This is a genomic window from Candidatus Afararchaeum irisae (assembly GCA_034190545.1).
Classification (GTDB): domain Archaea; phylum Halobacteriota; class Halobacteria; order Halobacteriales; family Afararchaeaceae; genus Afararchaeum; species Afararchaeum irisae.
On record JAXIOF010000031.1, the window covers coordinates 1 to 56,470 of the forward strand.

Annotated in this window: 56 protein-coding genes and 2 tRNA genes (1 of these 58 cut by a window edge); 21 read left to right on the forward strand and 37 right to left on the reverse strand. The window is 53.9% G+C overall.

What is annotated here, in order from left to right; all coding sequences use genetic code 11:
• Positions 1 to 296: 296 nt before the first annotated feature.
• Genes SV253_04260 through SV253_04295 form a run of 8 tightly spaced genes read right to left on the reverse strand, consistent with a single transcriptional unit; the run spans position 297 to position 8,596 of the window.
• Positions 297 to 914, reverse strand: coding sequence for a hypothetical protein (locus SV253_04260; protein MDY6775277.1), 618 nt, complete (start codon positions 912 to 914; stop codon positions 297 to 299).
• A 5-nt stretch (positions 915 to 919) separates the two neighbouring features.
• Positions 920 to 1,348 carry an HIT family protein gene (locus SV253_04265; protein MDY6775278.1) on the reverse strand — a complete coding sequence of 143 codons (429 nt, stop codon included), beginning with the start codon at positions 1,346 to 1,348 and terminating at the stop codon, positions 920 to 922.
• A 46-nt stretch (positions 1,349 to 1,394) separates the two neighbouring features.
• Positions 1,395 to 3,224, reverse strand: coding sequence for a glutamine--fructose-6-phosphate transaminase (isomerizing) (gene glmS / locus SV253_04270; GenBank protein MDY6775279.1), 1,830 nt, complete (start codon positions 3,222 to 3,224; stop codon positions 1,395 to 1,397).
• A 1-nt stretch (position 3,225) separates the two neighbouring features.
• Positions 3,226 to 4,386 carry a sugar phosphate nucleotidyltransferase gene (locus SV253_04275; protein MDY6775280.1) on the reverse strand — a complete coding sequence of 387 codons (1,161 nt, stop codon included), beginning with the start codon at positions 4,384 to 4,386 and terminating at the stop codon, positions 3,226 to 3,228.
• Entirely contained in the window at positions 4,383 to 5,576 is a 1,194-nt protein-coding gene (glmU, locus tag SV253_04280; GenBank protein MDY6775281.1) for a bifunctional sugar-1-phosphate nucleotidylyltransferase/acetyltransferase, read from the reverse strand. Before glmU ends, SV253_04275 begins: the two co-directional genes overlap by 4 nt.
• Complete coding sequence (locus SV253_04285; protein MDY6775282.1) at positions 5,573 to 6,520, reverse strand: NAD-dependent epimerase/dehydratase family protein; 948 nt, start codon at positions 6,518 to 6,520, stop codon at positions 5,573 to 5,575. The genes glmU and SV253_04285 overlap by 4 nt, the downstream gene beginning before the upstream one ends.
• Positions 6,517 to 7,458: an NAD-dependent epimerase/dehydratase family protein gene (locus SV253_04290; protein MDY6775283.1), complete on the reverse strand. Its 942-nt coding sequence runs from the start codon at positions 7,456 to 7,458 to the stop codon at positions 6,517 to 6,519. Before SV253_04290 ends, SV253_04285 begins: the two co-directional genes overlap by 4 nt.
• The gene (locus SV253_04295) at positions 7,454 to 8,596 is read right to left on the reverse strand and encodes an NAD-dependent epimerase/dehydratase family protein (protein MDY6775284.1); all 1,143 of its coding nucleotides are present in this window, start codon (positions 8,594 to 8,596) and stop codon (positions 7,454 to 7,456) included. The genes SV253_04290 and SV253_04295 overlap by 5 nt, the downstream gene beginning before the upstream one ends.
• Positions 8,597 to 8,646: 50 nt before the next feature.
• Here SV253_04295 and SV253_04300 point away from each other — a divergent pair, with 50 nt between their 5' ends.
• On the forward strand, positions 8,647 to 9,477 hold the full coding sequence (locus SV253_04300; GenBank protein MDY6775285.1) for a helix-turn-helix domain-containing protein: 831 nt from the start codon (positions 8,647 to 8,649) through the stop codon (positions 9,475 to 9,477).
• Positions 9,478 to 9,871: 394 nt separating this feature from the next.
• Here SV253_04300 and SV253_04305 read toward each other — a convergent pair whose 3' ends face one another.
• The 4 genes from SV253_04305 to SV253_04320 all read right to left on the reverse strand — a co-directional run bounded on the left by SV253_04305 (position 9,872) and on the right by SV253_04320 (position 14,382).
• Complete coding sequence (locus tag SV253_04305) at positions 9,872 to 11,218, reverse strand: sulfatase (protein ID MDY6775286.1); 1,347 nt, start codon at positions 11,216 to 11,218, stop codon at positions 9,872 to 9,874.
• A gap of 35 nt (positions 11,219 to 11,253) precedes the next feature.
• Positions 11,254 to 12,684 carry a flippase gene (locus SV253_04310; protein MDY6775287.1) on the reverse strand — a complete coding sequence of 477 codons (1,431 nt, stop codon included), beginning with the start codon at positions 12,682 to 12,684 and terminating at the stop codon, positions 11,254 to 11,256.
• 108 nt (positions 12,685 to 12,792) lie between these two features.
• A complete protein-coding gene (locus SV253_04315; protein MDY6775288.1) occupies positions 12,793 to 13,656 on the reverse strand; it encodes a sulfotransferase domain-containing protein in 864 nt (287 codons plus the stop codon).
• Positions 13,657 to 13,707: 51 nt separating this feature from the next.
• Positions 13,708 to 14,382 carry a glycosyltransferase gene (locus SV253_04320; GenBank protein ID MDY6775289.1) on the reverse strand — a complete coding sequence of 225 codons (675 nt, stop codon included), beginning with the start codon at positions 14,380 to 14,382 and terminating at the stop codon, positions 13,708 to 13,710.
• Here SV253_04320 and SV253_04325 point away from each other — a divergent pair.
• A complete protein-coding gene (locus SV253_04325) occupies positions 14,368 to 14,709 on the forward strand; it encodes a hypothetical protein (GenBank protein ID MDY6775290.1) in 342 nt (113 codons plus the stop codon). The genes SV253_04320 and SV253_04325 overlap by 15 nt on opposite strands.
• A 281-nt stretch (positions 14,710 to 14,990) precedes the next feature.
• On the opposite strand, the gene SV253_04330 is transcribed toward SV253_04325, so the two are convergent.
• Positions 14,991 to 15,851, reverse strand: coding sequence for a PHP domain-containing protein (locus tag SV253_04330; GenBank protein ID MDY6775291.1), 861 nt, complete (start codon positions 15,849 to 15,851; stop codon positions 14,991 to 14,993).
• Positions 15,852 to 15,945: 94 nt separating this feature from the next.
• On the opposite strand from SV253_04330, the gene sat reads away from it, so the two are divergent.
• Both sat and cysC read left to right on the forward strand, forming a co-directional pair.
• The gene (gene sat, locus SV253_04335; protein MDY6775292.1) at positions 15,946 to 17,097 is read left to right on the forward strand and encodes a sulfate adenylyltransferase; all 1,152 of its coding nucleotides are present in this window, start codon (positions 15,946 to 15,948) and stop codon (positions 17,095 to 17,097) included.
• Positions 17,094 to 17,711, forward strand: a complete 618-nt coding sequence (gene cysC / locus SV253_04340) for an adenylyl-sulfate kinase (protein ID MDY6775293.1) — start codon at positions 17,094 to 17,096, stop codon at positions 17,709 to 17,711. The genes sat and cysC overlap by 4 nt, the downstream gene beginning before the upstream one ends.
• Positions 17,712 to 18,629: 918 nt before the next feature.
• Here cysC and SV253_04345 read toward each other — a convergent pair.
• From SV253_04345 to SV253_04370, 6 genes are all read right to left on the reverse strand, one after another.
• Positions 18,630 to 19,700 (reverse strand): sulfotransferase, encoded by a 1,071-nt coding sequence (locus tag SV253_04345; protein MDY6775294.1) that lies wholly within the window; start codon positions 19,698 to 19,700, stop codon positions 18,630 to 18,632.
• Between the two features lie 277 nt (positions 19,701 to 19,977).
• Positions 19,978 to 21,243, reverse strand: a complete 1,266-nt coding sequence (locus tag SV253_04350; protein ID MDY6775295.1) for a sulfatase-like hydrolase/transferase — start codon at positions 21,241 to 21,243, stop codon at positions 19,978 to 19,980.
• A gap of 38 nt (positions 21,244 to 21,281) precedes the next feature.
• Positions 21,282 to 22,346, reverse strand: coding sequence for a DegT/DnrJ/EryC1/StrS family aminotransferase (locus SV253_04355; GenBank protein ID MDY6775296.1), 1,065 nt, complete (start codon positions 22,344 to 22,346; stop codon positions 21,282 to 21,284).
• Complete coding sequence (locus SV253_04360) at positions 22,346 to 23,404, reverse strand: GNAT family N-acetyltransferase (GenBank protein MDY6775297.1); 1,059 nt, start codon at positions 23,402 to 23,404, stop codon at positions 22,346 to 22,348. Before SV253_04360 ends, SV253_04355 begins: the two co-directional genes overlap by 1 nt.
• Positions 23,405 to 23,407: 3 nt before the next feature.
• Positions 23,408 to 24,400, reverse strand: a complete 993-nt coding sequence (locus SV253_04365) for an NAD-dependent epimerase/dehydratase family protein (protein MDY6775298.1) — start codon at positions 24,398 to 24,400, stop codon at positions 23,408 to 23,410.
• Between the two features lie 74 nt (positions 24,401 to 24,474).
• Complete coding sequence (locus tag SV253_04370) at positions 24,475 to 25,638, reverse strand: DegT/DnrJ/EryC1/StrS family aminotransferase (GenBank protein MDY6775299.1); 1,164 nt, start codon at positions 25,636 to 25,638, stop codon at positions 24,475 to 24,477.
• Positions 25,639 to 25,720: 82 nt separating this feature from the next.
• Here SV253_04370 and lhgO point away from each other — a divergent pair, with 82 nt between their 5' ends.
• Positions 25,721 to 26,935: an L-2-hydroxyglutarate oxidase gene (gene lhgO, locus SV253_04375; protein MDY6775300.1), complete on the forward strand. Its 1,215-nt coding sequence runs from the start codon at positions 25,721 to 25,723 to the stop codon at positions 26,933 to 26,935.
• A 7-nt stretch (positions 26,936 to 26,942) separates the two neighbouring features.
• Here the strand turns inward: lhgO and aglG are convergent, their stop codons facing one another.
• Complete coding sequence (gene aglG / locus SV253_04380) at positions 26,943 to 27,869, reverse strand: glucosyl-dolichyl phosphate glucuronosyltransferase (protein ID MDY6775301.1); 927 nt, start codon at positions 27,867 to 27,869, stop codon at positions 26,943 to 26,945.
• Between the two features lie 53 nt (positions 27,870 to 27,922).
• Between aglG and SV253_04385 the strand changes: the two genes are divergently transcribed.
• The 3 genes from SV253_04385 (at position 27,923) to SV253_04395 (ending at position 31,488) form a co-directional block, all read left to right on the forward strand.
• Positions 27,923 to 30,721, forward strand: coding sequence for an oligosaccharyl transferase, archaeosortase A system-associated (locus SV253_04385; protein MDY6775302.1), 2,799 nt, complete (start codon positions 27,923 to 27,925; stop codon positions 30,719 to 30,721).
• A gap of 81 nt (positions 30,722 to 30,802) precedes the next feature.
• On the forward strand, positions 30,803 to 31,012 hold the full coding sequence (locus SV253_04390) for an AbrB/MazE/SpoVT family DNA-binding domain-containing protein (GenBank protein MDY6775303.1): 210 nt from the start codon (positions 30,803 to 30,805) through the stop codon (positions 31,010 to 31,012).
• Positions 31,009 to 31,488 (forward strand): PIN domain-containing protein, encoded by a 480-nt coding sequence (locus SV253_04395; GenBank protein ID MDY6775304.1) that lies wholly within the window; start codon positions 31,009 to 31,011, stop codon positions 31,486 to 31,488. The genes SV253_04390 and SV253_04395 overlap by 4 nt, the downstream gene beginning before the upstream one ends.
• Positions 31,489 to 31,702: 214 nt before the next feature.
• Here the strand turns inward: SV253_04395 and SV253_04400 are convergent, their stop codons facing one another.
• Positions 31,703 to 32,086 carry a hypothetical protein gene (locus SV253_04400; protein MDY6775305.1) on the reverse strand — a complete coding sequence of 128 codons (384 nt, stop codon included), beginning with the start codon at positions 32,084 to 32,086 and terminating at the stop codon, positions 31,703 to 31,705.
• Positions 32,087 to 32,513: 427 nt separating this feature from the next.
• Entirely contained in the window at positions 32,514 to 32,918 is a 405-nt protein-coding gene (locus SV253_04405; GenBank protein ID MDY6775306.1) for a helix-turn-helix domain-containing protein, read from the reverse strand.
• A 103-nt stretch (positions 32,919 to 33,021) separates the two neighbouring features.
• Between SV253_04405 and SV253_04410 the strand changes: the two genes are divergently transcribed.
• The 3 genes from SV253_04410 to SV253_04420 all read left to right on the forward strand — a co-directional run bounded on the left by SV253_04410 (position 33,022) and on the right by SV253_04420 (position 34,122).
• Positions 33,022 to 33,531, forward strand: coding sequence for a hypothetical protein (locus tag SV253_04410; protein ID MDY6775307.1), 510 nt, complete (start codon positions 33,022 to 33,024; stop codon positions 33,529 to 33,531).
• Positions 33,532 to 33,655: 124 nt separating this feature from the next.
• Positions 33,656 to 33,844 (forward strand): antitoxin VapB family protein, encoded by a 189-nt coding sequence (locus tag SV253_04415; GenBank protein MDY6775308.1) that lies wholly within the window; start codon positions 33,656 to 33,658, stop codon positions 33,842 to 33,844.
• Positions 33,841 to 34,122 (forward strand): type II toxin-antitoxin system RelE/ParE family toxin, encoded by a 282-nt coding sequence (locus SV253_04420; GenBank protein ID MDY6775309.1) that lies wholly within the window; start codon positions 33,841 to 33,843, stop codon positions 34,120 to 34,122. Before SV253_04415 ends, SV253_04420 begins: the two co-directional genes overlap by 4 nt.
• Before the next feature lie 208 nt (positions 34,123 to 34,330).
• Here SV253_04420 and sod read toward each other — a convergent pair whose 3' ends face one another.
• The 3 genes from sod to SV253_04435 all read right to left on the reverse strand — a co-directional run bounded on the left by sod (position 34,331) and on the right by SV253_04435 (position 35,923).
• Positions 34,331 to 34,942 (reverse strand): superoxide dismutase, encoded by a 612-nt coding sequence (sod, locus tag SV253_04425; GenBank protein ID MDY6775310.1) that lies wholly within the window; start codon positions 34,940 to 34,942, stop codon positions 34,331 to 34,333.
• Positions 34,943 to 35,118: 176 nt separating this feature from the next.
• The gene (locus SV253_04430) at positions 35,119 to 35,532 is read right to left on the reverse strand and encodes a PIN domain-containing protein (protein MDY6775311.1); all 414 of its coding nucleotides are present in this window, start codon (positions 35,530 to 35,532) and stop codon (positions 35,119 to 35,121) included.
• On the reverse strand, positions 35,525 to 35,923 hold the full coding sequence (locus SV253_04435; protein ID MDY6775312.1) for a hypothetical protein: 399 nt from the start codon (positions 35,921 to 35,923) through the stop codon (positions 35,525 to 35,527). Before SV253_04435 ends, SV253_04430 begins: the two co-directional genes overlap by 8 nt.
• A 200-nt stretch (positions 35,924 to 36,123) precedes the next feature.
• Here SV253_04435 and SV253_04440 point away from each other — a divergent pair, with 200 nt between their 5' ends.
• The 3 genes from SV253_04440 (at position 36,124) to SV253_04450 (ending at position 38,153) form a co-directional block, all read left to right on the forward strand.
• Positions 36,124 to 36,561: a hypothetical protein gene (locus SV253_04440; protein ID MDY6775313.1), complete on the forward strand. Its 438-nt coding sequence runs from the start codon at positions 36,124 to 36,126 to the stop codon at positions 36,559 to 36,561.
• A gap of 13 nt (positions 36,562 to 36,574) precedes the next feature.
• Positions 36,575 to 36,784 (forward strand): helix-turn-helix transcriptional regulator, encoded by a 210-nt coding sequence (locus SV253_04445; protein MDY6775314.1) that lies wholly within the window; start codon positions 36,575 to 36,577, stop codon positions 36,782 to 36,784.
• Positions 36,785 to 37,010: 226 nt separating this feature from the next.
• Entirely contained in the window at positions 37,011 to 38,153 is a 1,143-nt protein-coding gene (locus SV253_04450; GenBank protein ID MDY6775315.1) for an amidohydrolase family protein, read from the forward strand.
• Positions 38,154 to 38,182: 29 nt separating this feature from the next.
• Here the strand turns inward: SV253_04450 and SV253_04455 are convergent, their stop codons facing one another.
• Positions 38,183 to 38,797, reverse strand: coding sequence for a 7-cyano-7-deazaguanine synthase (locus SV253_04455; protein ID MDY6775316.1), 615 nt, complete (start codon positions 38,795 to 38,797; stop codon positions 38,183 to 38,185).
• Between the two features lie 136 nt (positions 38,798 to 38,933).
• On the reverse strand, positions 38,934 to 40,193 hold the full coding sequence (locus SV253_04460; protein MDY6775317.1) for a transposase: 1,260 nt from the start codon (positions 40,191 to 40,193) through the stop codon (positions 38,934 to 38,936).
• A 206-nt stretch (positions 40,194 to 40,399) separates the two neighbouring features.
• Between SV253_04460 and SV253_04465 the strand changes: the two genes are divergently transcribed.
• On the forward strand, positions 40,400 to 41,125 hold the full coding sequence (locus SV253_04465; protein ID MDY6775318.1) for an SDR family oxidoreductase: 726 nt from the start codon (positions 40,400 to 40,402) through the stop codon (positions 41,123 to 41,125).
• A gap of 53 nt (positions 41,126 to 41,178) precedes the next feature.
• A tRNA-Phe gene (locus SV253_04470) sits at positions 41,179 to 41,252 on the forward strand.
• 69 nt (positions 41,253 to 41,321) lie between these two features.
• On the opposite strand, the gene SV253_04475 is transcribed toward SV253_04470, so the two are convergent.
• The 3 genes from SV253_04475 to SV253_04485 form a co-directional block, all read right to left on the reverse strand.
• Complete coding sequence (locus tag SV253_04475) at positions 41,322 to 41,474, reverse strand: hypothetical protein (protein ID MDY6775319.1); 153 nt, start codon at positions 41,472 to 41,474, stop codon at positions 41,322 to 41,324.
• A 9-nt stretch (positions 41,475 to 41,483) separates the two neighbouring features.
• Positions 41,484 to 41,726 (reverse strand): DUF5518 domain-containing protein, encoded by a 243-nt coding sequence (locus tag SV253_04480; GenBank protein ID MDY6775320.1) that lies wholly within the window; start codon positions 41,724 to 41,726, stop codon positions 41,484 to 41,486.
• A gap of 87 nt (positions 41,727 to 41,813) precedes the next feature.
• Positions 41,814 to 41,889: transfer RNA gene (locus tag SV253_04485), tRNA-Cys, on the reverse strand.
• 97 nt (positions 41,890 to 41,986) lie between these two features.
• On the opposite strand from SV253_04485, the gene SV253_04490 reads away from it, so the two are divergent.
• Positions 41,987 to 43,327, forward strand: coding sequence for a heme-binding protein (locus tag SV253_04490; GenBank protein ID MDY6775321.1), 1,341 nt, complete (start codon positions 41,987 to 41,989; stop codon positions 43,325 to 43,327).
• Between the two features lie 15 nt (positions 43,328 to 43,342).
• Here SV253_04490 and SV253_04495 read toward each other — a convergent pair whose 3' ends face one another.
• Positions 43,343 to 45,577 (reverse strand): RND family transporter, encoded by a 2,235-nt coding sequence (locus SV253_04495; protein ID MDY6775322.1) that lies wholly within the window; start codon positions 45,575 to 45,577, stop codon positions 43,343 to 43,345.
• Positions 45,578 to 45,593: 16 nt separating this feature from the next.
• Positions 45,594 to 47,228: a COG1361 S-layer family protein gene (locus SV253_04500; protein MDY6775323.1), complete on the reverse strand. Its 1,635-nt coding sequence runs from the start codon at positions 47,226 to 47,228 to the stop codon at positions 45,594 to 45,596.
• Positions 47,229 to 47,348: 120 nt separating this feature from the next.
• On the opposite strand from SV253_04500, the gene SV253_04505 reads away from it, so the two are divergent.
• The gene (locus SV253_04505; GenBank protein ID MDY6775324.1) at positions 47,349 to 48,158 is read left to right on the forward strand and encodes a helix-turn-helix domain-containing protein; all 810 of its coding nucleotides are present in this window, start codon (positions 47,349 to 47,351) and stop codon (positions 48,156 to 48,158) included.
• A 110-nt stretch (positions 48,159 to 48,268) separates the two neighbouring features.
• Complete coding sequence (locus tag SV253_04510; protein ID MDY6775325.1) at positions 48,269 to 49,480, forward strand: MFS transporter; 1,212 nt, start codon at positions 48,269 to 48,271, stop codon at positions 49,478 to 49,480.
• 36 nt (positions 49,481 to 49,516) lie between these two features.
• On the opposite strand, the gene SV253_04515 is transcribed toward SV253_04510, so the two are convergent.
• Together SV253_04515 and SV253_04520 are read right to left on the reverse strand one after the other, a co-directional pair.
• Positions 49,517 to 50,086: a cob(I)yrinic acid a,c-diamide adenosyltransferase gene (locus SV253_04515; GenBank protein MDY6775326.1), complete on the reverse strand. Its 570-nt coding sequence runs from the start codon at positions 50,084 to 50,086 to the stop codon at positions 49,517 to 49,519.
• 41 nt (positions 50,087 to 50,127) lie between these two features.
• The gene (locus SV253_04520; GenBank protein MDY6775327.1) at positions 50,128 to 50,685 is read right to left on the reverse strand and encodes a type IV pilin; all 558 of its coding nucleotides are present in this window, start codon (positions 50,683 to 50,685) and stop codon (positions 50,128 to 50,130) included.
• Positions 50,686 to 50,825: 140 nt separating this feature from the next.
• Here SV253_04520 and SV253_04525 point away from each other — a divergent pair, with 140 nt between their 5' ends.
• Positions 50,826 to 51,461, forward strand: coding sequence for an HVO_0476 family zinc finger protein (locus tag SV253_04525; protein MDY6775328.1), 636 nt, complete (start codon positions 50,826 to 50,828; stop codon positions 51,459 to 51,461).
• Here the strand turns inward: SV253_04525 and SV253_04530 are convergent.
• From SV253_04530 to purD, 3 genes are read right to left on the reverse strand one after another with little or no spacing between them, the layout of a single operon-like run.
• Positions 51,458 to 52,423, reverse strand: coding sequence for an NDP-sugar synthase (locus SV253_04530; protein ID MDY6775329.1), 966 nt, complete (start codon positions 52,421 to 52,423; stop codon positions 51,458 to 51,460). The two genes, SV253_04525 and SV253_04530, sit on opposite strands and share 4 nt — an antisense overlap.
• 19 nt (positions 52,424 to 52,442) lie before the next feature.
• Positions 52,443 to 52,946 carry an acyltransferase gene (locus tag SV253_04535; protein ID MDY6775330.1) on the reverse strand — a complete coding sequence of 168 codons (504 nt, stop codon included), beginning with the start codon at positions 52,944 to 52,946 and terminating at the stop codon, positions 52,443 to 52,445.
• A 15-nt stretch (positions 52,947 to 52,961) separates the two neighbouring features.
• Positions 52,962 to 54,242, reverse strand: coding sequence for a phosphoribosylamine--glycine ligase (purD, locus tag SV253_04540; GenBank protein MDY6775331.1), 1,281 nt, complete (start codon positions 54,240 to 54,242; stop codon positions 52,962 to 52,964).
• Between the two features lie 379 nt (positions 54,243 to 54,621).
• Here purD and folP point away from each other — a divergent pair, with 379 nt between their 5' ends.
• Positions 54,622 to 56,470, forward strand: the 5' portion of a protein-coding gene (folP, locus tag SV253_04545) for a dihydropteroate synthase (protein MDY6775332.1). The gene runs 566 nt beyond the window's last position; the window shows 1,849 of its 2,415 coding nt (coding positions 1-1,849); its start codon is at positions 54,622 to 54,624; its stop codon lies beyond the right edge, outside the window.

Consider the following 56,470-nt stretch of genomic DNA (forward strand, 5'->3'; position numbering starts at 1 on the left):
GTGGTGTAGACCTGACCGGCTCCATCGGTCTCTTAGTACGGTTCGTCGAAGACGGTCACATTTCTGCTGAGACCGCTGACAGGTATCTTAAGCGCTGGATCGATGAGGCGGGTTTCCGGTCGCCTGCCCGCGACTTTGACGTGTTTCTGGAGAATTGAGTCTCGTTGAGATTGCAGGTCATCCGTCCTTTTAGTCAATTTCGATCTAGCAGACACGAGTGCCCTGGTCTCGTTAGCGACGGTCGGTCTTCTCGATTCCTTCCTGACCGAGTTCGACGTCCACACCACCTGGACTGTCTATTCGACTGACACCAATCCTCGAACAGGCAGGTCGGGCATACCGCCTACGACGTCGCTCCTCTCGATTCTCGTCGTCTGCTTCGGAATATCCTTCGAGGCTGTGAAGGGTCCCAACTCTATCTCGGCGGTACCCTCGATTCTCACGAAGACGTCGCCGTCGACGGCTAAAGTCCCTGCGAGCTTCGCGCTCTCGTCGTTCCGAGCCTCGAACTCCGTTCTCTGTGTCACGGTCTCCGAAGGCGGGACTCTGACGTCCTCAAAGCTTCCGTTTCCGAGACGGCTGTACTCGCCGTCCTCGTCGTCCGCCCAGTAGACATCGTAGTCGACTGACTTCACGGAGCCGCCTATCTCGTTCGCCGAGTTGTTGATGTAGAACGGGATGTCGAGTGTCACAGCGGATGTGGATATCTCTGTAATTCTCACCTGAGGGACATCCACGGGACCCACCGACCCGGTGACCACGCCGATATCGGGAGCCTCAACGTCGCCTGTGGCTAACTGTGAGACGGCACCTGCTGGATCACCGACTAGGACGTATCCTGATCCTACTGCACCTCCGATTACGACGGCGATGAGGACGACGACAGTTACTACTCCTTTTCGTATGGCCCCCATCTGATCTACTCTACGTTCCCCGAGATAGACTCAGCGATCTCGTCCATCTCGTCGTCTTCGAGTTCGACCGTAGAGGGTAGTATGTTGTGTATCGGACCGCCGCCGTCACCCTCGAAACGTGGGACTATATGAGCGTGAAGATGCGGAACCTCCTGTCCTGCTGCTTCTCCGTTGTTTATTCCGACGTTCGCGGCGTCGGCGTCGACAGCTTCTGTGACGGGCTCGACGAGTTCTCTCACCGCACTGAAGACCGCCTCCGAGTACTCATCGTCGAGGTCTTCGAGTGTCTCGGAGTGGTTCTTAGGTATCACGAGTGTGTGTCCGCGTGACAGGGGATTGACATCGAGGAACGAGAGTACTTTGTCGTCCTCGTATACCTTACGTGACGGTAGCTCTCCGTCTATTATCTTACAGAATATACAGTCTTTTGACATGGTTATGTGTAGTAACCGGTGGGAGCAAAAAGGTTACTCTCGTCGTCTACTCGACAGTCACACTCTTAGCGAGGTTTCTCGGCTTGTCTATGTTCCTGCCTTTGAGATCGGCGACGTTGTAGGCGAGAAGCTGGAGATAGACGTTAGCTAAGACTGGCTCCATTGCACCCGCATCGGGGACTTCGAGTACCGTATCCGCGTACTTCTCGGCTCCGTCGACCCACGAAGATGCCACTCCTATAACGGGTGCTTCCCTCGACTTGACCTCCTTGACGTTGTTGACTGTCTCTCCGGGTCTCGTTCCTTCAGTCAGGACTGCGACTACGGCTGTCTCCGAAGTCACTAGAGCGAGAGGTCCGTGCTTTAGCTCCCCAGCGGGGAACCCCTCGGCGTGGTCGTACGAGATTTCCTTGAGCTTGAGAGCGCCTTCGAGCGAGACGGGATGTCCCAGCTTTCTACCGATATAGAAGAAGGCGTCCGAGTCGGCGTACTCCTCGGCGACTTGTCTGACCTCATCCTCGTTGTCGAGAACCTGCTGTACACCACCCGGGAGACTCCGTATGTCTTCGAGTATCTCCGAGGCGGTCTCGGAGCCTAACGCGCCCCGTTTTCGTCCGACGTAGACGGTGAGAAGACCGAGCGTGGCGACCTGTGAGACGAATGTCTTGGTCGCCGCGACGCCTATCTCGGGTCCTGCACGTATGTAGAGGGTTTCGTCAGCCTCACGCGTCACTGTGCTTCCTACGGTGTTTGTGACAGCGAGCGTCCTGGCTCCGCTCCTCTTCGCCCTCTTGAGAGCCGAGAGGGTGTCTGCGGTCTCACCGCTCTGTGTCACCGCGACGACGAGTGTCCGCCACGGGTCACGTCCCCCGTCGAAGTCGTACTCGTGGGAGTACTCCGCAGTCACACGTACGTCTGCGTACTCCTCCATGAGCTCCTCGGCGACGAGACAGGCGTGGTACGACGTTCCTGCGCCGACTACCTGTATCTCCTCGACTGAGTTGAGGTACTCGTCGGGAAGCGACACGTCGAGGTTCGCCTCACCCTCTATCTCGTCTATACGTCCCGAGAGGGTCTGGCGGAGCGACTGTGGCTGTTCGTGTATCTCCTTGAGCATGTAATGGTCGTATCCGCCTTTCTCGGCAGCCTCGGGCTCCCAGTCGACTGTCTCGACCTCACGTTCGACCCTCTCACCTGTCTCGGAGTCGTATATCTCGATGTCGTCGGCTGTTACGAGGGCGACGTCACCGTTTTCGAGGTAGGTGACTTCGTCAGTGTAGTCTATGAAAGCCGTGACGTCGCTTCCGACGTAGTTCTCGTCGTCTCCGTAGCCGAGTATCAGGGGGCTGTCCTGACGTGCGACCGCGATCTCGTCGTTCGACGAGGAGACTGCTGCGACAGCGTAGCTTCCCTCTATTCTCCCGACCGTCTTCCGGAACGCCTCGAAGAACCCCGCGCCGGCGTCGATCTCCTCCTCGATGAGATGTGGTATGACCTCTGTGTCGGTATCGCTACTGAATTCGTGGCTCGCGAGTTCGTGTTTCAGGTCGTCGAAGTTGTCGATTATGCCGTTGTGAACGACGCCTATCTCACCCGTACAGTCGGTGTGCGGATGTGCGTTCTCGTCTGTTGGCTCTCCGTGGGTCGACCACCGGGTGTGTCCAATACCTGTACCTGTCTTGGCTTCCCCGGTTTCGGGTAGTATCTCTTCGAGACGGTCTATCTTGCCCTTTTTCTTGTAGACGTCGAGACTGTCGGACGAGAGCGCGACACCCGCCGAGTCGTATCCCCTGTAGTCGAGGTTCCGGAGTCCGTTGACGAGGACTTCGAGAGCCTCGGAGCCGTCGTCGCTCGTGTATCCTACTATCCCACACATACTATCCCCTCCTCACCTCTGAGTCCGACGGTACTTTCCCCGAGAGTCTCACGCCTTCCTCGGCTGTCGTCCCGTCTCCGATTACCGTACCTGTTTCGACTGTCGCTCCGCCGCCTATACGTGAGTTGTCGCCTATGACACCGCCGAGACGGACGTCCTCGTGTATCTCGTTCTCGACGACTACGTCGGATCTGCCGCCTGCGACGGTACTGTTGGGCTCTATAACGGCGTTAGCACCCACGACGGCGTCCTTGACGACCGCACCCTCTCCTATGTAGGCGTCTTCGAGTACGACGGAGTTAGATACGACAGCGTTCGCTCCGACACGTACGTTGTCCCCGAGAGACGTTCCCCGCATAACTGTGGAGTTGTGTCCGACACGGCAGCCGTCGCCGACACAGACCGATCCGACTACGTCTCCGTCGATACGGCTGTCACCGATCCCCTCGTACCCTCTGTCTATCGCGTTTGAGTTGACCTGTATGAGATCCCAGAGATGTGAGACGTCTATCCACATCTCCGATCTCACCGCCCTGACTCTCTGACTCCGGTCTATCAGACGGCTGAGTGTCGAGGTTATAGATATCTCTCCGTCGGCACCCGTCGGAGTATCACGTATCTCGTCGAAGACAGAGACGTCGAATCCGTAGACTCCTGCGTTTATCACGTCTGTCTGTGTCTCGTACTCGGGTGGCTTCTCAGTTATGCTAACGACCTCGTCTCCTTCGGTTTCTACGACTCCGTAGTCACTCGGCTCGTCGGCGCGTGTGACTGCGACCACAGTGCCGTCTCCGTCCCTGTGTTTGTCTACGATACTCTCGACAACGTCCGACTCTATCATCCTGTCGCCGTTGAGTACGACGAAGTCGCCGTCGACGTACTCCTCAGCCTGTAGAACTGCGTGTCCCGTACCGAGCTGTCTCTCCTGTGCGGCGTACTCGACTGAGACGTCCCAGTCGTTTCCGTCTCCGAAGTAGCTCTGTATCCTCTCACGCTTGTATCCGACGACTATCACAGTCTCGTCGATACCCGCCTCGGCGACCGCCTCGACGACGTGTTCGAGAAGGGGCTTGTTGGCGACGGGTATCATCGGCTTCGGGCGCAGGTTCGTGAGAGGCTTGAGACGTCTACCCTCCCCCGCGGCGAGGATTACGGCTTTCATACTCTGTCCTCCATTACTGTCTCACCAGGCTTGGCTGTTTCCTTCGGTGCCATCTTGACTCCGGCGTTGAGACTCGTATTGATTCCAGTCTTGACCCCGTCTCCTAGGACGACGCCTAGCTTACGCCTGCCTGTATCGACTGACTCACCCTTGACGTTCATTCTGACGTTCTCGCCGTCGTGTCTCAGATTTGCGACCATACTACCCGCGCCTAAGTTGACGTCCTCTCCGACGACTGAGTCGCCGATGTACGACAGATGTCCTGCTGTCGCGCCCTCCATGAGTACGGAGTTCTTGACCTCTACGGAGCTTCCGACCTTGGCGTTCTCTCCGACTGTCGTCGAGCCTCTCACGTATGCGTTGGGTCCTACGACTGCACCCGACTTCACGACTACGTCGCCCTCTATACGTGTCCCCGACTTGATCTCAGCGCCCTCCTCGACGACGACGTTTCCGTCACCTACTACGACGCCGTCCTCGACATCGCCGTCTATCGATCTGTCGTTACGTGACAGGATCTCGGTGTTGGCTTCGAGTATCTCCCACGGACGTCCGACGTCGAGCCAGACACCGTCGTGTTCGACGACACCGAAGCCGAAGCCGTCATCGACCATCGCACGTATCGTGTCGGTAATCTCGTACTCTCCTCTCTCGCTCTTGGGCGTCTCACGTATGTAGTCGAAGACGTCGGGTTCGAAGACGTATAGACCGAGGTTGGCGAGGTTCGACGGCGGGTCGTCGGGCTTCTCGACGACAGAGGTGACCTCACCGTCTTCGACTCCCACGACGCCGTACTCCGTCGGGTTTTCGACTCTTCTGACCGTGACTGCGGAGTCGTACTCGACGGGTCTCTCGACGAGTTCGGGGAAGACTACTACGTCCCCGTTGAGGGCTATGAACCTCTCGTCGACGTAGGGCTCCGCCGTGCCTATCGCGTGGGCGGTGCCTTCTTGGTCGTCCTGTACGGCGTACTCGACTGGCTTTCCGTCGTACTCGTCGCCGAAGTACTCCTTGACGTCGTCGGAGGCGTATCCGACTACTATTACGAAGCCGTCGACGTACCCCGAACACGCGTCTAAGACGCCTTCGAGAAGAGGCTTGCCTCCGACGGGAACCATCGGCTTCGGACGCGTCCGTGTGACCGGGCGCATACGTGTTCCCTCACCCGCGGCGAGGACTACCGCCTTCATTCGGATACCATCTCCCTGACTGCCCTCTCTATGTCGTACTCCGCCTCGAAGCCTATCCCGTCGCGTGCCTTTGTCGTGTCGACGGTGAAGTCGTCCACGAGTGTCTCGTCCTCACGTGGGTTGTCGACGAGTTCTACTTCGGGCGAATATCCCCTCTCTTCCTCGACTACCTCCTGTACTGTCTCGGCGATTTCGAGTATGCTACGGCAGTCTCCGCTCGCTATCGGATACGTCGTCGCACCGTCTTCCTCGTCGAGTATGACGTCGAGAGAGTCGGCGTAGGCACGTGCTGTGTCCTTTACGTGTATGAAGTCGCGCGCCTGCGTCCCGGGCTTGAAGACTGTGAGTGGTTCTTTGTTGAGAGCCTTGTCGACGAATATGTTTATGACGGTGTTCTTTCCTATCTCCTTACCGCCGAGTTCGTGGTGTCCGTAGAGGTTCGACTTCATGTAGACGTGAGCCGGGAACTCGCCGCGCGAGAGTGAGTGGATGTCGTCCTCTCCCATCGACTTAGTGAGACCGTAGGTGTTGAGTGGATTCCTCGGGTGGTCAGAGGTGATCGGGAACTCGACGGGGTCACCGATTATAGCCATGCTACACGGGAAGACGAGTGGTATACCGTTCTCACGGCAGACCCAAGCGACGTTCTCGGTGCCTCCGACGTTGACGTCGAAGGCGAGTTCGGGGTTGTCATCACACGAGTCGACACCACTCACAGCTGCGAGATGCATCAGCACATCGACGTCGTCGTACGTCTCCCGCAGACCGTCCCTGTCACGTACGTCTAAGTCACGTATCTCGACTCCCTCGACCTCGTCGACCTTCGCGTTGTAGAAGTTGTCTGTCGGTACGACCTCATGTCCTTCTTCGAGTAGGTTCGCTGTTAGACGTGAACCTATGTATCCACCCGCTCCTGTGACTCCTATCTTATATGTCTCTGTCATATCTGTTTCTCCTTAGTCTTGGCTCGGTCGGCTAAAAACCTGTCTCTGAGATCACGGACTCCTTCACGTAGGCTGTGTTCGAGTGTGAATCCCTGATCACTTACCTTGTCGAACGATACGTGGTACGACGGTCCGGGGTTCTCGCCACGCAGGTACTCGGTCTTCACATCAGTCCCGACCACCTCGGACACAGTCTCGGCGATTCCGTCTACCGTGTAGTTCTCGCCTCCCGTGTTGTAGACTCCCTCGTCCCACGACAGAGCCTCGACGAAGGCTCGTGCTGCGTCTTTGACGTGTATGAAGGGTCTCCAGTTACTGCCGTCGCCGTAGACGGTGAGAGTCTCGTCTGCGAGCGCGCGGAATACGAAGCTGTTTACGACGAGGTTGAAACGTACACCCGGCGACCAGCCGTAGTTGGTGGCGAGTCTGAGACTCACCGTCTCGACCTCCGACTCCTTACATCTCTCTTCCGCCATCAGCTTCGCTTCGGAGTAGGGGTTCATAGGGTCGGGGTCGTCGTCCTCTGTGAGATCGTCGGAGTAGCTTCCGCCGTAGACGTTGCACGAGCTAGCGAGGACGAATCTCTCGACACCCTCCGACTCCGCCTCGTCTAGTACCGTCTCTACACCCTCATGGTTGACCTCGATAGTCTTCTTACGTATCTCGTGGGTGTCCGATGCTCCTGTGATTCCCGCGAGATGTATGATACTGTCGACTCCGTCTACCGCACGTCTCACGGCTTCTGTGTTACGTATATCGCCTCTGACGAACTCGATACCGTCGGTATCGCCCTTACTACTGCCGAAACTTCCCGCGAGGTTCCGTGGTGACGAAAGTGAGAAGTCATCGAGAACCACGACTTCGTGACCGCGTTCCTGAAGCATCGGCACGACTCCACTGCCCACGTAGCCCGCGCCTCCGGTGACGAGTACCTTAATCCTGAAGCACCCCCGGAAGGAACCGGTCTTCGTGTGCCTCGACTACGTCGCTGCGGTCGTCGAGTGTCGAGAGTATGCCACGAACCCCCTCCTCGAGCGTCTGCCTCTGTTCGCCGAGAAGATCCATGAAACGGTCGTTCTCCATCTCCATCTTGTGCTCCTCGTCCTCCTCACGCGGATTCTCGAAATGCTCAACATCGGCGTCTAGACCGAACTCGTCGCCGACGTCAGAGATAGTCTCGGCGAGCTCTACTATAGCTACGGGTCTCGTGACCTGGTTGTAGACCTCTAATCCGTCGCCTCCGTGTCCCTCTTCGACTAGGTTCACGAGACTCTCGACTGCGTCCTCTAAGCTCACCATCGGCTTTCTCTGTTCTCCTTTTCCGTAGACTGTGAGAGGGTATCCCGCGACAGCCTGTGCACAGAACCGGTTGACTACCGTCCCGAAGTAGTAGTCGAAGTCGTACCTCGTCCCGAGTCCCGTCTCACGTGTCTCCTCTGTCTCTGTGCCGTAGACGATCGCAGTACGTACGTCACTCACGGGCTGATCCCACTGTTTCGACGCGAGACGCATGTTGGCGGCGTCGAAGTCCTTCGTGGCGTGGTACCACGAACCTCCCATGTTGGGGAAAGGAACCTCGTCGGACTCGCCGTTACGGTCGACCTCGAAGCCTCCCTCGGGTATCTCGAAGTCGGGTGCTCCGTAGAGACCCGTCGTAGTCGTCTCTATGAAATGAGTGTCTTCGAGACCCGTCTCGCGGAGCCCCCAGAGAAGGTTGACGTTCATCGAGTTGTTGTTCCTCTGGGTTTCGAGGGCACGCTCGCCGTTTATCTGGGAGTAGGGAGCACTCGGCTGTGCGGCGGCGTGGACTACGGTGTCTGGCTCGTGGACTTCGAGAATCTGTTTGACGAACTCCCTGTCGGCGAGGTCTCCCTCTATAAAGCTGAGGTTGGGCTCGGCGTCGAACCTCTCCTCGGGCGAGTCGATCGGAACCGCCGAGACACTACCCGACTCCTCGACCCATCTCCTCCTGTCGAGGCTGTCGACTCCGATCACTCTCTCGTCGAGTCTCCTTGAAAGACGTAACGAGAGGGGCCATCCGACGTATCCGTCTGCTCCTGTGACTAAGACAGACATTTACTCAGATAATGAGTAACTATTATCTTAAAGCTTTGCATAGGTCATCTATGTCAGACATAAACCGAGCCGCGGATCTCCTCGAAGACCTCGGATTCAAGGAGTACCACGCTAAGTCACTCGCTCATCTGCTTGAGATGGGAGAGTCGAAGGCTCCCGACCTCTCGCGTGCGAGCGGAGTCCCGAAGGCACGTATATACGGCGTTCTCGACGACTTAGTCGAGAGAGGCTTTGTCGACGTCGAACCCGGTAGACCCAAGATCTACTCACCCAGGAACCCCGACGAGATAGTCGAGACTATGAAGTCGAACCGGCGCGCCGAGTACGAGCGCGAGGTCGAGAGGATAGAGTCGAAGTCGGACGACCTAGTCGACGCCCTCCCCGACGACGAGACGGAAGCCGAGAAGAGGAGTCTTCTAAGACTCGTGCCCGTCGGGGAGCCGAGTGAACGTGAGACACGCGACCTCTACGACGACGCCGAGGACAGCATAGACATAGCCACGAAGTCGATGGAGTACTACGACTCGGTCTCGGAGTCTCTCAGGGACGCCGTCGACCGCGGCGTGGATCTGCGTATTCTCTTTCTGCATCCGTCACGTCTGGAGGAGTCGAACCGACGTGTACAGGAAGAGATAACTCAGAAGATCGAGGAAGAGATACCCGAGGCGTCTCTGCGGTACTCGAACTCAAAGCTACCACTGAGAGGATCGATAGTCGACCCGAGCATGGACTACACGACTGGGAAGGCTATCTTCGTCGTAGAAGGCGACGAACCCCTCTCTCTGCGTGACTCCGCGATTACTGACAATCCGAGTCTTGTGGCAGGGACAGAGAAGTACTTTGATCTCGTATGGAAGCATGAGTCGGTGGAGAAAATATGAGGTGAGTAAGACTATCTCTGTCTTTGTATTATGAAGCTACAGTTTTGGTTTCATTCTCTGTGGAGTCGTATTCTCTGTCTGTTAGTTGACGACGTCGCCGTCAGGTGCGCGACTTCGTGTACATGAAGGAAGTCGTGCGTGTATCCGGTCTCGCTTGGAACTTCGTCGATATCGGCGATCCTACTGATAGTAAGTGGCAAGTGCATGAGAGCTCTTGGGATTTCTGAGTCAGTACGGAAAATGGGGAAATAAAGGAATACGCGCTCAAAGTGAAACTCATCGAAAGCTTGAGAGACGACGAAAATATTTTAGGGGACTTCAAAGCTGACACCTTGGAGGCGTGCGAAGAGATAATCTTGAGATAGAATACAGCATAGAAAGAGGTGGGTGGTAGTTAGCTGAGATAACCTAGTTCTTCGAGACGTTCTTCCACCTCGTTGTCCATAGTTATGTCAGGGAGTTTTTCATTGGTTGACTTCACTTTGTCGAGGTGCTCGACCAATTCGTCATGTAACTCCTGCGCTACCTCCTCATATTCGGTTGAATTAATCATATTCTCCGTCTCTCCCGGATTCTCCGCGAGGTTATAGAGCTCACGTTCCTCGTTTCCAATGTCCCAGATGTATTTATACTCATCTGTCCTTACCGATATCTTGTATCCTTCCGGGTTGTTGGTCTCACTTATGATGTGACGGCGTTTGCCTTCGTTTTCGAGGGCGGAGACACCTCTGTAGTTCGGAGGATTCTCCACACCGACGATATCGCAGACAGTAGGGGGAACGTCAAGTAGCTCTACCGGGATATCCTCGGATATATCACGAGCGTCTGTGCCGTGGATGACGAACGGAACGTGCAGAACCTCGTCGTACATCGAGTCGTTGTGGCTGAATCCACCGTGGTCGCGGAACTCCTCGCCGTGGTCCGACGTGAAGATAACCGCGGTGTCATCGGCAATACCTGACTCTTCGAGATGTTCATACAGCCTCCGTATCTGGTTATCGACGTACCGTATCTCGCAGTCGTACAGGTCTATCAACGTTTTTAGGTCGTCGTCGGATATCTCGTCCGGCTCCTCAAGCATCTTACGCCGGAGTTTGACAGCCTCGCGTTCGGAGATGTTCAGATCGATACCGAGTTCGCCGAGCGTGTCGTGTGGAACGTACGGGTGGTGGACATCCATGTAATGGGTCCAGACGAAAAAGTCATCTTCCTGTTCCGATATCCAGTCTACCGTGAGATCGGTCATCGTCTCGGCGTCCTTGTACGTCTGTCCTACGTCAACGCCGGACTTCTCCTCCGTGGTGTCGTAGAGCCACTGCAGAATGCGGTACAGACGGCTGTCGTGGTCAAGGTTTGTCTTAACGTAGGCGCGTAGCTTTGCGAGTAAAGTAGGGTCGGACTTGGAGTCGTAGAAGGTGTCGAATCCACGGTCATAGTTGTAGTCGCGCGAGAGCCACAGGTTGGAGTGAAACGCCGCCGTCGAGGCTTGGTCGGAGACCGCCTCACCGACCGTGACGCGGCTATCTGACAGGTACTCGAAGCCTCCGTATTCGAGAGGGTAAGTCGACGTAAGTATCGACGGGAAGGACGCCCGTGTCCACGTGGAGTTGGCGTAGGCGTCAAACGAAGCCCCTTCGTACGCGAGAGTGTCAATAAACGGAGTCGTATCCCGTTCGTATCCGTAACACCCTACGTGGTCTGCACGGAGCGAGTCTACGGTTAGTAAGACGACGTTCGTCATCTGTTGCGTCGAGATACGTTACCTACATAAAAAGACTACTGGTTGACCGAAGGCAGGGGTACGTACTCGGAAAAAACGTCGCGTATATCTTCATCAAGAAGGACGAGAACACCGTAGACGACGGCTCCAAGAGCGACCACGGCGACCAAGGAAGGAACGCGTCTCGGAGACAGAACGCGAGCGACGGCGTACACGACGCCCCCCATGATGAGCGCGGAGACCGTCTCCCATGCTATACTCCTCTTAGGTATCCTGAGTTCGACGACATCAGCTACGTAGTACCACTGTATCGCCGTGTCGACGAACTTGGCGACGACCGTTGCAACCGCCGCGCCGACGAGACCGACCGTCGGTATGAGCGCGGCGTTCAGGACGAGCGCGAGTGTCACACCGACCATACGTGACCTGAAAGGGAGTTCGGGACGTTCCAGACCGACGAGTGTCGAGTTGACGACGCGCTGGATTGATTCGACCACCATGTAGCCGGCGAGTAACGTCATCGGTACGGCGGCGACGGCGTACTCGGGTCGATATACGACCGACAGAATCTCTTCACCAAGGACCGCGATACCGACGAGACCCGGAAGCGGGAAGAACAGCGTGAACAGGACCGCACCTGACAGGAGGCGTGACACCTCATCGGTGTCACCTTTGGTGGCGTGCTTGGATATCTTGGGAAAGACCGTCTGGTTTATGGCGTAGGTTGCGATTATCATGACGCGCGTCGTCTGCCAAGCGACCTCGTATGCGCTGACATCGGGACGGGTGAGGAACAGTCCTATCATGAGCGTATCAAACCAAAAGTAGACGAGGTTGGTGGGTCCGTAGAACATCGTGTACCGTGAGATGGAGAAGATACGTGAGAAGTGTTCGCGTAACGGAATACGGAGGGAGACGTTGAGAAGGGGGTACGCGACCACCACGGTCGCCGCAAACCCGGCTATCACGCCCCAGATTAACCCAACCGCGCCGTATCCCAACGTTATGAGAACAGCCCCGACACCGACGCGCAAGACATCTTGTAGGAGCTGGACAGCGCCCGAAGTGAGAACGCGGTCCTCTCCCTGTAACGACCTTACGAGAACGTCGGCGACCAGCCACAGTCCGACGGCGACGACGATGAACACCGGAACGTCGAGTCCTATGTAGTCAGCGAGGTAGCCGCGGAAGACAAAGACGAGTACAGCGACGGCGACGGACGCCGCGGTGGCTATAGTCACCGACGCAGAAAAGACGCCGTCGGTGTCTTCTCCCTCGCTTATCCGTTTGACCGCGGCGGACGTTACACCGAGGTTCGACATCAGGGAAGATAGCTGTACGACTGTGAAGAAAAGGAAGTATGCACCGAGTTCTTCGGGAGGTAGGACGCGTGCAAAGTAGACGAGACCAAGGAAGCCGACTGCGCGCGCTGTAAGATGTATCCCGAACAGGATTATGCTCTGTCTACCCGCGTCTCCGTCAGTCAATTTACCACCAACTGTATCGAAGTTCCAGCGAAGGGATCAAATCTCCTGTGGTTCTTCGCCAATAACCGATGTCGCGTAACCGATGACAAATATACCAAACTAAGTAGATTACCAAGAAGAATCTTGAACATATCCCAGTTCAGTCAGCATATTACCAGACTTCTGTTTGAACGCTTCCTTGTGTCTCTCGTTAAATTCATTTTCCCAGTCTCCGATTAGCCCCTTTCGAAAGGTGCTACTTTCGGTGTCAAACAGATTATTAGCTATATAATCAACGTGTTTCTCTGAGATTGGTTTCCCTATGTGCCCAGATATCCTCTGTATCGTCTCTTTTTGTGATTGTTTATCACCCCCCCCATTAGGACCTATTAGGTTCTCAAATTTCACGGTCAGATTGTAATTTTCCGCATTCCATTTATAAAAAGAGTCCATCCACTCAAGCACCCCTTCAAATCGGTTACCATCATCAGCGTGTTTTCCAGAGACACCTTTTATAGATGCCATAAGACGTGCGTCATCGTCAGGTAGATTAACGTAGTAGTCATGGAGCCTATGTGACGTATTTTTTTCCGTCACCCAGTGATAGTGGGAGACAGCGACGTCCCTAGGGTCTCGAATTATAAGAAGAGATCGGATAGATTCCTGTTCAAGTATATTCGAATTCTCCTCGGTATAGAATACATGCCCTGTCATGTATTGGCCCGCTTTGGTTTTATCCAGTTTCTGTCGAAAGTCATCGGAATCCCCATTCCTATTATAATTCATGTGAACATGTCTGCCAGCAATCCTAAGACGGTGAAGAGGGCCCGAAGGACGTAAGTAAGGGAAAAGAAAGAGACATTTTGCAAGGAGATTTGTACCGGATTTTGGCACACTATTTGCGAATACACGAGGAGCCCCCAAACGAGACATGATTCTGTTTGGCGAGTAACAATAGGCAAATATTTTGAACTTCTCTAATACCGAGTTCATTATTATAACCTCGAATTAACCAATTTAAGTAATTATTGATTTTTTGATACCCTAGCCAAGTGTATTCAGAATGTTGACTAGATCATCCATCTTATTTGCTCTACTAAACTCTTCAAAAACCGACTCCTCTGAAGGATATTCGAGTTCTCTCGAAAGAACTCTTTCGATACCGTCGGCTATCCCTTCGGTGTCTTCGGGATGTACCGCTATTCCTAAGTTGTTCTCCTCGATGAGTCGGGCTACACGGAACGAAGGGTCGACGACGGCGAGTATCGGTGTTCTTGCACCCATGTAGTCCCATATCTTCGACGGAACGCTGAGTCGGTTCTCCGGGTCGTCGCCGCCGATGTAGACGACGATGTCGGAGCCTTTGAGAACGGGTATGATTTCGTTGTGAGGCACGAAGTCGTGTGTTTCGACGAATCCGGTGAGTTCAAGCTCCTCGACCTTCTCCTGATACCCCTCGTTCCAGTCACCGTAGAACTGTAAGTTTAGTTCGTCGGGTTCCGGTTCGTTCCTCTCCACGTACTCCGAAAATCCTTCGAGGAGCTCGTACGGCTCTATCCATCCCTCGTAGAACGAACCGGCGTACGTGACCGTGGTAGCGTCGTATCTCTCGGCGGGCGCGGACTCGAACTTCTCCGACTCGAAGCCGAGGAAAGGCAACTCGTAGAACCTCTCAGACGGAACTTCCGGATACTTGTTTTCAAGATGGTCATCTCCCATCTGTATACCGTCTCCCCAGACAACTTGGTCAGCGTTCCGAACCGCCAAACCTTCGACCCACGACGCCACCTTGGTGAGGAACGCGTCAGGGTCACGGTCAGGGTTGTCAACCATAGGGTCGCGGAACTCAACGAGCCAAGGAAGACGCAGAAGACTGCTTACAACGTAACCTATCAGCTGGAGATGGAAGGGATTACTGACGGAGTTGACCACGTCAACGTCGTGCTTTCGTCCGATATACAGGCACTTCAGAACCGCATAAGGAAAGAGAGGGATGTACGGTTGGGGAACACGTCCTACTACTACCTTCCATCCTCTCTCCCGTAGCATCCGTTTGCGTGTGGCGAACTTCTCGGAGCGTCCTCCTTCGTTGTCAATATCAACATTCGAAATTAGTAGGACAGTTGGCATTTATTCCCTATTGGACTGTGAGTACTTTATTATACCGGGAAAGGGTAGCTTGACCACCCTTAAACTAAAATAGAATCTCCCGTTCTAGAACATTCATACGTAGTTCTCTACAAAGTTTACGCTCATGCTGTTATCGCTGTACATCTTTTCAGGCAGGGTTAGGGAAGAGATATACTCTCTTGTATCGTAACCGCTAATTATTCCACTGAAGACTCAGTTCTCAACTTCAACAGTTGTTCTTCCGTAACTGCCACCTTACCAATCCGAAACTTACCCGACTCTGGACCATGACAGTCCGAACCCCCCGTCTTCAGCAGACTGTGTCCCTCCGCGAGTGCCTCGGCTTCCTCTACACCTATATCGGCGTAGTCGTCCGATCTTACCTCGCCATACGGGTACCAGACTTCAATGGCATCCAGTCCACTCTCAACGAGTTCTTCGGTCATCTCCGGGACGCTTCCGGAGCGGATACGCCCCGGATGCGCGAGGGAGGTGACGCCGCCGGCTTCGTGTACCGCCTTGATTACTTCGTCGTACGGGGCGCGCTCCATAGGTACGTACACGTCACCACCCTCAGCGAGGTACTCGTCGAAAGCCTCCGAGACGGTGTCGACGTAGCCCTCGTCTATGAGAAGATCCGCGAGATGGGGACGTCCGAGACTTCCTTCGACGGAGTCGTTGAGCGACTCGTACGTGACATCAAGACCCGTAACTTCGGTCAGTCTGTCAACAATCTTTCGGTTACGCTTTTCCCTGTACCCGCGTACCTTCTCAAGCACCGAGTTGAGTCTGTCATTTGTAGGGTCGATGTAATAGCCGAGTATCTCTATTTTGGTATCGAAGATATCGGCACGTATCTCAACGCCGGTGACAACCTCAATACCCTTGTACGATTTTCTGGGTGATTCGAGAGATGGAGGGATACGGTCGTGATCGGTGATAGATATAGCTTTCAGACCTCTGTCCTTTGCTTGTTCTACACGCTCCTCAACAGTGGATGTTCCATCTGAGTTCGTGGTATGTATATGTAAGTCAGCATATCCGTTCTTCATTCCCATATATATGTATATCAGTTTCTACAGTATAATCACTGTCGGTCGGCTTCCATTAATCAAAAACGGCTTATTAGTAGTATTCCTTAATAGGAAACAGATGATAGATCCCCATGGCGGCTATCTCGTAGATAGAGTTATAGAAGATAAACACGCGGAGTCTGCAAAAGAGGAACTCTCCGATCTACCAAGCATACGTCTTGATTACGGTAGCTATCAAGATGCTATAAATATATCTAGCGGGCGTTACAGTCCCCTTACAGGGTTTCTGTCACAAAACGACCTATTAAAAGTCGCACATGACATGACGTTAGAGGACGGAACTGTTTGGCCTCTCCCCATAATTCTTGATGTCGGCAGCGAACTAGCTGCTGAACTCGAACCTGGCAGAAAGGCAGGCCTGGAGTCGCCCGACGGCGAACTAATAGGTTTCCTTAACATTGATGAGGTATATAGACAGAACAAAGAGGAGATTGCTGAAAGTATATTCGGGACAGACGACGAATCACACCCCGGCGTGAGAAGTTATCTGGAGATGGAGGACTTCCTTGTAGGTGGTTCAATAAAGCTCTTCGACGAACACAGGTACAACGACCGTGACCTACTTCCACGCGAGTCACGCGTTCTTTTCGACTCGAAGGACTGGGACACCGTCGTCGGATTCCAGACGAGGAACGCGCCGCACCGTGCCCACGAATACATACAGAAGTCAGCACTCGAACACGTAGATGGCATCCTGATACAGCCCAAGCTCGGCGACAAGAAAGAAGGAGACTACCAGGACGACGTGATAATTGGGGGATACGACAGACTCATTGAGAGCTACTATCCCGACAATAGAGCAGTTCTCTCGGTCTTCCCAAGCGTGATGCGATACGCAGGTCCGCGTGAAGCCGTCTTCGACTCGATAATCAGGAAGAACCAAGGCTGTACGCACTTCGTAATTGGAAGGGATCACGCAGGTGTAGGTGACTTCTACGGCGGCTTTGACGCCCACCGAATCTTCGATGAAATAAGTGATATTGGTGTAGAACCTCTCTTCTTCAACTACTCGTTCTTCTGTGAGAAGTGCGACGGCATGACGTCTGAAAAGGTCTGTCCCCACAGTGATGAGAAGCGTATATATCCGAGTGGTAGCAAGATACGCGATATGATAAGATCTGGAGAGGAACCGTCGGAGAAAATAATGCGTCCCGAGGTGGCTAACTTTATTATCGACGCGGAGGAACCGTTTGTAGGAGGAAAAGTATGAGCTTTACACTGTGGTTCATGGGGCTACCTGCGTCCGGGAAGTCTACGTTAGCCAAACGGGTGGAAGAACATCTACGGGAGGCGGGTTTGGATGTTGAGAACCTTGACGGCGACGAGATACGCAAGAACATGCATCCGGACCTCGGATTCACGCGTGAAGATCGAGCAACAAATAATCGACGGACTGCGTTCATCTGTAAACTACTGAACAGGAACGGGATAGCGTGCGTAACAGGTATGATAACCCCGTTCCGCGAATCACAGCAGGAGATACGAGACATAATAGAGCCGACGGGGAAGGTAGTTCTGATATACGTTAAAGCCTCTGTTGAGACGTGCGCCGAAAGGGACCCCAAGGGACTATACGAGAAGGCTCAGGAGGGAAAGATAGAGAACTTCACCGGCGTAAATCATCCTTTCCAAGAGCCGCACAACCCCGACATAGTCGTGGATACAGAGGAAATGTCCGTGGACGCGAGTGTCGAACACGTAAAACGTAGGCTATCGGAGATAGGGGTGCTTTCGGAGGTCAGCGAGGAAGACTACGGCATGGATCTGTCTCAACAGGAGGCAGAAGATATACAGGAACGCCTGAAAAATTTGGGGTACCTTTAGGGGGGCGGTGTCAACCTTAGAGAGTAAGAGTGTGGTTGAGAAATTTTGTTATAGGATCAAAAATGCTCAACCACATGATAGAGAAAGCACGCGAAGAAGAAATATTTTGTCGTGAAGATACTCCGACGGAAAGACGTTGCAAACGCGAAACGTTTGCAGCCCACAAATCTTCGATTTGTGAACGCGTTGTCGCGTCTTTCCTGTACTATGCTGGATTATCGTATCGTGATATAGAACCGGTGGTCGACCGATCTTACGAAGCTGTGAGACAGTGGTATCACCGACTGTCTCACCTCTTCGAACCAGAAACTGACCACCGAGAAGTAGTTGCTGTCGACGAAACCAAGCTGGAAATTGACGGGGTGGAAGTGTATGTCTGGGCAGCTGTCGACGTGGACACCTTCGAGGTGATCCACGTCGACGTCAGTAAAGGTAGATCTAACCTCGACGCATTACTCTTTCTACGTGAGGTGATTAGTAGGTGTCGAGGTCGACCTTTGCTAAAGGTCGGCCGAGGCCCTTGGTACAACTGGCCATTACATGAGCTAGACTGTGACTTCGAACGTGAAACCTTCGGACAACGTAGCATTATAGAGTCGTGGTTCGGTGTTTTAAGACACCGAACCACTCGATTCTGGAATCACTTCCCGACCAATAGCTCTATCAAATCAACCTCAAACTGGTTAAAATCCTATGCTGCTCTCCACAACATCATGCTCTAAACTTGACACCCTCCTTTAGGGGATGAGTGCCCCAAGCCAAAGACTATATTCAGAACGCTCATCTGTAGCAGTGAATACTTGCCGTTATTTAAGCTATACTTGACTATTCAGTCTGGCAGATCTATTCATCGACTTTCGCTAGGTATTCGCATCTACACATGAGCGTATTCAGAAATATGTCTGGTGAACCCTACTTCTATCCGAAGACACCGTACCTGAGTATCATATACCTGGAGAATGAGCGCGCCATTTGACGCCTAATCTGCTCACGAGGGCTTTCGCGCCAGTGTTTGAGAGTCCACCTACGTGTTATCTTTTTGTCTTTCTTTCGGTATTTTTCTTTGTCAATCTCAAACTCAGCCAGTTCGTCTTCGTTATATGTTCTTTCATAGCCGAACCGTTCTAAGATATCTCCCGCTATCTTTTCCGTTATCTTAATTTCTTCCTCTGGAAGTTGCTCGTGGAACTTGTCGTAGTTGTCGCTCATTATTGGGGAGGTAAGGTTCTCAAAGACGTCGGCGCTTTCGGAAGCCGCCTCCGCCTCTTCTGTCTCATAGTAGTAGAGCATACGCTCGTCGTACTCCATCTCCAAGAAGTCACAGATGTTTTTGACGACCGACTCTGGATCCTGTAGCAGATCCTTGTATCTCAGGAGATGGACGGATTCATCATGTCGGTTGAGCAGTTCGGCACCTTTAGTCTGCTCGTCGTACCATCTTTTAGCATTGAAGTACGGATGGTATCTTCCGACGTTTGACGTCTTGAATGACAGAACAACATCGCGGACGTCCCTGACGAGATAAACAAACTTGGGTTTCTCATAGTAGTCAAAGATATCATCAAGAAACTCCCAGAGAGCTGGGTACTTAGAAGCCCATGCCGAACATTCTTCCTGCTCGGCGTAGACGTTGTACAGGGACTTCTGTACGTCAAACAAGGCGTGACCCTGACTCTGCTCCGATATCTCATACTCCTCATATACGTCATCAACACTAATGGGGGAATCAAGTGGGTGGAAAGAATAGTTTTTGTTAATAAGCACATCGCGTAGGAGTTTACGTGCGCGTTTGTCGCTCATATCTCCCGGTGAAACTATCCTTTGCCACGGATATGCCGTTTCGAGAGGATGAGGTGCAGATATTTCAGGATGCGTATTCAGTATGCTACGTACTAGGTTTGACCCAGACCTCTCTGTTGAGATTAACATTATCGGTTGTTTGTCTTCATCTGTTCTATTAGTCTCAGTATTTAGAACACTCTCTGACATACTTTGTAGTATGGTTGAGACGTAGTAAACTACTTGGTTAAACTTATCGATGAAACAGAGGCAAACTTGCGAAACTGATATGTCTGATACGGTTCTATTTTGGCCAAGATGTCAGAAAACAGAATTGGTGGTGAGAAGTCACGTGTACTGTATCTTTTGATCTTCCTTACAGGCGTGCTGATAGGTAGTTGGGTAAGGGTAGTTACGTTCATCATGCCCAAAAGATTTGTTGAGTACTTTATACAAAGGTTACTTCCAAGTCAAGAGTCTGACTGAGTTACAGATATCCAAGATCCTCAAGACGGTTCTTCGTCGTCTGATTGACCTCGGCGGCGGTCACGTACATCTGTTCGTCCCCCTCAAGAATATCCTGTAGGTCGTCGAAGTACTCCTCGGCGACCTCGCCCTCGTTGTCGAGTAGGTTACGCTCCTCGCCGGGATCCTGTGCGATATAGTAGAGTTCGACGGGTTCAAGTTCGCCGTTCGCCGTGCAGATGAGCTTCCACTCGTTGGAGCGTAGGCAGACGAGAGAGTCGAGTTCGTTCCACCCAAAGTCGTACCTCTCGTTCATTTTATGCGTGAGCTTGTTCTCCTTCGTTAGCTGTCCATGATACGTCTCGGAGTAGGCGAACTCCGGGTGTTCGCCGTCGAGCAACGTCTCCCCATCCATCTCGGGAGCATCTATTTCAAGCGCATCGAGGAGCGTAGGCACGATATCGATGCTACGCACCTGTTCGTGAACCGTCTTGTCGGGGAAAGGGTCGCCGCTGAAGACGAGAGGTACGCGTATCAGGTTATCGTAGAGTTCGACAGCGCGGAACTGCGATCCGACGCGGTTGCCCTCACTGTCGTAGACCCATGGGTAACCGTGTTCGCCGGGCATCTTGGAGCCGTGGTCACCGGTTACAACCGTCGCGTCTATATCGACGAGTTCGTGTAGGTTTTCGAGTTGACGCGCGACAAACTCCGACTCCTCGCGGTACCTGCGCTGGTAACGCCCGATATACTGCTCTACGTTCTCGTAGACGTTGTTTTCGTCGAACTCCGGTTCGTCACGTTTGCCGAACTCAGAGCGTAGCGTCAGGTGTAGGTCGAACGAATGTATGAAGACGAAGTTGTCCTCACCCTCATGGTCATCAAGCCAGTTCACAGCGCGGTTCACGAGGAGGTTTGCGGGTCCGAACTCGTCGCCACGCCCCTCCATACGGTCTTCCATCGGTGTTATGTGATGAAACTCGTCGAACGAATCGGGTATGTTTCCGGTCGGAAGAGGATATCCACCTGTGAATCCCACTGTGTTGTATCCTTCCTCGGAGAGTACCTCGGGCAGAAGCGTCGCGTCCGTCTCGTAGTCGATGAGCCACCGCACCCCGTGGTTGAACGGGTTGAGTCCGGACAGCATTGAAGTATGAGACGGACTCGTGAACGCAGCCTGTGTAATACAGGTGTCGTAGTAGCTACCCGATGCCTTCAGTCTCTCGTAGAACCGGTGGTCGAAAAAGTCTGGTCTGATACAGTCCACTGACACGAAAACTACATTCATAGGTGTTATTTCCGGTTATTCTCGTAAAACTGTTCCGTTCAGTCGAAGTAGGAGTTTACCTCTGTAACTACTTTGTTCATGTCGTCCTCAGTAAGATTGGGGTGTATCGGCAAGAGAAGGACTTTGTCGGTGACACGTTCCGTGTTCGGAAAACGAGATGCATCTGTTGAGGGAGCGAGACTGTAGTCGTAGAGGGGTTTTTCGTACACAATAGAGGACTCAACATCTCTCTCAGATAAGTACTCCCTCAGACCTATGTTGTCTTCCGTGCGTATAGGAAAACCGTGGTATACGTTGGTTCTGTTAGGGCGAGTTTTGGGAAGAACCACGTTGGAGGTAAGTTCTTTTAGGTAGTATTCGGCTACCCTTTGTCTGTCAGTAAGTATGCTGTCGTACTTCTTGAGTTGTTGTATTCCTATCGCAGCCTCGATATCGTTCATACGGACACTACGTAGAGGAGTTTCAAAGTCGCCGTTCGTATTCGATCTCAACGTCTTGACACGTTCGGTGTAATCCGGGTTGTCGGAGACCACCATTCCTCCCTCAGCAGTTGTTATGTTCTTTGTAGCACCGAAGCTACATACACCGATGTCGCCATATGTAGCTATGCTGTTCTCATCATACTTAGCACCTGGTGACTGACCGAAGTCGTTTATCACCATGAGGTCGTTGTCTTTGGCTATCTCGATAAGCCTGTCCATTTCACAGGACTGTCCGTAAAGAGGAGTTAACAGGATACCTTCAGCTTCCTGCCTTCCCAGTTCATTCTTGACGAAGTCAGGGTCTATGTTGTAGCTGTCTTTACGTATGTCACAGAACACGGGACAAAGATTCTGTCGTATGAGGGAGTAAAGAACTGCGGCACAATTGAAGGGCGAGACTATGACTTCATCGCCATCTTCTAAGTCGCTAACCTCCAGAGCGAGTTCCAAGGCGACACTACCTGAACAGACAGCCGCTGCATTTTCCCTACCGGCGAACTCACAGAATCTCTCCTCAAACTCTTCAACCACGTTGCCTACTGAAAGCTCTCCCCTTGATAGAAGGTCGTTAACTGCTTCTATCTCATCTTCTCCCGTTCTTGGTGAGCCTAACGAAACCATCAGTTACTCTTTTCTATACGGTACTCCGGGAAGTATCCATCGCCGGTGTCGATGCCCGCATTCTCGGCTTTGTCTATCAGTTCGGCGTAGACTTGGGGCATGTGTACCGACGTACCAAGGTACATTTCAGCCCGGTCTGGCGAGAACGACTTCTTGAACTTGAAGACGCCGGGTCTACCTCCTTGGAAGTCGAACACCTTTCTTCCGGTGTCACGCATGTGCATCAAAGCCCCATAACAGAGCAGGTTGTTGACGCGCATATCCCAGTAGTCGGGGTTGGAAGCCCGTAGGTAGTCGTGTGCCAGTTCTTCGTTGTGTACCACCATGGCACCGCCGACCACCTCGTCGTCGTACGTGGCTACGAGAAGCGTCGACAGGTCTGTCTCCAGCATATCGGCGAAGAACCCGTACTCAAAGCGGTAGTGGTCGGTGGCGTCCTTTGCGTCCATTGCATTGGTATAGATATCGTAGAAAGCCTTGTAGTCCTGAGTATCTTCGGTGGGTCTCACCTCAAGCTCCGTCTCCTGAGCCTGTCTTATGGCGTTCCTGTTACGTTTCTCAAACTTGTCCCAGATGGTCTCCTCGTCCTTTGTCAGATCAACAGGAACAGTCTCCCTGTTGAACTCGGGTTCCAGACAGTCGAACCGTTCGTGGTTCCTTTCGTTGGGGTCGAAACGGACGAACTCTGCGACGATGTTCTCCGACCGGCAGAAATCGCGGAACTCCTCCGCGAACTTATCACAGAGTTCGCTGTCGTCTCTTGACGTGAACGGTCCGCCATAGTACCACGAGGAGACTATATCGTCGTACTTCGACAGGTCGGTTTCGGCTTCGTCGGCGAAAGGAACAGATTCGAGCGACCGGCGCATGTACGGGTAGTAGACAACATCATCGCCGTCTTTGAGAACGAAAGCTTCAGCGCGCTCGTCGTCGTGTTCAAACTCTCCCGCGAGTATTCGGAGATAGTCAGGTCGGTGGTATGGTCCGGGTTCGTCGACACGTTCGTAATACTCCCACCAATCTTCGGTATCCTCCGTAGTTAGGTGTATCGTCTCCATCTCTCACATGTAGGGGTACTCGGAGTTCCTGAAGTTATCTCTCTCGTAATCGGTAATATCCTCCTCCTTCATCCATTCCTTTATCTCCTGCACACCGTCTGCGATATCGTACTCCGCCTCCCATCCGAGTATATGGTTTATCTTGTCGAAGTTTACGCGGTAGGTACGGTCGTCCTCTTTGTGTTCGACGAAACGCACTTCGGCGTCCTCTACGTTCTCCTCGACGATACGTCCGACCTCTTTTATCTGATGGTTCAGGTCGTTGTCGCCGACATTGAATATCTCGTGGTCAACTTTCTCCTCGTCGGCTTCGAGAGCGGCGACAAACGCGCGCGCAGCGTCGTGTACGTGTACAAGAGGACGGTACTGTTCGCCGCCGTAGACAGGTATGTCGTCTTCGAGTACTGCCTTTGCGGTTAGGAGATTGACCACTAGGTCGAAACGCATCCGGCGTGCCCATCCGAATATGGTTCCGAGACGCAGTATAGTAGGCGTAATATCGTTGTCCGAGAACATATCATGCGTCTCGTGGAGTATTATCTCTTCGGACTCTATGTTAGTCTCTGCATAAAGTGAGAGCGGATTCAGGTACGACCCCTCGTTTAGCTCCATCAGCTCGCTTGCTCCATAGACACTACACGAAGATGCGAACAGAAGACGTTCTATGTCGTGTAGCTTACATACCTCGACGAGAGACTTTGTCGCCTCGACATTGACCGCCTGTGTCGCCTGTTCGTTGACACCACACGCGGGATCTCCGACTATACCTGCCATGTGTATCACGGCTTCCATGTCTTCGAGAGCGTACGATAGATCCTCTATGTGACGTATGTCACCTTCACGGACTTCGAGGTTTTCGTTGTCAGAAAATGGCTCAAGGGCGTTGTCTCCCCAGAGCATCGAGTCAAGAACTCGTACCTCGTGTCCGTTCTCCAGTAATTCTTCGACTATGTAATTGCCTATGTATCCCGCGCCACCCGTTACAAGCGTTTTCATGCGGTGTGGTTTGATGGAGGGGTGGTCTATATGTGTTTTGGAATCCTCTTGACTCTCAAACTACCGAAAACGGTCTAAATACTGCTTCTACCAAACTCCCGCACTGTCTCGATAACGTACTCTACTTCTTCGTCCGTGATATTCGGATGATTCGGTAGACCTATCATATTTCCGACGACATCTTCAACGTTAGGTAGTGACAGATCGTAGCTGTGATCGTTTGGATTAACACTCCAGGGGAACTCGGAGTTGAAACCGCGGTGTTCGGTAAAGACAGGCTGGTCGTATAATGGAACGTTGTACCGATGCCGCGTCTCAACGCCTTCTTCCTTGAGTTTACTCCAGACCTCTTTACCTGTCATACCTATCTCCTCTGTCTGGATCTCGAATGGTGCCCAGAAGTAGGCGTGTTCTACGTAGTTTCGAACAGTCGCGGGTTCGAGCCAATCGAGATCACCGAGTTCTTCGAATAGGCGTTCACTCACCTCTCGGCGTCGCTCGTTGAACTCGTCAAGACGGTCGACCTGTGCCTCTCCGATTGCACCGTTTAGCTCACTCATACGGTAGTTGTAGCCGAGCGTGACGTGTTCGTCGCGGTTCGCCATACCATGACTTCTGAGTGAACGGAGTTCTTCCGCGAGCTCACTGCTGTCGGTCGTAACTATACCTCCTTCCCCCGTTGTGATGTTCTTAGTAGCATAGAAAGAGAAACATCCTGCGTCACCGATTGATCCGACTTTATCGCCCTTGTACGACGCGCCGTGAGCCTGTGCAGCGTCCTCTATGACATGTAGACCGTGTTTATTGGCGAACTCACGTATCTCGTCCATTTCAGCAGGATGCCCATAGAGATGAACAGGCATGACTGCGAAGGTCTCGTCAGTCACACAACGTTCGAGATCGGTATGATCGAGACTGTAGAGTTCGCGGTCAATATCGGCGAAGACAGGCACACCTGCCTGATGTACCACTGCTGTAGCCGTCGAGCCGAACGTGAGAGAAGGCACGATAACTTCATCCCCGGGTTCGAGACCAAGTGCCTTGAGGGTTAGCTGGATCGCCGTCGTTCCATTCGATACGGCAACTGCGTGTTCCGTGCCGACGTATTCCGCCCACTTCTCCTCAAACTCTTCGACGTAAGGACCTTGAAGAAACCGTCCTGAGTCGAGAACCTCTTCTATATTTACTCTCTCTTCATCTCCTAGCACAGGCTCGGCTACACTCACGTTTTTCTCCATAACTTAAATCAAACCTATACTTCCTAAAGGGCTAACGGTTTGCAAGCAAAAGCCATAATACCGTCTTGGAGTACTTCTATATATGTCTGATTATGACGTTGCTATAGTAGGTGGTGGCTGTGTAGGAATTTCAGTAGCATACCATCTTGCAAGAGAGACCTCACTCAGTATATGTATCATAGAGAAGGAGTACCATCTTGCTCAACACCAGAGTGGTCGGAACTCAGGAGTTTTACATCCAGGATTTAACTACTCTCCCGATACACTTAAAGCGAGGTTTGCCACAGAAGGTACTCGGAGACTCAAGGATTACTGTGAGAAAAAAAGCATACCCATTGAGGAACTAGGTGTTGTAGTAATAGCGAAAAATCAGAGGGAGCGGGAGACTCTGTCGAATCTCAAACACCAAGCTGAAGAGAACGGAGTAGATGCACGAATACTTGAGGATAAGAAAACGATACAAGAGTACGAGCCACATGCATCCGGGGAGTACGCCCTTTATTCTCCTGAAGCTGCATCGATTGATTCCCAGAAATATCTATATTCTCTTGCGGGGGATGCTGAAAATCTCGGAGTCGACTTCTATATGGGACATGAGGTTGAACATATAGAGACTAATAAGGACAGAAAACACACGCTCAAAACATCAAACGGAGAGATCACCTCATCGTATCTCGTAAATACGGCAGGACTACACGCTGACAAGCTAGCTCATCAGATGGATATTGGAGGCGAGTATCAAGTAATACCGTTTCGTGGAGAGTACTATGAACTCGTACCTCATAAAAGGGACTTAGTTAAATCGATGGTATATCCAACCCCCGATCCCAAACTGCCTTTCCTCGGTGTTCATTTTACGAGGCGAACTGATGATAAGGTGATAGCTGGACCCAACGCAGTTCTTGCGTTTGGACGTGAGGCATATGAAAACACGAATATCAGCTTTACAGATACTCTGTCAACACTCGGATATCCAGGCTTTTGGAAGCTTTTTTCGTCTTACAAGATGTTGAAAGTTGGTGCTTCTGAGATGAATAAGTCGTACAGAAAAAAAGCCTTCGTCAAGCGGGCGAGACGTTTAGTTCCAGATGCTGAGTCGGAACACTTTCGGAAAAGCTACTCGGGGATACGTGCACAGATAGTTAGGAAAGATGGTAAGATAATCAAAGATCCAGTTATCGAACAGGGTTCGGATTCTATACATGTGTTGAATGCTGTCTCACCTGGACTCACTTCGTCATTGCCGTTTGGTGAGCACGTCGCTGAAATAGTTATTGATGATACTGACCAAACATAATGGGTCATCATCTCCACTTCGATATACCATAAAAATATCCCAAACCTACACACATGGTTAATACACCGAGCATAACGAACTTCTTCGCCTCAGTCAGAGATAGATCCACAACTGCGTTACGAAGACGGTCGGGCATGAAATCCAGTAATAGCTTACCCAGAAACTCGTCCTCTTCCCCACCCGACTCAGGCACAAGAACCTCCATAGCTCTCTTAGAGTAGCCCTGCCAGAAGGCACGTTCTAACAACCACTTCTTACTCGTTCTGTAATCAAACACCTTGTGAGCGACCTCGGCGTCGGGATTGTACCAGACGCGTTCGCCGTACTCGTCGTAGAGACGTGCACACAGCTCCGTCTCGCCGCCCTGTAAGTTCTTGTCGCCTTTACGCCCACCTATATTAGGGTCGAAGCCACCGAGTTTGAGGAAGACGTCACGCCGGAACGAGATATTCGATCCGAAGGTGTTACGCACCTCCTGTTCTTCCTCGTCATCAACGAAGCCCCTGTGTGTGACTCCGACGAGCCAGTAGAACTCCTCGGGAAGGAACGACGGCTTGCCCGCGACCCAGTCTGGTACCATCTTTCCTCCTGCGGCGAGGGCATCGTGTCTCTGGTAAGTAGCTACAAGTTCGTCCACCCACTCTTCGTCGGCGACGGCGTCGTCGTCTATGAAAGCGACTACGTCACCCGACGAGAGTTCGGCACCTTTGTTCCTACTCCTTAGAAGCCCCAGGTTCTCGTCGTTGAGATGTAGAACTACGCCATCTCTGCCGCCGTAGTCGTCCTCGACTCTTTCGTAGACCTCATCGGTACCGTCGACGACTACCACGACTTCGAGTTCGTCGTAGGTCTGGGACAGAAGACTCTCGACTGCCTCCTTAAAATCGTCGTACATATCGAGAGAGTAGGTACACAGAACCACCGAGACCTTCATTGGGCGGGATAGGATGTAAAAAGTTAAACCGTCTTCGGAACGTGGTTAGTGCGATGGATAACGACGACAGTCTGTCCCTCGCGTATAAGTACGCGCCGTATCCGTTGCTCGCTGCCATTGTCGGCTTCATGGCGTGGGTACGTACCATGCCGTACGACGAGATGGTGACGGAGAGCGGAGTATACTTCTCTGGAAACGATCCGTGGTACCACATGCGAATAATACGTCTGACCGTGAAGCACTTTCCTACCACTCCCAACTTCGACCCGTGGTCTTACTTTCCTTACGGCACGGGACGTCACTCGGGATTCGGCGGATTATTCGACCAGATAATCGCTCTGTTCGCGATCATAGCAGGCGGTGGTGACCCGTCGACACGCACGATCGAGACGGTCGGGGCACTCGCCCCCGTAGCATTTGGCGCGCTGACTGCGGTCATCGTCTTTTTCATAGTCAAGAGGATCGCCGACCGCTGGACCGCTGTCTTCTCGGCGTTCGTCCTCGCGCTCTTCACGGGGCAGTTCCTCAACAGGACGATGGTAGGAAACCCCGACCATCAGTCGGCAGAGGCTTTCTTCGGCTCTCTCGCACTACTCGGATTCATCTATGCGGTACAGACCGCCTACACCGAGAAGCCGACGGTCGCACATCTCAAGGACTCCGACTGGAAGGGACTCAAGACCCCGATAGTCGCGTCGGTACTCGGCGGAATAGCGATTGCGTCGTACCTGATGACCTGGCCTCCCGGCGTGATGGTAATCTTCGCTTTCGGTATATTCGTCCTCCTACAGGCGTCGCGCGACCATTACGACGGTGTCTCGACAGAGTATCTCGCATTCGGTACGACGGCAACACTCGGGGTCACAGCAGTTCTGACACTACTCTACGCGAAGACCTACGCGCTCGAAGGCACCGGATTCTCGCTTCTCCAGCCTCTCACGGCAGTCGGCGTAGCCGTAGGTGCTGTCGTTCTACATTATCTCTCGGAGTACATGCGTGACGAGTACGACCCCGAGTACTATCCCGCGGTTGTAATAGGTGGTGCAGTACTCGGCAGCATTCTTCTGTGGTTCACGGTTCCTCAGTTCCAGTCTCTCATAAACCGTGTGTACAGCTTTGGTCTCTTGACCTCTGCGTCCGGTCTTACAGTCGCAGAGATACAGCCTGCGAGTATACAGGACGCGTGGCGGTCGTTCGGGGCGATGTTCTTCGTCGGACTCGCGGGACTCGCAGTCGTACTCTTCCGATCTCTGTCTGACAGGAATCCCGGCGAACTCATAGTCTTCGTCTTCGGATTCACGATGTTCTCGGCGTACTTCACGTCGATACGTTTCGGCTACTACATGGCTGTGACAGTCGCAGTCCTCTCGGGCTTCTTCGTCTGGTGGCTCGTAAAACAGATAGGCATAGAACACGACACAGATCTGAGCGAGATAAAGGGCTATCAGGCTATAGCCATAGTCCTCGTGTTAGTCCTCGTGATACCGGGTAACGTCCTCGCAGTCGCGGGAACTTCTCCAGCGTGGAGTCAGGCACCGCGTCTCGCGGGATACGACGGCGCGTGGAACGACGAACTCAGCTGGATGCAGAACAACACTCCTGAGGAACCGCTTAGCTACGATAAATACTATAAGCCTCCCCAGGACGGAGACTTCGACTATCCCGAAGAAGCCTACGGCGTCCAGTCGTGGTGGGACTACGGACACTGGATAACCTACCAAGCACACCGCATACCCAACGCAAATCCGTTCCAGCAAGGTCCAGATCCAGCGTCGGCGTACCTCACGGCACAGACCGAGGAGAGGGCGAATCTGATACTCGACACTCTCCCCTCTGTGGATGAGAAGAATATAGACTGGGCAAATGTCTCTAACGAGAGGCTGAGATCGATAGCCGAGTCACAGACTCAGCAGGAGAAACAGGAGCGCAACACGCGGTACGTCATGATCGACGACCAGATGGCGGCGGGTAAGTTCGGCGCGATAGCGACGTGGACGCAGTTCGACAACTACACGTCGAGACAGAGCTTCCAGATGAGCCAGGGCAACCAGACACTGCGTCTCCCAGCTACGAATCAGAGGTACGAGAACACGACCCTCGCACGTCTCTACTTCGACGACGCTAACGGTATGTCACATTACAGGCTCGTCCACGAGACACAGCAGTACTCGCTGATAGGTAATGTGCTCAGGAGAGGATTACAGCAGGGACAGCAGGGACAGATCACGGCTTTCAACCGTATAATCAAGAGAGGAAACGCGAGCAGATTCGCCAACACCGACACGCGCAACCAGCTAATCCCGGCTGGCGGTAGCTCGTATGTCTACGACGCGAAGGGAGTCGCACGTGTCAAAACCTTCGAGAAGGTTGAAGGAGCTAAACTCACGGGAAGCGTGAGCATGAAGAACACCTCGAACGCGACTATAACCGCTATACTCAACCTCCAGACGACCAACACGGGACGTAACTTCACCTACAGCCAGGACGTCTCAGTCGATGAAGACGGCGACTTCACGATGACGGTACCGTACCCGACCCAGAACGATGTCTCCGTCGCTGAGGGAGGCACAGACGAAGGCGTGAGAGCGACCGGAAACTACACTCTCTACAAGGGCGGTGCCTACGTCCCCATGTTCGGAACAGTCTTAGGAGCCAGCAGCGTAGGAAACGCCGAAGTCCCCGAGTCGGCAGTCTATGATGATGAGACGATAGAAGTCGAGATGCAGAAGGTTCAGCAGAACCAGGGTAACCAGACCCAGACCCAGACTCAGACTCAGGCGAACACGACATCGACGGCGACCAACAGTACTTCGACGGCGACGAATACGACGAGTAACGGTAACACCAGCTAAAGTCAACTACCCCTGCTTACTCACTTCTCTTGAGCTCAGAGATGCAGTAAAACATTTGTCTCTTTACTCTCTATGTAAAATATGGGAAAGATATCCGAGAAAGGTCAGGTAACCATCCCTAAGAAATACAGGGAGAAATTCGGTCTTAGACCTGGTGACGAAGTTGATTTTGAGGAGGAAGATGGAAAGCTAGTTCTGAAGAAAGAGAAAACCGACTTCAGCGATTATTCGGGATATCTTGGGAAGAGGGACACTGACGACTACATCGAGAAACTCCGCGGAGAAGAATGATATTCGCTCTCGATACGAATGTTCTGTTTGACGTCCTCTTCGAAGATGAAAGTTATCACGAAGAGTCAAAGCAAGTATTAGAGACTGCTTCTGAGAGGGGCTTTTTTGTCATATCTCCAGAAGTATACTCCGAGCTAGTCACAGGATTTGATATACGGTTCTCTAACCCACAGCAGGAAACTGATACTTTTCTCGAAGAAAAGAACATCAAGCTCAAGTCACATACAAAGAAATCTCTAGCTCTTGCAGGACAAAAGTGGAGTGAGTACGACTCCTCCGAGGATGTACAGTGTCCTAACTGTGGTCACGTGAACAGGTATGAATGCGAGAACTGTGGTGAAACGGTTAGCTGGAGAAATCATCTAATTACTGACTTTTTGATAGGAGGTCATGCCGAAGAGATTGCAGACCGTCTTATTACGAGGGATAGAGGCTATTATGAGACTTATTTCGATATCAACGTCTATTATAGTTGAAGATTTTGAGGTACTCTAACTGTTAACCTGAGTCACCTGACCCAGCTTAACACCGACACCACCACACCCGCTTTGGAATGTATCTCTCCCCCTAGCTAACCAACATCCCTAGACAATTCTCCGAAAATGTTGGTTAGCTCTTATCTCAAGTTACCAGATTAGCATCTCGTCCAGAGAGTAAACAAACAAATCTGAAAGACAACTTCCGACGACTTCAGGGAGGATTGGAGTAGCCGTTTACACCGTCCATCGACCCTGTTTCGTAGGCTCTTCGCCAGAGTTCGTGTACGGCACGAGCCACTAGCTCGATTTCACTGACCTGTATACATGACTCTTCTACATCGTCAGTATCCGTCGACGCGTCGGGAGGCGGGTGAAAATGTCTATCGTCGGCTGGTCTCGGATACTCATGAGGATGCAGATCCCAGCGAAAGTCCCGACCGGCATCGTCGGTATAATGGATATTGTAGTCGTCGTGGACAGTCCAGACGACGTCGATTCTAGAGCTCTGAGCGTCTCCTATACCGTCGTCGAGACGAATACGGAGTACATCGGGACTCAGAAAGCCGTCTAGCTCTGCCGTCGCTAACGGCTCCATCTCTTCGAAGGTATCACGGAAGTCGAGAAGAGCACCTCGATCCGTCGCGCCACCTAATCAGCGAGGGAGTCCCGCCGTTTACGGCGTTCACAAGACCTTCGGTCTTGTGGGCTCGAAATACGCAAAGCGTCTTTCGAACGTTTACGAGACGCGATGCGTCTCGTTCGCACACCAGGACGCGAAGCGTTCTGGGGACGTCACCAGAACTGCGTTCTGGTTGCTCGCCAGACGCAGTCTGACGACCGGGCGGGAATCGCGTAAGCTCCAAGAATCACACAATAATCAACAACCCGGCCTACCCCCTACATTTTTATAAACATAGAATCCATGAGCGAGAAAAAAGTTAAGGAAATAGAGAGTCTGAAAGAAGGTGTGCTCGCACTCAAGACAGTCGTCGAAGAGGAAGTTCTCGAAGATGGACAGTCATTCAAAGATTATGGGTTGGACGAGGAGCGTTCTCATAGTCCTTTATACGATCTCTCTTAGTACGTTGATATAGCTCGTTCAGCTTATCCTCGGCTTTCATCAAGCTGTGAACTTCAATCAGATCTTCTCCTTTATCCGAGATCTCATAGAACTTGTAGGGTAGGTCATTAGACTTTTTCTCGTCTTCGAGTTCTCTTTCTTCAAGTATACCGGCATCAACGAGTTTCTCTATGTGGTTACGGATAGTTGCCTCGCTTTTATCGGGGATCATGTAGTCGAGCTCTCCCATACTTATAGACTGCTTGGGATGTCCGATTATGAGCTCAAGAATCTTAAGACGGGTCTCTTGAAGCATCAGACTGAGGTCTTGTACTGTTGATCTATCCCCACTCTCTTCGATGCTCATAGGTCATCTACAGTCTCCAAGTACTATAGCTTTACGTAGGCTAACTTAGCTACTAAGTCATGTATTAACTAATATAATGAGTCAGGACGTAGATACCACAGAGATGACTGAAGAGATCGAGCCAGAGGAGCTAAACGAGATACTTGACACGGTTAACCAAAATGAGATACGTCCTGTGCTCAGATATGGTACAAGCTACTTCGTGCTCGGCAATTACACCAAAATAAGGAATCTAGATTTAGTTAAAGACAGACTAAATAGAAGAAAGGATGCCTATGCTTTTCTGATGAGTGACATATTACTCTCCCTGAGAAACTTCACAGACAAATTCGAATTAATAGCTAAGATATCAAGTTATGTAGTTGGGGTCGCAGAGGATTCAGAGGGGGATTTCAGGCTCGAATCAGGCGGTATACGGTTCGCAGACTGGCTAAAAAAGAAATCATATGTCCTAAAGCGAGAGTACGAGGAGAAAGATCCGTACAGTCCTATGCACAAAGGAGTCTTCGAAGAGTTAGACAAACTCAACAGACTATACAGATGGAGGGACAGAGACGAACTCGTAGAGTCCACAGAAAAGTTGCCTTCTAAAACAGAAGAAGAATCTGTCTAAGAAACACACATACCTGATTTTGAGCATAACATACCGCGAGCTAATCAATAATTTTTCTCTAGAAGGCGTTGGTTAGATCTTCTACCCACAGGGCTTATAATCCTTACAGTTTTTACAGTATAGTATGAGCAAGGCAGACAAGAGAATACCTGTGACAGAAGACACCTGGCAGGAGCTAAGTGAGATGAAACAGGCAGGTGAGACTTACGACGAACTGATACAGGAGTTGATAGAAAAGAGAAGGGAGGAGAACAGACGCCGTCTTCTAGAAGAGACTGACGACGACGAGTACGTCGCTCTCGAAGATCTATGAGTTACCGAGTTCTGTTAGGAGAACAGCCCAGAGAGTTCCTCTCCGATCTCGACGACAAAAGTGAACACATTGTCAAAGAGAACCTTGAGAAACTGGGTGAGAACCCGTATCCAGGAGAAGGTAAAGGCGACAAAGAGAAGCTTCCGGTCGATGGACGTGTAATGTACCGACTACACATAGGAAGGACGTATACGGCGTTCTATACTATCGCGGACGATGAGGTACGTGTCCGAGAAATACTTCCTATCGATGACGCACACAAAAAATACGGTGCGTGAGGCTAACAACATCTTCGAAGATCCTCTGGAACGTTGGTTAAAACTCATAGAGGCAGTATCTCGATCCATTAAGGACGAAGATACCGAAAAGCTCCGTCTCGAACTCTATGGATTCGATGCGTGAGTACATCGCATCGCCCAGAAACCTAACCGCTCCCAGCTCCGGTACAGCTCGCCAAAAAAATAGACGTACGTCTGTGTTTCTTACTTAGCCGTGAAGCTCGCCTAGTTCCTTCGCCGTCTCGTACCTCTCGGCTATGTCGTCCCAGTCGACGACCTCAAAGACGTTGTCGACGAAGTCGCCGCGGTCAGGTCCGTAGTCGTGGTAGTACGAGTGCTCCCAGACATCGACTGCGAAGATGGGATGTGTGTGCCAGAGCGCGCCGTCGTTGTGCTTCTGGACAGCGAGGTTACGCAGGCAGTCGGAGACGGGATCGTAGACGAGAAGTGCCCAGCCACCCGCGGACCAGCCGGCTGCCTCCTTGAACTCTCCCTTCCACGCCTCGTAGCTTCCGAAGTCCTCTTCTATGCGGTCGGCGAGCTCTCCCTCGGGCTCTCCGCCTCCGTTGGGCGACATGTTCTCCCAGAAGAGAGTGTGGAGATAATGTCCACAGCCGTTGTGGCTCATGCTTCTCATCGCGGCGGCACTTCCGTCGAAGTCTCCTGCCTCGCGGTTCTCCTCAAGCGTCTCCTCGGCGCTGTTGAGTCCGTTTACGTATCCCTGATGGTGAGTGTCGTGGTGCCAGCGGACGACCTGTTCGCTTATGTGCGGTTCAAGAGCGTCGTAATCGTACGGCAGTTCAGGCAGTTCATGCGACATACGGTATCAAAGTATGCACTTACCTTACATGAAGTTACCGCTCGTATTGGTTTTTTCTCGTCTCATCCATCTGTACCAAGCTGCGAAAGCATTTTCTCCGAAAAGATACCCAGTACCGGTGTAGTTACAGACATCTTTGTCTCTCTTTGCCCGTTTTGTGACATAACCACGGTGGTCTATACGGGGTCTTCTCTGAATCTATCGACTTCGACGTCGTCGATTGTGTCGAAGTCGTCGTCAGCTCCGGCGAGGAGAGTGCCGTCGACGTAGTTAGCGGTTGCTAGAGAGTAGGCGTCTCCGAGTGCGATCTGGTGTTTTTCCTTGTATCGTGCTGCGTCATTCCAACAGTCCGACGCGTCTACTCTGTGTAGTAGGGTCTGTATCCAACTAAGGAAGACGTCAGTCGGTATAGCTGTCTCAACTCTCTGTGTTATGTACTTGACCTCGGTTAGGGTAACAGGACTGACGAAGCCTTCGAGGTCGCCTTCTTTGACGCGGTTAAGGTATGACTCTACTACCTCCTCGCCCGTTTCTGAGGCGGCTTGTGCGACGAGTGGTTCCGTGTCGAAGACGATACGTTCCTTATTCATTCTTCGCTACGTCCATAAGACGCTCTTCGCGCTCGCGATCCTTCTCACGGGCTTCTTCGACGAGTTGCTTAGCTGTCTTGTCTGTCTTTATGATTCCGCGGAAGTCAGATGCGTCCATATCCTCGATGTCGGCGTCGACCTCGGGTTGGGGCTTGACTTTAGCCCACCATGCGACGGCACGTGCACCTGTCTTCTTTCGTCCTACGAGCCCGCTGTCGTGCATCTCTTTGAGCCTTTCTCCTACGATGACGTTCGAGGCGTCGAGCTCGTCGGCTATCTCCTTAGCCGTCATTATAGGAGCGTCGTCACTGTCGAGTGTCTTCAGTATGTCTTGTTCGGTGACTGTTTTCTCGAACGTCCCGTCTTCGCGTCGCGGTCTCTCTCCACTCATAGAACGACGTACGAATGGATTATACTTAAGCCTATTTACTCGTGTTATATGGGCGGTGTGTTACGCAGGGTAGTTTAGATACAGACCGTACATTCAGCACTTTTAACAGGCGGTGGCAGCCGCGATCAAACTCGGTACGAAACTCTTATATTGATGTAAAGTATTCTTTACTGTAAAGGGTGTTTTACATCCTGGTGCCAATGACAGAAGAACTCACCGCGAAACAACAAGTCCGGAAGCGCGAACAGTACACCAAGTGGATCAACAGATCCGTTGGGTTCGGTGTTGCGAGTTTCTTCATTGCGACGGCGATATGGATGGTCACCGAAGAACAGCTTGTGCTCTTCGCCGGATTAGGGCTTTATTGGCTCGGTGCCATCGGAATGGGAATCGGATACTGGTACTCGCCAGTTGCACTCAGGGATGAATTCGAACAGCACACGGAGCGGGAAGCAAGCCAAGCGACATTGACATTCATTACCGCTGTCGTTATCATCGGAATTCCGGCAGATGTCGTCCTCAGCACGACTGGCGTGTATACCGCTCCCGCAGCTATCCGAGGAGCGATCTGGAGTTATCTCCTGTTGACGTTTATCTTCGGAGCTGCTCACTGGTATGTAAAACGACAGTACGAATAGCAGCGACGTATCCATGAAAAATAAAATAGATGTTTACCGCGAACGCAAAGGGATAAGTCAAGGGGACTTAGCCACAGCCGTTGGCGTCTCACGTCAAACGATAAACGCAGTCGAACGTAACCGCTACGATCCATCGCTAGAGTTGGCATTCAAACTTGCTGCGTACTTCGATTGCCGGATCGAAGAGCTGTTCGATCCCAACATCGAACCGGTTGGGGAGTGACCGATTCGCGCTTGTATCACGTATATAAATTCAAGAGGTCTGGATGAATAGACCGTGGGATGCCTTCTGTGACACGCTGAGAAAGCGTTGGTATTGAGGCGATTAAGTACAGTTCGTCAAATCAATCTCAAACTGGCTGAAATCCTATTCTCCTCTTCACAACATCATGCTCTAAACTTGACCCTCACACCAGAAGGGTTAACGAATCTCGGGCTAATTAACCGGTATGCTCCTCAAAAATTCGAAAGTAGCCGACTCCGACGGCGAGAGACACGGCGACGTCTTGATACGTGACGGTAAGATAGATGAGATAGACTCCGATATCTCCGATGTTGACGGAGACCACGAGATCTACGACCTCGACGGCGACTACGTCGTCCCGGGTGTCATAGACTGCCACGTACATCTCGTCTCGGAATGTCTCCCGACTAACAGACACGGCGACGACAGTATGAGATGGTACCGAGTCGTCGACAACATGGAGAAGACCCTCTCTGCTGGAGTGACGACGGTCAGAGACCTCAACGCACCCGACTCGTCGGTGATAGACGCCGGCAGAGCGGTCGAGGAGGATCTGATCGACGGTCCGCGCGTCGTGGCGTGTGGACAGGGTATATCGTGTACGGGAGGACATTTCTCGGGAAGCTGTCGCGAGGCAGACGGCGTCTCAGAGGTCAGAAAGGCTGTGAGGGAACAGATCGAACGGGGTGCCGAAGTCATAAAGCTGATGACGACTTCGAGTGCCTACTCGTCGACACGGGGCGCACAGGAGATGACGCGCGACGAGATAGAGGCGGCTGTCGAGGTCGCCGAGATGAAGGACGTCCCTACTGCGGCACACGCCGAGGGGAAAGACGGCATACTCGCGGCGTCGGAGGCGGGTGTCGACAGCGTCGAACACTGTAAGTTCGCCGACGACGAAGCCGCCGAGACTCTCGCGCGGAACGGTACCTTCTGGGTTCCGACCCACAAGCCGACACGTATGTCCATCGAGAATCCCGAGAAGGTCTCCGACGAGAAGCTACGTAAGGCGGAGGAAACCGTCGAGAGACAGAAGGCAGTCGTCGAAAGAATGGTCGAGAACGGCGTCAGGGTCGCCATGGGAAGTGACGCCGGTACGTCGTACAACTACCACGGTGAGAACCTCCACGAGTTAGAACTCATGGCGGAGTACGGCATCGACGAGAAGACCGTACTCGACGCCGCGACCTCGAACGCCGCCGAGCTCTTGGGCATCGACGACAAGGTGGGATACGTGCGCGAGGGTTACACAGCCGACCTCCTCGTACTGTCGGGAGACCCCCTCGAAGACGTCTCGAACTGGAGGAACCAGAGGCTCGTAATAAAGGACGGCGACCTCGTAGACTAGACTCATAGTAGACGAAGACGAAAATGGGATCAGTCGATAAGAGACTCTGCCTCTTTTCTCGCCTTCTCCCTCTCGTGGCACTTGTAACAGTCGCCACAGCCCTCGGGGTCGTCGGTGAGTATACACGAGACTGTGTCGTCGAATCCCACCTCGAACTCTCTATTTATAAGCTCGGCGACGATCTCCGCCTTCTCCCTGCCGTAGAGCGGGGTGTGTATACTCAGGTCGTCGTCGAGCCCCGTCGAGAGAGCGTCCTCGATCGCGTCGTAGAATCCACGTGACGAGTCACGGAAGGATCTGTCGCCCGATGCGAGAGTCCCCTCGTAGATATCCGTGACATCCATAGCCGTCAACTCGACCGAGGCGTTTGTTATGAGACTACTCGACCTGCCGTGTATGTAGGTGAAGTACTTGTCCTCAGGACTGACATCGTCACGTCTCAGCCTCGAAGGGTCGTCGTGCCGTACCTCAATCTCCATGAGTTCTTCCGCTCTCTCTACTCTTTCGACGTGCTGCATCGCCTTCTTCCGCTCGTACTCCTCCCACGGAAAGCCGTAGCTGACATAGACGGGCTGGATCTCGCCGTCGAGACTCTGTAGGAGGTAGGCGCTCTCGACCCCGCCGCTGTAGAGTAGCCCTTTCATATTTCGTCTTGTGGGTCTCGACTCTTGACCTCCTCCCCCGCGTTTACGCGGGGGAATCCCGAGTCAAGCGAATCGAAGATTCGCGTACATCGCAAATCTTCGATTTGCTCAGCGTTGGGATATTAGGGTTTACACGTCACTCGGCGGTTGCTCGCGGTTGGAATCCGTGAGTCCGGCTGAACTGAATGACGCGAGGCTGGGCCAAACAGCCGTTACCGCTATCCCCCAATGGAGGAGTTACGGTTAGCGTTTTCTGTCTGATATTATCGGCTCCATTCACGTCGCCATGTGAGACAACTCCACAGCGGTCGCATTTCCACAAGCCACGTTCAACACGACTGTCGTCATCTGCGTGGCCACAGACACTACACGACGATGATGTCCCGCGTTCGTCTGGCATTTCTACCTCGATGCCACGCTCACGGGCTTTGTAGTCGATGAGGTTCATCAGCCGCTTGTACGCCCAGTTATCCAGACGTTTGTTGCCGTGCCTGCCCCAGTCGTCTTCATCGACACCACTGGGGTCGCCTACGACCAACGTACCCACGTTGTGGTCTACACAGCGTTCAACAATGTCTTTTGACAGGGCGTGCAGGAAGTGGTCTTTCCGCCGTGATAGCTTCTCACGCGCCCACTGTGCTTTCTGGCTGGGGCCATGGGCCCCTTCTGTCTGGTATACTTCTCGTTGGAAGTAGTGCTTGTCTTCACGTAGTGTGTTGCCCGGATACAACAGGGCATCATCAGGGAACGCGACGACAGCAGGATTACAGATACCAAGGTCAACTCCTGCGGTTTTCTCGCCGGGCGACTCTGCGGTAATTTCCGTCTCACAGACGACGTGCAACTCCCAGCGACTCTTGGCGCTGTTGTAGACAGCACGAACCTGTTGGATGTTCTCCAGTTCAACAGCAGGCGGCGTATCGTATTCGCAGAGGATGAAATCGCGTCCGTCTTTGTGGTTCTTGCCTTTGCTCAGACGGATATGGTCGTGTTTCGTGTCGTGGCGAATGCCTTTCTTCTTCCACGTCACGGTCGAGCGCGGATGTTCTTCGTGGACTCTGTTGCCGTCACTATCGTAGTAGTTGGTTTTACGGTATCCCGGTGGGTTGTCCTGGTCGTCGTCGGAGCCGAACCACGAACTGAACGCTTCAGAAAGCTCTTCGAGAACTTTCTGACTGGACTGGCTATGCAGTCCTTTGTATTTCGGGTGGGTTTTCAGTTCGCGTTTGAGTTCGTCTTCGTCGGGGATTTCGCCGGTTTCGTCCCACTGTTGGCGGGCGTAGTAATTGGCGACGTTCCAGAGTTTGGATGCCGACCAGCCGTGTCTGTCCAGCGCACCAGCTACTTGCGAGTGATTCTGGATGCGGCAAACGTAGGTGCGACGTGTTGTCGGCATCCGTTACATATTGTTATGAGTGTCTGTTTTTTAAATATTGTGGAATATCCAGCAGTGGCGTAGCCGATGGATAGGTCAACTGAGTGACGGCGCGTATCCACGGCGTGAACGCCGTGGTATTGCGCCTGCTCCGCCTATAAACCGAACGGAGCCTCTGTCATCACATCAGACGGTACGGTTTTCCGGTTTCGCCTCGTCGTATACGTATGTCCGAACTCGACTCTAAGACAGCCCTCGTGACGGGGAGTCCTAAACGCGTCGGGAAGGAGATAGCGCTCGCTCTCGCCGACGAAGGAGCTGACGTTGGAGTCCATTACAGGACGAGCGCCGACGCCGCCGAGAAGACCGCTGAGGAGATACGTCAGAAAGGCGTCGAGTCTTCGGTGTTTCAGGCAGACCTCTCTGAGGTTGAGGAGTCTGAAACCCTCGTCGACGACGTAGCCGATGAATTCGGCGGTCTCGACATAGTCGTAAACAGCGCGTCGGTCTTCTACGAGACTCCTTTCGGCGAGGTCGACGAAGACGACTGGAACCACAACATAGACGTCAACCTCAGAGCGCCTTTCTTCGTCTCACAGAGGGCGGCGGAGGTCATCGACGAGGGTAAGATAGTCAATATCGCGGGAGTCGGCGGTATAACGCCGTACCCGAGCTATCTCCCATACTCCGCCTCGAAGTCGGGTCTGATCTCTCTCACGAAGGGGATGGCGAAGGAGCTCGCGCCCGATATCTCCGTAAACGCCGTAGCACCCGCTACAGTCCTCTCACCTCCCGACAGGGACGAGGAAGAGGAGAGACGTATCGCCGAGACGATCCCCGTCGGAAGTATAGGCTCCCCGGACGACGTCTCAGAGGCGGTCGTCTATCTCACGTCGGCGTCGGAGTTCGTGACCGGTGTCGTACTCCCGGTCGACGGCGGCAAGACGGCTTAAATGAAAACTGTTATGTCATCCAGTCTTATAAAGAAGTAATGCAGTAAGACGAAGCCGCCTTAGCTCAGCCTGGGAGAGCGCTCGACTGAAGATCGAGTTGTCCCTGGTTCAAATCCGGGAGGCGGCATTTTCCTGCGAACAACGTGAGCGGTGAAACTCCTCCCGAGCGACCTAATTTCTAAATTCGAAGAGATAACTACTCGAACTTAGAGCCTATCCACGCGCCGATCTCACTCCCGATCACACCTAACACACCGCTGACTACGAGCACGAAGCCAGCCGCTACGGCTGTTATGGCTGTGGTGGGAGCCAGAGACCACTCCGCCGCGAAGTCGTTACGTGACGCCATTACCAAGACCTATATCGCGCTCGGGACGCCTCCTATCATACCTGCGCGGGCTCCTACGGAGTTAGAGTTCAACGACTTTTTCTCAGCTAAGTAGCCCGCGAGTATCCCTCCGAAGAAGACCATGCTGACTGAGAAGTACTCCATCCCTGTTAGCCAGAACCTCAGGAAAGTCAGTGGGAGGGAAGCGGCTCCGGCGACGACTGCGTACTTCCATGTCTCGGATATCCTACTGTATGTCTGAGTCGAGGACATTCGTGAGTCGGTGGTAGAAGTCGTGTGCCTGCATACTAAGGGCTTCTGGTGGTCGACGTCGACACTAACTAAAGACAGTCAAAGTCAAGCCAAGGGCCGGATTTGAACCGGCGATAGGCGGCTCTGCAGGCCGCTGCATTAGGCCGGACTCTGCCACCTTGGCGCGTTCACGCACTCAGGTTGGTCGGCTTGAGACAAAAACCTATCGGAGAGACGCCGTCATCCGGGGGATATAAGGTCGTCGCGGGACATCTTCGTGTATGGTAGAAGCACCCGACACAGCAGAAGGCTGGTACATGCTCCACGACATGAGAACCGTCGACTGGGAAGACTGGGAGTCGGCGGGGAGAGGAAAGAAGAAGTCCGCAGCCTCCGACGGCGAGGAGTTCTTAGAAGGTCTCGAAGGAGACGGAGACGGAGACGGGGGCGACCAGGCGGTCTACTCCGTAGTCGGCGACAAGGCTGACCTGATGTTCATCTATCTGCGTGAGACACTCGAAGAGCTAAACGCGATAGAGAGACAGTTCGAGTCGACAGCCCTCGCGGAGTTCACGACACGCACTGACTCACACGTCTCGGTCACAGAGCTCGGAGGCTACACAAACGAGGAGATCGCCTCCGACGAACTCGAGGAGTCGACGAGGAAGTTCGTCGAGTCACGTCTCTACCCGAGCATACCCGACACCAACTTCGTCTCGTTCTATCCGATGAACAAGAAGCGCGAGAAGGGACAGAACTGGTACAGCCTCCCGAAGGAGGAGCGTGAGGAGATGATGAAGAGCCACGGGATGATAGGACGACAGTACGCCGGTGAGGTCACACAGACGATCTCGGGATCGGTCGGAATTGACGACTGGGAGTGGGGTGTCGACCTCTTCGGCGATGACATGATCCCTATCAAGCACCTAGTCTACGAGATGCGTTTCGACGAGGCGAGTGCGAAATACGCCGACTTCGGACCCTTCTACACCGGAATCCGTTTCCCCGCTTCCGACCTCGACGCATTCATGTCGGGTGATGAAGTCCCGACGACTGACATAAGGGCGGAGCTTGAGGAGAGAGGAATCTACTCGGGAGAGCCCCACGGAGAGGACGTCTTCGCAATGGTCGTCTACTCCGACGCAGACGCCGACGACCTCCACGACGAGGTCGAGGAGATCAGATCGGGCATAGACGCCGACGGACATATATCGACAGACGTCTACACCACAGAAGCCGAGAACGCCGTCGTCTCACTCTGGGAGTCGAGACAGGGAGCCGAGGAGGTCTACGAGGAGCTCGGCGAGATAGAGGGAGCGCGCAAAGCCGGAGAGGGCAGCGGCTTCTCGACGATGGGTATGTTCTACAAGGTCGAGCCCGAGTACAAGGACGAGTTCGTGGGAATGTTCGACGACGCCGGAGAGCTACTCGAAGACATGGACGGACACAGGGAGACATATCTCCTCGAAAACGTCGAGGACGAGAACGACATGTTCATAACTTCGAGATGGGACTCGAAGGACGCCGCGATGGGATTCTTCCGCTCGGACGCCTTCAAGGACACGGTTGACGCAGGCAGGGAGATACTCGCAGACAGACCCCGCCACGTCTTCCTCGCATAGATAAAGGAAAAGACGTCAGAGGTTCTCGTTAACCTTCTCCCCTATCCCGTCGAGTAGAACGAGTGTCGGCGGGAGTGTCACGAGCGCGGCGACGAGTGTCATACCGAGTATTCCGACCGTCACTGTACCGAAGTCGCTGAGTATCGGGAACGGCGAGGCGACCAGAGCCGAGAAGCCGAATATAGTCGTGAGACCCGAGACGGTTATAGCCTCTCCGACACGTGAGGTCGCAGTCTCGACGGCGTCGAGCTTCGAGGCTCCCGATCTCTTCTCCTCGAAGTACCTCTCCATCACTATCACTGTGTACTCGGCGCCTATTCCTATAGTGAGTGCGCCGAGTGACGCGCTCAGGGGTGAGACCTTGATCCCGAGTAGGTACATGTATAGACCCTGCCATCCCACGACGAACAGCATCGGGACTACCGGCGCGACTGACTTCACGGGGCTCCTGTAGTAGACGAGAAGGAGCATGAAGACGAGGAAGGCACCGAGGGCTGTCGTCGTGTTCCTCGACTCTATCCCGCTGACTGTGTTCTGTGGCGAGAGAACCGACGACCCCGTCAGATCGGCTTCGACACCGGGAGGCGGCTGACTCGTCTCTATCGCTCTCTCGACGTTGTCGATGAACGACAGTACTTCGTCGGTGTCCATTCCCCGCTCGGCGTTGACCGTGATATGTGCGTATCCGTCGGAGTAGTACCTCGCAGTCTGGCTCTCTGGGAGTCGTGAGATGACTTCATCTACTCCTGCCTGAGTCGCGGGTATCTCGCCCCCGTTGTTCTGCTTGACGAGGTCGGCAGGCGAGTCGACTCCCGTAATCAGGGGCTTACCCGTCGCTACGGTCTCGAACTCCTCCATCCACTCCAGTGTCTCGGGATTCCGGAGATCCGAGCCACTCACGAGAACCGAGTACTGAACGCTACTTCCTCCTCCTGTCACGCTCCGGAAGTTCTGGAGGTTGACGTACGCGGGGAGATCCTGTGGTATGAACTCCTCGCTGTCTGTGAGGGTACCGAGATCCTCGCTGACGTAGAGACCTCCCACCATGAGGAGTCCTGCGACGAGTATGATGGCACCGGGACGCTGAGCCAGCTTCCTCGAACCCTTTCCTATTATACTGCCGAAGAGGGTTGCCGTCATGACCTCCTGTCTCGGCTTCTCCTTCGTGTAGGTTCCCTCCCTGTCGTCCTCGTCGACATCCGACCTTCTCTCCTTCCAGTGGGCGTAGATAGTCAGGACTGAGAGGAGAAGTATGATACCGGATATGTACGACAGGATTATGCCGATGATCGACGTCTGTGAGAACCAGACGAGTGCGGGCGTGCCAATCGAAGTGATCCACGTCGCCGCGAAGCCGAGTCCCGCCGCGAGCATAGCTACCAAGACCGCAGGTCCTATTCCCTTGAGAGCACGTGGAAGCGCGACACTCGGCGGGTTTCTGTCGAGCTCTTCCTCGTATCTCTGGTGGAACTGTACTGAGTAGTCTATGCCGAGTCCTATGAGTATCGGGAAGACAGCACTCGTGAGTGTCGAGTTGGGTATTCCGAGGTAACCCATCGCACCGAAGGTATAGATGACCCCTACGAAGACCGCGACTATCGGAAGGAGACGCAGACGCACTCCTCTGAAGAAGAAGAAGAGAGCGACGATCATCAGACCGACTGCGAGACGGAGCTGGCTCTGTGTGCTACTCTGTATCGTGTCGGAGAGCTGTGCCGAGAAAGCGGGGTTTCCGGTGATGGTGACCGACACTCCCGCGGGGAACTCCGCCCAGTCCTTCGCCTCGACCGACTTCTCGTAGACGGGCTTCTCGTCTTTCTGTGTCAGGTCGGGTTTGAGAATTACCTGTACAACTGTGTACCTCGGATTCCCCACGACGGAGTTTATCTTTTCTGAGGACTCGGGTATTCCGCCGTACTCCGCTCTCACTCTGTCAGCGGGACTCACGACCGTCTCGACGTTCTCGACCTCCGACATACGTGAGTCGAACCTGTCTATCGCCTCCATCGTCTTGGGGTCGTCGACCTCTCCTCTCACGAGTACGGCTATCGCGCCTCTGTCGAAGTTCTCAGTGTACTGGTCGTAGGTCGGGTTCTCGCTTATGAACGCCCTGTCACCCGTCACGCTGTTTATCTGTGAGGCTCCTCCCACCGCTACGAATAAAAGGACGACTGCGAGACCGAGGAAGAAGAAGGGATGTCTCTCTATCCTCTCGCCGAGGTACTCAAACGGCTTTCTTAGTAACTCCATCTTGTCTTGTTTTATTTTACGTTCTGCGTCTCCAGACGAAGGCTCCTGCGGCGACTACCACGACGACTAAGCCAGCGACGACGTACGGAACCGGGGGTCCGCCACCCTCCGACTCCTCGACGGGTATACCTACTGGGAGACTGTCGGTGAACTGGGTGTCACCCCCTCTGTCGTCGTACCTGACCTCTATCGATCCCGTGTACTCCTTCGGTATCGCTGACGAAGTCGCGCTGACTGTGAAGACGGCGGTCTTGGTCTCGCCGGGCTTCATCTTACCGAGGAATGTTTCGTCGTCGCCGCTCGATATGGGATCGGTCACGAATATCTTAGCGTTAACGTTGTCGGCGGTGTAGTCGGCGTTGTTGGTGACACCGACACGCATCTCGGCTGTGCCTCCCGACGTTAGGCTCGTGTTGACCGAGGTGACCTTGAAGGGATCGACCTCCTCACCGACTTCGAAGCTCTTGCGTATAGGCTCGGAGTACCGTCTTGTCTCTCCGTAGGCGTTCTCGTACTTGACGTCGAAGACGAGTTCTCGTTTTCCGGGCTCGGCATCCTCGCTCACAGACAACTTGAAACTCACATTCGATGACTCTCCTGCTCCGAGGTCGCCGACTGCTGACTCTCCACCGGTGACAGTTATACCTGATTTCTTATCCGCGGAGACAGTCACGACGACGTTTCTGACTGACGAGTTAGCGGTATTGGTCAGCCTCCCTGAGACCATCGCGTCGTCCTCGTCGACTCTGAGAGCTTCCGACGTGGTGTCTTCGAGAGTGAACGTCCTCTCGGGCATCACATCGACGTTAGTGCGAAGGGTCTCCGAGGTCTCTGTGACTCCGTTCGTGTTCTCGTACTCGACGACGGCATTCACGGGGTACTTACCCGGTACTACGTCGGAGTCGGCTCCCACCTTGACTGTGTACTCCTTTACCGATCCCGGCTCTATGGGACTTGACGCTACTGTTCTCGACCTCTGTCTCTGGTTTATACCACCGAAGAAGACGCCCTCCGTCTCCGATGTCAGCTTTATACGTGGGTCGTAGGCAGTCTCGACACCCGTGTTTCGGAGGCTGAACCTGAGACGTCCCGTGTCTCCCGCGAAGACGTTCTCTGACTCGGAGGTGACTATCTCGAACTCGGGTCTCCTCTCGACGACTATCTCTATGTACTTAGTCTCCTCGCGCGAGAAGTCGTTGTACTGAGGTGCTGTGACGTCGCTGTACTCGACCGAGCGTGTGTAGTCATAGCTCACCTCGACCGGAATTCGGTAGGTGCCCGGCTCGGCATCTCCAATCTCTATCTTGAACGAGTAGGGTCCTGCGCCACCCTCGGGAACCGACCCTACAGAGACGGTTCCCGACTGGACGTCTATCGGAGCGTCAAGTCGGCTCTCGTCTATGCTCATCTGGAGGTTACGTGCCGTCTTGACACGCTGTTCGTGCTGTGCGGGACCTCCCTGTTCGAGGTCACCGTTGTTGGTGATCCAGACCTCGATGGTAGCGTCTGTGTTAGACGAGAAGTGGTTGTCACGCACAGAGAGGTCGATCTCGGGGCTTCCTATCACCGAGTCAGCCCCGGCGACGGGCTGTACAGATACCATGATAAGGAGTAGTAACGTGGCTATACCAGACACAGATATACGTTTCATGCTTGTCTTAAACCGGGTCTCGGCGGTACATAATACTGTCTATCTAAACACTCAGAAGGTTGTTTCTATCCTGAGCTGAAACCATAAGAGTGTTGTTTACTGTCTCCGAAGACGACTTAGATGGACACGGAGCTACTCGAACGTCTGAAGGAGCTCGGTCTCTCGGAGTACGAGGCTCGGGCGTATCTAGTTCTCGCTAAGGGGTCTGTGATCTCGGCGGAGGAGGTCTCCGAGAGGTCGGAGGTGCCGAAGGGACGTATCTACGACGTACTCAACTCTCTCTCGGAGAAGTCTCTCGTGAGATGTGACGAGTCACGTCCCAAGAGGTACTCCGCCGTCGACCCCGAGACCTCTGTCGGTCGACTTCTGAGTTCGCGCGAGAAAGAGCTTTCGAGGAAGGAGAAGAAGTACGAGGAAGCCGCCGACGAGGCTAAGGATCTACTCTCACGTCTCGGCTCCGACGACTCCGTCGAGTCGGGGTCGGGATTCTGGACTACAGCGGTTCACGAGGAGAACGCGAAGGAGCTTCTCTTCGAGAGGTTCTCGACCGCAGAAGACGAGATACTGATCTGTGCTAGCTCGGGCGACACTCCGCGGGAGATACAGAAGAAGTTCGTCGAGAAGATCTACGGTATACTCGCCGACGGCGTCGATGTCAGACTCATAACCGGAGAGGACGATGAACTCGTCGACCTGAGTCTTCTTATAGAGGAGGGGCTCGAACTGAGACGTATAGACGATGTCCCGAGACAGCGTTTCAACGTCATAGACTCGTCGGAGGCGTGTATAGAGGTTCTTCATCCTTCCGACGAGTCGGAGATACTCTCTGTCATAAACTTCAGGGACGGACGTGTAGTCGACGAGCTACACACGACATTCGAGTCTCTGTGGGAGAGGGGTGAAAGAGAGAGACAAGGAGGTACCAACTGATGTCTGGTTCCGGGTCAGGATCGGAGTCAGAATCAGAGTCGGACTCGGAGTCAAGAACTTACCTCGGAATCGACACCGACAGACGTGTACTCGCTCTCGCTCTCGCCCGTATGGCGGACTCGCTCGGAAACTCGTTCCTCATAATCGTACTCCCTCTCTACATACACAGCGGACGTATAACCGGCGACTTCGTCGGCTTCTCAGTCGGAGAGACGGGTGCTATAAGCATAGGTCTCATAACCGGAATAATCCTCTCGTCGTTCGGCTTTCTCAACAGCTTCGGACAGCCTTTCACGGGTAGGCTCTCCGACTCACTCCGGAGGAGGAAGATATTCGTTATAACGGGTCTTGGAATACTCGCGGTCACCAACTTCCTCTACTCAGTAGTCGGGAGCTACGAGGTCATGTTCGTCGTCCGTGCTGTACAGGGTATTGGGGTCGCCTTCACAATACCCACCTCGATAGCACTCGTCAACGAGCTTGCGACCGACACGACACGTGGTAGCAACATGGGTGTCTACAACACCTTCCGTCTCCTCGGCTTCGGCGCGGGACCTCTAGTCGCGGGCGGCATAGTCGAGGCAGGTCCCTACATGGTCGCGGGTCTCACTGTGAACGGCTTCAACGCTGCTTTCTACATCGCGTCGGTCTCGGCGATGTTGAGCATCCTCTTAGTCCACGTACTCGTCGATGACCCCGAGGAGCTCGAAGAGGAAGCTGGAGGCGACCTCTCTGTGTCGGTCTTCTACAAAGGGGACGGGGACAAACTCCTCGATCCCGTCTTCACTCTCGGCGTAGCCTCGCTCTTCATGGCGGTCGGGATAGCCCTCCTCGCCGCGATAGAGACACACGTCAACTCACGTCTCGGACAGGGAAGCTTTCTCTTCGGTGTCGAGTTCGCCGCCTTCGTGGGCGCACAGGTTCTCCTACAGGCACCCATAGGCAGCGTGAGTGACCGTATAGGACGTAAGCCATTCATCGTCGCGGGACTCGTCTTACTCGTACCCTCGACAGTCGCACAGGGTCTCGTCACAGTCCCCGCACAGATGATAGTCGCGCGTTTCGTACAGGGTGTCGCGGGTGCTATGGTCTTCGCTCCCGCTCTCGCACTCGCGGGTGACATAGCAAAGACTGGCGAGTCGGGAACTCAGCTCTCAGTCCTGACTATGAGCTTCGGTCTCGGAATAGCAATAGGTCCGCTGTCGTCGGGCTTTCTCGTCGACTACGGCTACGTCTACCCCTTCGTCTTCGGCTCTTTCCTAGCCGCGGTCGGTGCGGTCTTAGTCTACACACAGGTCGAGGACACCGTCGACCCCAACTGAACCGAGACCGCTGAGGCTGGGTAGAGAAGTATCAAGTCAGTAGGTCGGACGTTCCTCCTTGGTGCCTTCCCTGTGGTTGACTACACGTCCGAGTATGAACAGGAGGTCAGACAGGCGGTTGAGGAACTTCACAACCTTCTGTGTGTCGTCGACGTCGGCACCCTCTGTCTCTTCTACCTCGGCGAGAAGACCCACCGCCCTTCTCTCGGCTCGTCTCCCGACCGTCCGCGCGAGATGTAGCGACGATCCCGCCGACGATCCGCTCGGGAGTATGAACGACTCAAGAGCCGGGATCTCCTCGTCGAAGTCATCACACTTCTCCTCGAGCCAGTCGGTGTCGTCCTGGGTCACACGCGGGTCGTCGTCTCCCTTGTCGGGGTTCGAGAGATGAGCCTGTGCCTTGAAGAGACGGTTCTGTACCTCCTTGAGAACGTCGACGACGTTGCTGTGCTGACCCGAGTCGAGCTTAGACGCCGCGAATCCTATGAAGGCGTTGAGTTCGTCGACTGTTCCGTAAGCCTCTATCCTCGCAGACGACTTCGAGACGCGTCCGCCGTTTCTGAGATCAGTCTGTCCCTTGTCACCTCTTCCCGTGTAGATCTTCATGGTTCTACATCGTCGGATCGGAGATTAAGGCTTGTGTTGTGTCACGACGCCTTGAGAGTCTCGTCTATTATAACTGAGGATGTCGGCTTGTGGACGACACGGACGTCGACCTCGTCGCCGGAGTTGATCTCACATTCTCCGCTTGTGATACGGAACCTCGCAGTTTCACCGGGTGACCATGTGCCATCAGTCACGTCCTCGTCAAGCTCTCCCCCCTCCGGGCTGTTATAGTCGAATATGTCGTCGCCCTCGTAGTTGTCACTTCCGAGTGTGTTCGTTGGAAGGTCGACTATCCTCGCAGTCTTGCCGCAAGCGTCGGTAGCGTCGACCTGTATCTCGATCTCTGAGACATCTATCGGATCTCCGGATATATGCCGTAGACGCACTATCTGGTCGTCCTCGCCACCCTCAGTGTCGATATTATGGACTAGTTCGCCCGACGACTCACCGACCATAGGTGCGGGCTCGTTGAGATATGATCCGTACTCCGAGGCGAGTACCATAGTAATCCCTGCTATCAGAACAGTTATCGCGACGAGAAGAACAACTCCGACGGCGGGCGAGACAGCTCTCCCCGCCCTTTCTCCGTCAAGATACATACGACGACTTAGAACCACCCCATTAAAACTCACGGGGCTTTTTCTAGGACTCTACTCACAGCGGTAGCAGCGCGGAATCCCACGGCTTTAGGCAGGTAGCTGACCACGCCACTTATACACCACAAGACACAATCTCGGTTATGGAACAAGAACACCGACGTGACGAGACGGCTGACACCGATCCCGACGTAGTCGTCGACTGTCCCGCGTGCGGAAGGACGCCCCACGTTGTCCTCAAGGAGGACTCACAGGCTACAGTGAAATGTACTGAGTGTGGACACGTACATAAGGTCAAGGTACAGAAGCCCGAGACGGTCGAGAGACGAGTCGTCGTAAGCCAGGGCGAGGACAGCTTCTCGACCCGGTCGCCGATGGAGTCCGACGAGTTCATACAGGTCGGCGACGAGTTCGTCCTTGAGTCCGACGAGGGTATCTTCGGCGTCGAGGTCACGAGCGTCGAGGTCACAGAGGAGGACACCCAGGGAACCGAGACGACTAAACGTGTCGAGTCGGCGACTGCCGACGAGGTCGAGACAGTCTGGACACGTACCGTCGACAACGTCAACGTCGATGTCACCGTACATTCCGAGGGCGACTCCGAGGGCACTAAGGTCAGGCTCCCGGGAGACTACTCGGTAGTCGTAGGTGAGACCCTCGACATAGACGGTAGGAGCTACGAAATCACGGCGTTTATCACCGACGACGGCACGAGACTGCGTTACGAGGGCGATGATGTCGAGGCGAAGAATGCCAAAAGAGTCTACGTCGAGTCTTAGTCCTCGGAGTTGAGGTGTGAGTGTTCTCCGACGAGAGCGTTGTTGAAGTCGACCCCGTCTAAGACGGTTTCCCTGTCGACTATCGAATGTCTGACGGTACAGTCGTCTATCCGGGCGTTCTCGAATACTATCGAGTCCTCTATCTCGGAGTCGTGTATCTCGGCGCCTGACATCACATAGACGTCTTCACCGACCTCGGTGTTCTCGACCACCGCGCCGTCTTCTATTACGCTCTCGTCCATAGTATACGAGTTGGCGTCGAGGTACGAGTCGGGGGTTCCGACGTCGAACCACGCGCCGTCGAAGACGTACGAGTATACGTTCTCACGCGTGTGGAGCCACTCGATGAAGAATCCGGGAGCGTCGGGGTTGTTGTCACCCCTGAGGTACTCGTCTAAGAGACGCAGAGTGTCTGCGGGGAAGGCATAACACGCTATCGAGACGAGTGTACTCTTGGGATCGTCGGGCTTCTCCTGGAAGTCGACGACCTGTCCGCCCTCGACATCCACGAGACCGTACTGCTTGGCGTCCTCGCGCGACCCGACGTCGTACGAGGCGATACACGTCGATCCCTTAGAGTCGAAGAACTCTATGAAGTCGTTGACCTCGAACGAGAAGAGGTTGTCGCCGGCTATCACGACGGTGTCCTCGTCTATCGACTCACGTTCTACGAGGTCGGCGAGAGCTCCTATAGTTCCGAGCTTCTCGTCCTCCGAGGTCGTGGGCTCGACTGCGACGGTCGCTTTCTCATAGCCCTCCGACTCTATGTGTTCCTCGAAGTCGTCGGCGAACCTCTGGTTAGTGCTCACGAATACCTCGGAGACAGCGTCCTCGTCTTCGAGAGGGTCGAGTATGTAGTCTACTATGGGCTTTCCCCCGAGAGGAAGAAGAGGCTTCGCGCGGTTCTTGGTTATAGGCCAGAGACGTGTTGCGTAACCGCCTGCCAGAACGACAGCTTTCATAAACAGCCCTAAACAGAGATTACTCCGACTTATTCTTGGCGTTGTGATCCGACTGGTAGCTGTCAGTTATAGGCACACCCACGACCTTCTCGCCCGGTTCGACGTCCCTGTCGACGAGACTGTTCGCGCCGATAACGGCTCCGTCTCCTATCTCGACGCCGGGAAGGACGGTGACGTTCGCGCCGATCATGACGTCGTCGCCTATAACGACCTCCCCCTTCCTCCACTCGTGTCTCAGGAACTCGTGGCAGAGTATAGTGGCGTCGTAGCCTATTATGACGTCGTCTCCTATCTCTATGAGATCAGGGAAGAAGACGTCGGGTGTCGACTCTAAACCCCACGAGACGCGTTCGCCCTGTTCGACGCCTATGAGTCGGAGTAGGAATCTCTTGAGACGCAGACTCGGGGAGTGTCTCGCTAAGAGTATCACGACGTAGTTGACGACGACCCTGACGGGGTGTCGTGCCTCCGTCCAGTACCTCAACGAGTTGTGCTGGGTCTCGAACCTCCGAGTGCGTCTCATTACTTACTCTACTCTCTACTGTCTCAGACTCTCCATATGGTCGATACGTCTCTGTATCAGTTCGGAGTTGCCTATGTCGTGTCTCACACGGAGTCCGTCTCCGAGTATCGAGAGGGCGTCCTCGGCTATCTCCTCGGCTCCTTCTATCGTCGCGTCGACGCCGACGACCCCGAGAGACCTAGAGGTCGTGGTGTAGAGTGTGTCGTCCCTCTTGTCGACGCTCGCGTAGTAGACGAGTGCATCGGTGTCGCCCTCGTCTATCTCTATACGCGCGCCGCTCTCGGGGTTCGTGGGATACCCCTCTGGTACGGCGTACTTACAGACAGTCGCCTTCTTCTCGAACTCGACCTCAGGCAGGTCACCGTCTCGCGCGCCTTCGAGTATATCGACGAAGTCGGTTTCGAGTATAGGGAGTACGTTCATAGCCTCGGGGTCGCCGAAACGTGCGTTGAACTCGACGACCTTAGGGCCCTCTGAGGTGAGCATGAACTGTCCGTAGAGTATCCCCTTGTACTCGGGGAGGGCGTCGACGGTCTCCTCTATTATAGAGAGTGCGTCGTCGTACTCCTCCTGAGTCATGAAAGGCAGGAGATATCCCGCGTCGTTGTAGCTTCCCATTCCACCAGTGTTGGGTCCTTCGTCGCCCTCGTAGGCGCGTTTGTGATCCTGGACGGCGGGTGTCGGACGTACCTCGCCGTCGGCTACGAAAGCCTGGAGAGTGAACTCCTCTCCGACGAGACGTTCCTCTAAGACGAACTCGTCGTAGCCCGAGTCACGTATGTACTCCTTCGCCTCTTCCTTGGTGATCTGGTCTCCCGTGACCCTCACACCTTTTCCTCCGGTGAGTCCACGAGGCTTCACAGCCAGGTCTCCGTCGTACTCGTCGACGTACTCACACGCCTCGTCGACGTCTGAGAAGACGGCGAAGTCGGGTGTGCCGGATATACCGTTTTGGCGCATGAACTCACGCGCCCACGCCTTGTCGGTCTCTATACGTGCTTCCTCCTTTCTGGGACCGAAGCCGTAGATACCTCTCTCCTCAAGAGCGTCGACGACTCCCGACTGAAGCGGTGACTCGGGTCCCACGACAGCGATCTCGGCACCGACCTCCTCGGCGTAGTCGGCGACAGCCTCGGGATCTTCCGTCTCGATCTCCCTCATGCCGTCGGCGAGTTCTTCTATCCCGGGATTCCTGTTAGTCACAGCAGCGTAGATCTCGACTTCTTGGTCGGACTCCGACACGGCGCGCGTAATCGCGTGCTCGCGTCCGCCCGATCCGACTACGAGTATGTCCATACGCGAGATACGTTGTCGTCTAAATCAATCTGGTGGTTGTACGCAGACGTACCGATACTTAATAATTTAAAATGATGCTATCCTGAAACTTAATCCCCATCTTTTTGGGACTACGTCTCCAACACGGTACAGGGATCGTCAGAGATCCCGGAGGCGGCAATTTGGCCTTTCGTGGGCAGGTTGGAGAAGCCCTCAAGGAGTCGAGGTATCACCTCGTCCATAGCCTGCCGATGCCGGCCGCCTCGAATTACTGTTATGATCGATAATTTTTGTATTTTATCATACAGTTGTAGTAGCATCCGTGGGACTACGACGACACTCAGACCGACACCGACACCGACACCGTAACTGCCTTAGCAACGACTACCCTCTTCTGGGTATGGAACCCGACGCGGCGATTGAGTATCTATTCAGGCTCAGGAGGTTCGGGATGAAGAAGGGCTTCGAGAGGGCGGAACGTCTCCTCGAAGCTCTCGGAGATCCCCACGAGGAGGTCGACGGTATACAGATCGGGGGCACGAACGGCAAAGGAAGTACGGCACGTATGGTCGAGTCGTGTCTCCGGCGTGACGGCTACGACGTCGGTCTCTATACCTCTCCACATATGGTCGACCTCGGCGAGAGAATACGTGTCAACGGCACGAAGATGACACAGTCAGCCATGGCGGAGTTCGTCGAGGAGATCGGACCACTCGTGGACGAGATGGTCGCAGACGGCGACGCTCCGACATTCTTCGAGACTACGACAGTGATGGCTTTCTACGAGTTCGCGAGGAGAGACCTCGACTACGCAGTCTTAGAGGTGGGTCTCGGCGGGAGATACGACATCACGAGCCTGTGTAACGCCGACGCCGCGGCTGTAACCTCCGTGTCTCTCGAACACACAGACGTTCTCGGAGACGACACCCAAGAGATAGCGTGGGAGATAGGACACATAATACCCGAGGACGGCTTCTGTTCGACGGGAGCGCGCGGTGATCCGCTCGGTGTCATACGTGAGATGGCTGACGACAGGGACGCGAGCCTGACCGTCGTCGACGAGGATCTCGGATACGAGCCGGGGGAGATCGACAGACGTCTGCGTCAGACTCTGAGTCTCGAATCCTCACGCAGACGGCTCGAAGACGTCAGTCTACCCTTAGCGGGCGAACACCAGTCGAGGAACGCCGCGGTCGCTCTAGGTCTCCTCGACCGTCTCGGTGTCTCCGACGACGCGGTCAGGCAGGGACTCGAACGCGCCGACTGGCCCGGACGTTTCGAGGCGGTAGAGTACGACCCCGTCGTTGTACTTGAGTCCGCACACAACCCCGCGGGTGCGGAGGCAGCAGTCGAGACAGTCGAAGACGTGAAAGAGACACTGGAGTACGAGAGCCTCGACGTCGTCTTCGGTGTTATGTCGGATAAGGATCTACGCGGCATAGTGTCGGAGATAGCCGAAGCCGAGCCTCGGCGTATCTATGCGTGTGAGCCGTCGACCTCCCGTTCAGAGGACGCCTCAGTCGTAGCCGAGGTATTCGACGAAGCCGGGGTCGAGTCACAAGTCCACCGAGACGTACGTGAGGCTGTCAGGCAAGCCGTCGACTCAGCCGGCGACGACGACGCCGTACTCGTGACGGGATCTATCTTCACAGTCGGCGAGGCGAGGACCCTCTGGAAGACGAATACGGCTTCGAGGGTCTTCGACTCGGTCGAGGACGCAGACGGAGTCATCCGAGACATCTCCGAGGCGAGAGACGCAGTACATCCGTCCGTCTTACTCAGGGAGACAACGCCTAACGAGGAAAGGGCTCTCAGACAGACTGCCTCCGACTCCGACGCCGAGGTGTCGCCGTCTCACTCCTCCGTCTCGTCACCGTCCTCCGGGGCACAGACACGGTCTCAGACCTATACCGACCTACGTCTAACCGCCTCGGTCTCGGAGTATGACGAGATAACCCAAGACGACCGAACCCCGGGATATCTCCGTCACAGACTGAGTTCGGCTCTCGAAGACAGAGGTGAGGACGACTCGGAGACGAAGGTCATGGGAATACTAAACGTCACGCCCGACTCGTTCTACGACGGAGGAAGGTACGCAGCCGTAGACGACGCAGTCGAGAGGGCTTACGAGATGGTCGAGGAAGGAGCCGACATAATTGACGTAGGGGGTGAGTCGACACGTCCCGGAGCCGAACCCGTGCCACCCGGGGAGGAGGCTGACCGTGTCATCCCAGTGATCGACGAGATAG

Bases quoted from the DNA above. Each gene is read 5' to 3' on its own strand.
- SV253_04260 (MDY6775277.1), bottom strand. From the start codon at position 914: ATGGGGGCCATACGAAAAGGAGTAGTAACTGTCGTCGTCCTCATCGCC.
- SV253_04265 (MDY6775278.1), bottom strand. From the start codon at position 1,348: ATGTCAAAAGACTGTATATTCTGTAAGATAATAGACGGAGAGCTACCG.
- glmS (MDY6775279.1), bottom strand. From the start codon at position 3,224: ATGTGTGGGATAGTAGGATACACGAGCGACGACGGCTCCGAGGCTCTC.
- SV253_04275 (MDY6775280.1), bottom strand. From the start codon at position 4,386: ATGAAAGCCGTAATCCTCGCCGCGGGGGAGGGTAGACGTCTCAAGCCT.
- glmU (MDY6775281.1), bottom strand. From the start codon at position 5,576: ATGAAGGCGGTAGTCCTCGCCGCGGGTGAGGGAACACGTATGCGCCCG.
- SV253_04285 (MDY6775282.1), bottom strand. From the start codon at position 6,520: ATGACAGAGACATATAAGATAGGAGTCACAGGAGCGGGTGGATACATA.
- SV253_04295 (MDY6775284.1), bottom strand. From the start codon at position 8,596: ATGTCTGTCTTAGTCACAGGAGCAGACGGATACGTCGGATGGCCCCTC.
- SV253_04300 (MDY6775285.1), top strand. From the start codon at position 8,647: ATGTCAGACATAAACCGAGCCGCGGATCTCCTCGAAGACCTCGGATTC.
- SV253_04305 (MDY6775286.1), bottom strand. From the start codon at position 11,218: ATGACGAACGTCGTCTTACTAACCGTAGACTCGCTCCGTGCAGACCAC.
- SV253_04315 (MDY6775288.1), bottom strand. From the start codon at position 13,656: ATGAACTCGGTATTAGAGAAGTTCAAAATATTTGCCTATTGTTACTCG.
- SV253_04325 (MDY6775290.1), top strand. From the start codon at position 14,368: ATGGTCATCTCCCATCTGTATACCGTCTCCCCAGACAACTTGGTCAGC.
- SV253_04320 (MDY6775289.1), bottom strand. From the start codon at position 14,382: ATGGGAGATGACCATCTTGAAAACAAGTATCCGGAAGTTCCGTCTGAG.
- SV253_04330 (MDY6775291.1), bottom strand. From the start codon at position 15,851: ATGGGAATGAAGAACGGATATGCTGACTTACATATACATACCACGAAC.
- sat (MDY6775292.1), top strand. From the start codon at position 15,946: ATGATAGATCCCCATGGCGGCTATCTCGTAGATAGAGTTATAGAAGAT.
- cysC (MDY6775293.1), top strand. From the start codon at position 17,094: ATGAGCTTTACACTGTGGTTCATGGGGCTACCTGCGTCCGGGAAGTCT.
- SV253_04345 (MDY6775294.1), bottom strand. From the start codon at position 19,700: ATGTCAGAGAGTGTTCTAAATACTGAGACTAATAGAACAGATGAAGAC.
- SV253_04350 (MDY6775295.1), bottom strand. From the start codon at position 21,243: ATGAATGTAGTTTTCGTGTCAGTGGACTGTATCAGACCAGACTTTTTC.
- SV253_04355 (MDY6775296.1), bottom strand. From the start codon at position 22,346: ATGGTTTCGTTAGGCTCACCAAGAACGGGAGAAGATGAGATAGAAGCA.
- SV253_04360 (MDY6775297.1), bottom strand. From the start codon at position 23,404: ATGGAGACGATACACCTAACTACGGAGGATACCGAAGATTGGTGGGAG.
- SV253_04365 (MDY6775298.1), bottom strand. From the start codon at position 24,400: ATGAAAACGCTTGTAACGGGTGGCGCGGGATACATAGGCAATTACATA.
- SV253_04370 (MDY6775299.1), bottom strand. From the start codon at position 25,638: ATGGAGAAAAACGTGAGTGTAGCCGAGCCTGTGCTAGGAGATGAAGAG.
- lhgO (MDY6775300.1), top strand. From the start codon at position 25,721: ATGTCTGATTATGACGTTGCTATAGTAGGTGGTGGCTGTGTAGGAATT.
- aglG (MDY6775301.1), bottom strand. From the start codon at position 27,869: ATGAAGGTCTCGGTGGTTCTGTGTACCTACTCTCTCGATATGTACGAC.
- SV253_04385 (MDY6775302.1), top strand. From the start codon at position 27,923: ATGGATAACGACGACAGTCTGTCCCTCGCGTATAAGTACGCGCCGTAT.
- SV253_04390 (MDY6775303.1), top strand. From the start codon at position 30,803: ATGGGAAAGATATCCGAGAAAGGTCAGGTAACCATCCCTAAGAAATAC.
- SV253_04395 (MDY6775304.1), top strand. From the start codon at position 31,009: ATGATATTCGCTCTCGATACGAATGTTCTGTTTGACGTCCTCTTCGAA.
- SV253_04400 (MDY6775305.1), bottom strand. From the start codon at position 32,086: ATGGAGCCGTTAGCGACGGCAGAGCTAGACGGCTTTCTGAGTCCCGAT.
- SV253_04405 (MDY6775306.1), bottom strand. From the start codon at position 32,918: ATGAGCATCGAAGAGAGTGGGGATAGATCAACAGTACAAGACCTCAGT.
- SV253_04410 (MDY6775307.1), top strand. From the start codon at position 33,022: ATGACTGAAGAGATCGAGCCAGAGGAGCTAAACGAGATACTTGACACG.
- SV253_04415 (MDY6775308.1), top strand. From the start codon at position 33,656: ATGAGCAAGGCAGACAAGAGAATACCTGTGACAGAAGACACCTGGCAG.
- SV253_04420 (MDY6775309.1), top strand. From the start codon at position 33,841: ATGAGTTACCGAGTTCTGTTAGGAGAACAGCCCAGAGAGTTCCTCTCC.
- sod (MDY6775310.1), bottom strand. From the start codon at position 34,942: ATGTCGCATGAACTGCCTGAACTGCCGTACGATTACGACGCTCTTGAA.
- SV253_04430 (MDY6775311.1), bottom strand. From the start codon at position 35,532: ATGAATAAGGAACGTATCGTCTTCGACACGGAACCACTCGTCGCACAA.
- SV253_04435 (MDY6775312.1), bottom strand. From the start codon at position 35,923: ATGAGTGGAGAGAGACCGCGACGCGAAGACGGGACGTTCGAGAAAACA.
- SV253_04440 (MDY6775313.1), top strand. From the start codon at position 36,124: ATGACAGAAGAACTCACCGCGAAACAACAAGTCCGGAAGCGCGAACAG.
- SV253_04445 (MDY6775314.1), top strand. From the start codon at position 36,575: ATGAAAAATAAAATAGATGTTTACCGCGAACGCAAAGGGATAAGTCAA.
- SV253_04450 (MDY6775315.1), top strand. From the start codon at position 37,011: ATGCTCCTCAAAAATTCGAAAGTAGCCGACTCCGACGGCGAGAGACAC.
- SV253_04455 (MDY6775316.1), bottom strand. From the start codon at position 38,797: ATGAAAGGGCTACTCTACAGCGGCGGGGTCGAGAGCGCCTACCTCCTA.
- SV253_04460 (MDY6775317.1), bottom strand. From the start codon at position 40,193: ATGCCGACAACACGTCGCACCTACGTTTGCCGCATCCAGAATCACTCG.
- SV253_04465 (MDY6775318.1), top strand. From the start codon at position 40,400: ATGTCCGAACTCGACTCTAAGACAGCCCTCGTGACGGGGAGTCCTAAA.
- SV253_04475 (MDY6775319.1), bottom strand. From the start codon at position 41,474: ATGGCGTCACGTAACGACTTCGCGGCGGAGTGGTCTCTGGCTCCCACC.
- SV253_04480 (MDY6775320.1), bottom strand. From the start codon at position 41,726: ATGTCCTCGACTCAGACATACAGTAGGATATCCGAGACATGGAAGTAC.
- SV253_04490 (MDY6775321.1), top strand. From the start codon at position 41,987: ATGGTAGAAGCACCCGACACAGCAGAAGGCTGGTACATGCTCCACGAC.
- SV253_04495 (MDY6775322.1), bottom strand. From the start codon at position 45,577: ATGGAGTTACTAAGAAAGCCGTTTGAGTACCTCGGCGAGAGGATAGAG.
- SV253_04500 (MDY6775323.1), bottom strand. From the start codon at position 47,228: ATGAAACGTATATCTGTGTCTGGTATAGCCACGTTACTACTCCTTATC.
- SV253_04505 (MDY6775324.1), top strand. From the start codon at position 47,349: ATGGACACGGAGCTACTCGAACGTCTGAAGGAGCTCGGTCTCTCGGAG.
- SV253_04510 (MDY6775325.1), top strand. From the start codon at position 48,269: ATGGCGGACTCGCTCGGAAACTCGTTCCTCATAATCGTACTCCCTCTC.
- SV253_04515 (MDY6775326.1), bottom strand. From the start codon at position 50,086: ATGAAGATCTACACGGGAAGAGGTGACAAGGGACAGACTGATCTCAGA.
- SV253_04520 (MDY6775327.1), bottom strand. From the start codon at position 50,685: ATGTATCTTGACGGAGAAAGGGCGGGGAGAGCTGTCTCGCCCGCCGTC.
- SV253_04525 (MDY6775328.1), top strand. From the start codon at position 50,826: ATGGAACAAGAACACCGACGTGACGAGACGGCTGACACCGATCCCGAC.
- SV253_04530 (MDY6775329.1), bottom strand. From the start codon at position 52,423: ATGAAAGCTGTCGTTCTGGCAGGCGGTTACGCAACACGTCTCTGGCCT.
- SV253_04535 (MDY6775330.1), bottom strand. From the start codon at position 52,946: ATGAGACGCACTCGGAGGTTCGAGACCCAGCACAACTCGTTGAGGTAC.
- purD (MDY6775331.1), bottom strand. From the start codon at position 54,242: ATGGACATACTCGTAGTCGGATCGGGCGGACGCGAGCACGCGATTACG.